Raw genomic sequence first — 48,055 nt, 5'->3', positions numbered from 1 at the left:
ATGTGCGGGTGCGGGGGCACCTGCATGCCGGGTTCGCCGGCGATGTCGTCCGGGCCGTAGTGGTCGACGAAGCACCAGGCACCGACCATCCGCCGTCCCATGCTCGGCAGCAGCCGGCGCACCACCGTCGACCCGCCCAGGGCGGTCTCGCGCGCCACCAGCAGGTCCCGCTTCGGGCCCTCCGCCCGGTTGCCGCCGCAGCTGGCGGGGGTGGGGCGCAGGTCGAGGTCACTCATGGCGGTCGGACTCCTCCGGTTGGATCGGGGCGGTCCGGGAGCGGACGGCCGTGTGCTGCTCGACGATCGGCGTGCCGCCGCTCACCGCGCGGGTCACCGGCGTGCGGTCGGCGATGTCGAGCAGGCGGGCGCGCTGCGCCTCGTCCAGTTCGCCGAGCAGGTCGATCCGGCGGGTGATGCGGGCGGACGCGTCCGGGCCCTTCTCGTAGCCGAGGTGCACCCGGACGGTCTCCAGCGGCCAGCCCTTGCGCTGCGCGTACATGCGCAGGGTGATGGCGGTGCAGGAGCCCAGCGCGGAGAGCAGCAGGCCGATCGGGGTGGTGGCGGTGTCGCCGCCGCCGACCGATTCGGGCTCGTCGGCGGCCAGCTTGTGGTGGCCGGAGCGGATGTCGACGCGGTAGTCCTCGCCGGTGCTGGTGGCGACGGCCGCAGCGGAGCGGACGAAGACCGGCTCGGCGGCGGCGGTGGCGGTCGCGGTGGTGGCGGTGGCGGTGGTGTCCATGAGTTCCTCGGGCCGGAGGCCGGTCACAGGTCGAAGCGGTCGCGGTGGGTGGCCGGCACGAGGTCGGCGTAGTCGGGGTGCTTGGTGATCCAGCCGCGGATGAACGGGCAGTACGGGAGGACGGCCAGGCCCTGCTCGCGAGCGGCGTCCAGCGCAGCCCGGGCGAGCTTGCCGCCGAGGCCGCGGCCGCCGAACTTCGGGTCGACCTCGGTGTGGATGAAGGCGAGCTCGGCCTCGTAGCGGTGGTACTCGGCGAAGCCGGCGAGCTCCTCGTCATCGAAGATCTCGAAGCGGGAGAGCTCCTGATTGTCCGTCACGCGAATCGCCATGGGTCTGCCTCCTCGGTAGGGCCGCGGGTCTCGCGGGCCGGATTTAGTTTACGATTAAACCAAGCGATGATCAACCGTATTCCGTACCTACGCTCGCACCGCTCCGGATCCTGCCGTGCAGCCGGCCCGGCGGAGCGACGGAAGCCCGGGCGGTCGGACACCTGGGGCCGGCGCCGGGCTCTGGGCTTGCCCGGGACATGTCGATCATGGGGGGCAGTGGTGCAGCAGCTGGCGGTGGTGTCGGGCGGCGGGACGGGCATCGGCAAGGCGATCGCCCGGGAGCTCGCCGCGGGCGGGTATCGGGTCGCCGTCGTCGGGCGCCGGACCGAGGTGCTGGAGCGGGCCTGCGAGGAGATCGCCCGTACCGTCGGCGGACCGGCCGCGGTGCCCGTCACCGCCGACCTCACCGACCCCGCCCGGGTCGCTGCGGCAGCCCGTACGATCGCCGCCCTCGGGCCGGTCGACGTCCTGGTCAACAACGCCGGGGCGGTGATCACCCCGCCCGCCGACCAAAGCCTCGACGCGCTCGCCGAGGCCTGGCGGCGCGACCTGGACACCAACCTGCTCGGCGCCGTCCTGCTCACCACCGCCCTGAGCGGCGAACTGCGCCGTCCCGGCGGACGGCTGATCGTCATCAGCTCCGCCGCCGCCCAGCGCGGCGGCGCGGGCCCGCACTCGGCCGGCTCGTACGCCGCGGCCAAGGCCGCCCTGCACGGGTGGGCCTTCGGCCTGGCCCGGCAGCTCGGCCCCGACGGCATCACGGTGAACGTCCTGGCGCCGGGCTACGTGGCGGACAGCGAGATCTTCGGCGCCGGCTGGACCCCGGAATTCCATGCGGGCAAGGTCGCCGACACCCTGGTCGGCCGCGCCGGTACCCCCGACGACGTTGCCGCCGCGGTCGCCTACCTCGCCTCCCCGGCGGCGGGTTACGTCACCGGCCAGGTCATCGGTATCAACGGCGGCGCCGTCCTCGGTCGTTGACCCGGGTCGTGCCCTCAAGGGCGCGGGTGCCCCACGAGGGGCGCCCGGGCGGCCCCGGAAGGTGCGCACTGACGGGCACTGCCGCTGTTGCGCCGGGTCACCGCCGGGAAGCGCGGCGGAGGGCCATGAAGTAGCCGATGATCATACCGACCAGGATGGTGACGGTCAGGACGACCCACAGGGGGAGGGTGACGTCCGAGACCCAGAGCGTGATGGTCACCGAGCTGGTGTTGACGGCGATGAACCAGATGGCGAGGACGGCGAGGATGCCGACGCCGACCGTGCGCAGGCGCACCTGGCGGCCCTTGACCGTGAGGTGCGACGGCTGGTGCTGCGTTCCGGTGTTCTGCGACATGGCTTCAGTATCGTGCGATTTGCCCGTTTCGGCCCGGGCGGCCGCTGCGAGGCCCGTGGTTGAGCGCGGAGCGCCGCGGCGCAGGGCTGCCGGTCGGCTGCGAGGTGCGGGGCCGTGCGCGAGGCGGGAAGCTCGGAGGATGACGGCGCTTGTGGTGATGCTGGAGATCGAGCGGCCGGGCACGGTGCACGAGCTGGGCGGCGGCGAGCACGCGGAGGCCGGCCGGGCCGCGCTGGTCGTGCACGCCGCGCCGGACGTGGGCGACGGCGCCCCCGGCGGGCGCACCTTCTGCGGCCTGGAGACGGCGGGCCTCCAGCCCGACCCCCTGCAGCCGGCCGGCGGCGGCGCCACCTGGTACGCCCCGCGCTGGTCGCAGAAGGTCTGCGAGGTCTGCGCCGTCGCCGTCCGCAAGCTCTGAAGCGCCGCTGCCGCACGCCGGAGGCGGCCCGGCCCGGACCTTCCGGGGCCGGGCCGCTCGCGTGGTGCGCCGCGGCCTACCGCCAGCTGTCGTGGACGGTCAGGGTGCCGGTGGGCGGCGTGGTGGTGGTCCGGTTCGGGCCGTCCTCCCAGACGACGCCGCCGTCGGGGTCCTTCTTCAGGTACTTGTACTGGACGGCGGTGTTCGGCGGCAGCGCCGTGAAGCCCGTCCACTCCGGGTAGACCTTGTAACTGGTGGACAGCGGAACGGCCTTGGCCGGGTCCCAGCCGCCGAGTTCGGCCAGGTCGCCGATGACGTACACGTTCTGGCCGGGGACGGTCGTCGCGGTGGCGGCGAAGACGGCGGTCAGCGGGTGGCCGCCGGCGACGTTCCAGCGGTCGTCCAGCTCGCTCTCGCCGGAGGTGGACACGAAGAAGGACCGGTCGGGGATGTCCTCCCAGGCCACGGCACCGGCCGCGGTGCGCTTGAGGTACTTGTACTGGAGCTGGCCGCCGGGCGGCAGCACCAGGGTCGCGTTCCAGGCCGGGTAGCTGCGCGCATCGGTGGACAGCGGGACGGCGCGGGTCGGGTCCCAGGCGCCGAGTTCGGCGGTGCTGCCGGTGACGAGGACGGTGTCCCCGGGCTCGGTGGTCGCCGTGACGCGGAGGTGTACGGGCACGCCCGCCGGGTCCTCCTGATCGGCGCGGGCGCTGCCGACCGGTCCGAGGAGGGGCGTCAGCAGGGCGGCGAGGAGGGCGGCGACCAGGGTCGGCAGCAGCCCCAGGGGGCGCGGCCGGCCGGCGCCGGGAAGTGACTGGGCAAGCGTCATGTCCGGTTCTCTCCAGGTGGAGTGGCGGCGTGGCGCCGCAGACAGGGGGACGGCCGGGCTCGCGTGCGACGTCGGAGGCGAGGGGCGGTCCGCTCGCTGCAAACTCTTGCAGCAACTTTCATGCCGAGGGGAGATTTTCGGCCACGGTCGGGCCGGGGCTACCCCTCTCGCCGCGGGGGAGTGGGCCGGGTGTGACTGCCGCCGCATCTGACCTGCGCACGACACTCGGGCGGGGCGCGGGCGACGCGCGCAGCGAAGGCCCGGCGGCCGATCCCGCGTCCACCGCCCGCAACCTGTCGGCAACCGGGAGGGGCCTCCCGGCCGCCGTGCTGACACGTTCGGTGACGGTGCGGTCACCGCACAACGGCGTGAACGCGTGCCCGGGGAGGTCCGGCCGGCCGCCGCCGACCGGACCCGTCCTCGGGTGTCAGTCCGTCCGGGCGAAGTCGCCCCAGACCGACGGATGGGCGGACGCGGTGGCGGCGTCGATCCGGTACCAGTCGCCCACGGCGTTGCGGTAGCCCGCGTCGTGCCCGTACTGGCCGGCGAAGACGTGCTGGCCGGTCGGCACCGTCCGCCCGGGCCGGAGCACCCAGCGGTAGACGAGCACCCCGCCCTCCTCCCGGACGGTGACCGTGAAGTCGGCCTCCGGCAGCGTCTGCCAGTGGCCGGTGTCCCGCACGCCGCCGGTCTGCGGGACGTGCAGCTCCACCGTGAGCGCGGTCAGCGGCTCGCGGGTCTTGAACGTGACGTTGCTCTGCGCCCAGAAGTCGGTGCTGTGCGGATCGACCGAGCCGTCCGCCCACAGCGGTCCGTTCTCCGTACGGCTGCCGGGCGGCCTGGCCGCCGGCGGGCGGTCCGGCGAGGGTGCCGCGGACGGACTGCCCGAGCTGTGCCCGGGAGCGGCGGACGGCGTCCGGGACGCGGAGGTCGGCTCCGGCAGGGCGCTCGGGCTGCCCGAGGGCCCGGCCGTGCTCGGCGGTGCCACCGGCACCGTGGTGGGGGCCGGATCGGGACGCTGGGCGATGGCGGCGACCGCGAGGCCGCCCACCGCCAGTGCGCCGGCGGCGGCCACGGCGGCCAGTGCCACCCGGGGCCAGGCCGAGATGCCGCGGCGCACCCGGTGCCGGCCCGGGCGGGCGCCGCGGGCGGCAGCGCCGTCGCGGGCCATGCCCTGCTCCACCCGGGCGAGCATCCGCTCCCGGTCGGGCCGGTGGGCCTCGGCGGCATCGCGTAGCTGTCTGCGCAGCTCGTCCATCAGCTCCTCCTTCCGGCCAGCTCGCCGGCACGGGCGCCGAGCAGGCGCTGCAGCTCCGCCATGCCCTTCGAGGTCTGGCTCTTCACGGTGCCGACGGAGATGCCGAGGGCCGTGGCGGTCTCCCGCTCGGAGAGGTCCATGGCGTGCCGCAGGACCACGCAGGCGCGCTTGCGGAAGGGCAGCCGGGCGAGTGCGGCGCGCACGTCGACGACGGCGGCCACGTCGGGGTCGTCCACCCGGTCGGACCGCTGGGACCAGAACAGCAGGACGCGGCGCCGCTCCCGCACCGCGCTGCGGATGCGCTCCTTGGCCAGGTTGGCGACCACGCCGCGGGCGTACGCGACCGGATGGTCCGCGCGGCGGACCCTGTCCCACCGGTGCCAGAGCGCCACCATCGCGTCCGCGGCCAGGTCGTCCGCGGCGTCGGCCTCGCCCGTCAGCAGATGGGCGAGACGGGCGAGTTCGGCGTGGTGGCGTTCGAAGAAGTCGTGGAACTCCGCCGACGCGTCATCGACGACCATGTCCGGGGCGTGACCTCTCGATCCGATGTGAGCGTTCTCAACCTGAGGGGAGGCGAGCAGCCTACCAACCGTGCGGGCCCGCAGGCCGAACGGGTCCGCCGCCGATGCGGCACCGGTGGCCATCAGCCCTCCGAGCCCCGGCAGTGAGGCCGGGAGCACAGGTCTGAGCACGTGGACGACTCCTTCGGATCGATTCCTGTCCACCCTGTTGCCGCCGCTCCGGGAAAGGTTGCCGCCCGGCGGAGAGAATTTTTTGGCGGAGGAGCCGAGCCGATTTCCTGTGAGCGTTAACCGGCAGCGGCGCCCGGACTCCACAGGGACGAGGATGGAGGTGGTCCCCCACGGGGAGGTGGGTGGTGTGGCGCTCACCGTGGCACTGGCCGGCGACACCATGCTCGGCCGCGCCGTCGCGGTCCGGCTGAGCCGGTCGCCGTCGGCCGCGGCGCTGTTCTCGGAGCCCGTCCGGGCCGCCCTCGCGGAGGCGGACCTGCGGGTGCTCAACCTGGAGTGCTGCGTCTCCGACCGCGGCGAGCCGTGGGACGCCCCGGGCAAGCTCTACTTCTTCCGCGCCCCGCCGGCGGCCGCCGACGTCCTCGCCGAGCTCGGCACCGACTGCGTCACCCTCGCCAACAACCACGCCCTGGACTTCGGGCGCGATGCGCTCGCGGACACCTGCACCCTCCTGCACCGGGCCGGGATACGCACGGTCGGAGCCGGCCGCGACGCCCGGGCGGCCCGCAGGTTCACCGTTCTGGAGGCGGCCGGGCTGCGGCTCGCCGTGGTCGGTGTGACCGACCATCCGGCGGACTACGCGGCCGGTGAGCACCGACCCGGGGTGGCGTACGCGGACTTGCGCCGGGGAGTCCCCGACTGGCTCACCGGGCTCGTCGGACGGGCGGCCCGGGCCGCCGACGCCGTCCTCCTCACCCCGCACTGGGGGCCCAACATGACCACCCGGCCGCCGGGCCGGGTCGCGGCCGCGGCGCCCGCCCTGCTCGCCGCCGGGGCGACCGTGATCGCCGGGCACTCGGCGCACGTCTTCCACGGCGTGGCCGAGCGGATCCTGTACGACATGGGCGACTTCGTCGACGACTACGCCGTCGACCCGTTCCTCCGCAACGACCTGGGCCTGCTCTTCCTGCTCACCCTGGACGGCCCCGAGCCGGCGCAGCTTCGGCCGGTACGGCTGCGGGCACTGCCGCTGCACCTGGACCACTGCTGGACGCGGACCGCCCGCGGCGCCGAACTCTCCTGGATCCGTGACCGGTTCACCGATGCCTGCGCCGAGTTCGGCACCGAGGTGGCCGAGGACGACGGGTGGCTGGTCGCCGAGTGGGGGTGAACCGGTGTCGTCCGCCCGGTGAGCCGGGCTGCGGCGTCCACGGGGTGCGCGGGTGATCACCCGAACGAGTGGGGCTGTGCCCGATGTCGTCCGCACCCCGGCCGGGTGCGCCAGCATGGGCGGCCAACCGGCGCTCGTACGGCCGGCCCTGCCGCGGCGGTCGGACCGCCCCGCGGCCGGGTGTCCGTCGAGCCCCCGAGAGAGGTGCGGACATGAAGTCGGCTCGCCGTCGTATCGCCGGGGCCGTGGCAGGCCTGCTCACCATGGCATCCTCCGTACTGGCCGCCGCCCCCACGGCGGAGGCGGCCGGATACGCGACGATGACCGTGCAGGCCGGGGCTGCCGCGCGCAGCGCGCCGTACCAGTCGTCCGCGACTTTCATCGGGTACGTGAGCTCCGACGGCTGGCGTAACCCCTCCGGGCAGGCGTCCTGGGTGAAGTGCTGGGTGGACGCCGGATGGGCGACCGGCAACTACTACAGCAACCGGTGGTTCTACGCCTACGTCAACTACTCGGGTGGACGCGTGCCCGTCTGGGCCTACGTCCACTCCTCGTACGTGACCAACCAGTCGTCCGTCCCCCGCTGCTGACGGCGGGTCCTTGACGGCAGGCCCTTGACAGCGGGCCTGCCCGCCGCGGTTGTCCCGGCCGGTGAGGCGGCCGGGGCGCCGTCAGCGCAGGGGCAGGGCGATCGCCAGGGCGATTCCCGCGCCGATCAGGGCGCAGAGCAGGGCGGCGGTGACGGCGGTGCGGACGGCGTCCCCCCGGAGGGCGGCCCGCAGGGCGGTGGGCAGCGGGTCCTGGTCCAGCTGCCGACGGGTGCGGCGGGTGGCGCGGCGCAGCAGCCACAGGGCGAGGCGCCGGCGCAGGGGGAGGCCGGTGGTGGGCGGCCGTCGGGGGTCGAGGGCGGCGCGGGCCCAGGGGTTGGTGCGGCGCAGGATGCGCTGGGTGGCGCTGGTGTCGTCCGCGGCGGGCTCGCCGAGCAGCAGGGCACGGGCGGAGCGGGCGCTCCGCTGCCTCAGGTCGTGGCCCTCCGGGCCGGCGACGAAGCGGTGCAGCAGGACGGCGTCCTCGTCGAGGAGTTCGTCGAGGTTGCGCTGCATCAGTTCGCGGCCGGTCTCGGCGGCGAGCACGGCCTGGTGCAACTGCCGTTCCAGGGTGCGCCGTTCGCCGACGGCGGGCACCAGGACGCGCAGCAGGTGGTGGGCGGCGTCCAGACGCCCCCAGGTGAAGTCGGAGGTGCGCCAGCTCTCCTGGACGAAGGCGCCGAGGTGGCCGAGCCGGATGCCGTAGAGCTTGCGGTCGCCCATGCCGGCGTAGCGGTCCTGCCAGAAGAGCGGACCGAGGTCGTCGGGGCCGAGCCGGAGGAAGGTGAAGGCCGGGGTGGGCTGTTCGACGGCGAGCGAGGCGGGCGCGAAGGCGTGGCTGAGGACTTCCACGGCGAGGCAGCAGGCGAGGGTGTCGCGGGTGGTGGCGAAGCGCCGGTCGCCGGTGGCGCGCAGGGCGGCGAGGTGGGTGTCGGCGGCCTCCCGGACGAGGAGGCCGAGGGTCCGGGAGACGTTCAGCCGGGCGAAGACCTCGCAGACGCGGTCGGCGACGCCGGTGTCGGACGGCCCGGCCTGCGGGCCCTCGCGCAGGCTCGTCCGGACGGCGTCCATGACGGCCCGTCCGGCGGCGAGCAGGCGGCACAGCTCGCCGGCGGCGGCGGCCAGGTGCCGCCGGTGTCCGGCCTCGGCGGCGGCCAGGCGCCCCTGCAGGTCGGCCATCAGCAGCCGCAGGACGCGCTCGGTCGGGGTGATGCCCCACCGCCAGCGCTGCGGATCCGGGTCGTGCACCGCGTCCTCGGCGTCGGTGACGGGCGGCGGCAGCCAGTCCGGGCACCGGCCGATCAGCCACTCCGGTTCGGCCTCGGGCGGGTTGACCAGGGAGGTGGCGGTGCCGGTGCCGGTCAGGTGCCGGCGGGCGTCCCAGAGCACGGCGGCGGCCCGGCTGTGGCGGTAGTCCTCGACCAGTTCGGAGGCCTGGAGCAGCAGTTGGGTCGCCCGGACGGGGTCCTCGCGGAGCTGCTGGAAGAGCCGGTCCTGGACCTCGACGACGCGGGTGCGCAGCCGGTCGGCGAGGTCCTCGGTGGCGGAGCGGAAGTTGCCCTCGCGGGGGTAGCGGAGGGCGGTCGAGGCGGCTTCCGTCCAGGTGATGTCCTCGGGGCGTTTGCGGCCGACCTTCTCCTGCTGGAGGTGGCCGGCCGAGGGGACGACGTACACCAGGACGCGTTCGGGCCTGGCGTCGGTGAGCCGTTCGCCGATCGCGTCCAGGACGGGCCGGAACGGCTCGTTGACGAGCACACCGCCGTCCATGACGGAGCTGCTGGGCGCGGACCGGGGGAGTTCGCGGTGGTCGGCCATCGGCTCTTCGTGGACCGGCGCGAACGCCACCGGGAAGCCGGCCGTGGCACGGGCGGCCCGCAGCAGGGCGGAGCCGGGGTCGGTGAGCCGGCCGTGGAAGTCGCGGCGCGGGCGGTCGGCGATCCGCCAGGCACCGGAGGCGTCGCGCTCGTAGCGGACCGCGTCGTCGTCGTGCTGGAAGCGGTAGACCCGGCGGTGGTCGGGCACGTCGAACTCGCCGCCGTAGCCGTCGGTGTAGCGCTGCGGCCGGCCGTCGAGGGCGGTCGCGGTGAGGAACAGGGTGACCGGCTCGGCCAGTTGCGGTTCCTCGCCCATCCCGGCGACAACCTCGGCGAGGGTCTGCTCGACGACGGAGCCGCGCAGCAGGCTGCCGGCGGCGTCGTCGGCGAGCAGCGCGCCGAGGTCGGCGGCGCGGTTCCAGGTGGCGCGGAGGTCGGGCAGGGGCACGCCGCGGCCGATGGCGGTGGCCAGCAGCATGCCGTTGAGGCCGCCCGCGGAGGTGCCGGCGATGACGTCGATCACCACACGGCGGTTGGTGCTGCGGGCGAGGCGCTTCCAGAGCCGGAACACCGGCCGGTCGCGCTCGGGGACACCGTCCTCGGCGTCGCCGCGGGAGGCGCGGCGGAGCAGGTCGAGCTCGTGGGCGACGCCGCCCATCCAGACGGCGAGGCTGATGCCGCCGTTGAGGACGAGGGCGAGGCGGACCTCCTCCGGCGTGCTGCACGCGGCGGCGGGGCCCTGGTCGGTCATAGCGGCAGGCTAGGACGCGGCGGCGCGGGCGGTGTCCGGCCCCGGCGGGGGGTTCAGCCGCTCGGCCGAACGGAATGCGCCGTGCGGAGCAGCGACGCGGGGCTGGACGGGGCGGTGGGTGCGGCGCCCGTCAGCCGACCTCCCAGAAGAAGCGGTGGGTGTGGATGCCGAAGTACGGGAACGACTGGATCTGGCGGACGCCCTCGATCGGGCGGACGGTGTCGTTGACGAAGTCGAGGAGCTCGCGCGGCCCGGGGCAGACCACCTCGGCGAAGAGGTCGAAGCCGCCGGCGGTGAGCACCGAGTAGACCACTTCGCCGTGCTTGGCGAGTTCGTCGGCGACGGTGCGGGGGTCGCCGTCGACGGAGATGCCGAGCATGGCCATGGCCTGGCCGCCCATCGCCATCGGGTCGGTCACGCCGACGACCTGGACGGCCTTGGCGTCGAGCAGCCGCTGCAGGCGCTGCCGGGCGGCCGACGCCGACAGGCCGACCTTGGGGCCGAGGTCGGCATACGCTATCCGGCCGTCGGTCTGCAGTTCGCGCAGGATCGCCCGGTCGATGTCGTCCACGTGTGTGCTCCTCGGTCCGCCAGTTGTCCCGAACATTATCGGGAACCGCCGGTCGCGGTCCGGCGGTTCCCGCTGCCGGTCAGCCCGCGAGCCGGGCCAGGGCGACGGAGAAGACGTCGGTGTGCGCGTCGACGTCCGCCTCGGTGGTCGCCGGGCACATCAGCGCCATGTTGTGGAACGGGGTCATCAGGATGCCCCGGTTGGCCAGGTACAGGTGGAGGAAGTCCTCCAGCTCGGGGTCGGCGACCGCGGCCGAGGCGGTGCCGGTGCGGGGTGCGGGGTCGGCGAAGCGGTACTCGGTGCGGGCACCGAGCCGGCTGACCGACCAGGGCAGGGCGTGGGCGTCGACGGCCTGCTGCACACCGGCCTCGAAGCGTTCGGCGAGCTTGCCCATCCGCTCGAAGGCGGCGTCGGTGAGGACGTGCTCCAGGGTGGCGCGCATGGCGGCGACGGAGAGCGCGTTGCCGGCCAGGGTGCCGCCCACGCCGCCCATGTCGACCAGGTCGAGGTCGCCCAGGCCGAGCAGCCGGTCCGCGAGCTCGGCGGAGAGGCCGTACGCGCCGGCCGGGATGCCGCCGCCGATGGCCTTGCCGATGGTCAGCATGTCGGGCTCGAGGTCCCAGGCGGCGGTGCAGCCGCCGGGCCCTGCGGAGAAGGTGTGCGTCTCGTCGTTGATCAGCAGCACGCCGTGGCGGCGGGTCAGCTCGCGCACGCCGGCCAGGTAGCCGGGCTCGGGCAGGACGATGCCGATGTTGGTGAGTGCGGGCTCCATCAGGACGGCGGCGACGTCGCCGTGCGCGAGCTCGCGCTCCAGCTGGTCGAGGTCGTTGAACTCGGCGACCCGGCTGGTCAGCGTGACGTCGCAGGGGGCGCCGACGTTGCCGGGGCGGGAGACGCCGCGGCCGTCGGGGCCGACCACGATCAGCGACTCGTCGACGCTGCCGTGGTAGCTGTAGCTGTTGACCAGGATCTTGCTGCGGCCGGTGACGGCCCGGGCGAGGCGGATCGCCCAGCGGTTGGCGTCGGTGGCGGTGAGCGAGAAGCTCCAGTGCGAGAGGCCGAAGCGGCGGGTCAGCTCGGCGCCGACCCACTCGGCGTCCTCGGTGGGCAGCATCGCGGTCGCGCCGCCCTGGTCGGCGAACCGGCGCTGCACGGCCGCGGCGACCACCTCGGGGGAGTGGCCGGCCATCGCGCCGGTGTCGCCGAGGCAGAAGTCGATGTACTCGTGGCCGTCGATGTCGGTGATCCGCGCGCCGCGGGCGGTGGCCAGGTACCGGGGGAAGGCGCCGGCGGTCTTGTTCATCCAGGTCATCGGCACCCGGCCGAAGAGGTGGTCGGCGCGGGCGTAGGCGGCCTGCGACCGCGGGTTGCGGCGCTCGGCCTCGGCGCTCTCGCGGGCGAGGAGGTGCTGCAGTCGGGCGCGGTCCATGGGGGCTGCCTCACGTCGGGGCCGGAAGGGGATTGCTCCGTGGGGGATTGGTTCGACTGTAGGCATGCATGAGGAGCATGGGCAAGCATTGACGCTCGATTCAATTGTCAAAGCAATCGATTCGAGCGTGGTCGACATGCGATGTATCGATGTGCACTCAGTGCCTTTACTGATTGGCACTCAGTGCCATACGCTCCCGGTGTCGTGTCGAGCGGGCTTCGGCAGCGGGTCCCCGCATGCGCCGGCCCGGAGCGGGAGGAGCCGCCATGAACCCCGTCGCCACCACCACTGCGCCCGCCGCGGCGGCCGTCGACGACCGGCCTGCCGTCGAACTGGTCTTCCGGCGCTGCCGCTGGTGCCGCGCGGCGACCGCCCCCGTCCGGATGCTCTGTCCGGTGTGCGGCAGCGCCGACCTGGAGGACGAGGTGAGCGGTGGCACCGGCACCGTGCGGCGGCTGCTGCCGGCGGCCCGGCGCGGGCCGGGCGAGCCCATGCCGTACATGGTCGCCCTCGACGAGGGCTTCACCGTCCAGGCGGCGGTGACCGGGGCGCTGCCGGGTGCCGTCCAGGCCGGTGCCCGCGTCGAACTCTCGGTCTCCAGCGGCCAGTTGATCGCCTTCCGGCTGGTCGCCGGCCAGCCCGGCCCGGCCGAGCCGGAGAGCCTCTTCGCCCCGCGCCCGGTGGGCTGCATCCGGCAGCCCGTCGCCCCGGCCGTCCGCCGCGCCGGCTGAAGCGCGCCCGGGAGGGCAATCCATCAGGTGCCCCAGCGCCCTCTTGAGTTGCCCGTCAGGGCGCGGTGAGCGGGGGCTGGGCCGGGGCCGGACCGAGGGTGGTGGTGCCGGGGGCTGCGGCGTGGCCGAGGCCGGTGCGGTACGTCTCCAGTGCGGTCTCGGTGCGGCCGAGCCTGCGCTGCAGGTCGCCGAGAAGGCGGCACAGGTCGGCCAGGTCGCCGGCGGCGCCGGTGGGCTCCAGCAGGGCGAGCGCCCGGCCGTAGTGCTCCTCGGCGGCGGCGGTGTCCTCCCCGTCCTCGGCGAGCAGGCCGAGCAGGCGGTGGGCGGCGGCGCGGTGCACCGGCCCGCGGTCCGGGTCGAGCCCGTCCAGGAGGCGGTGCAGCAGCCGGCCGGCCTCCTCCCGGCGGCCCAGCCGTCGCAGGACGTCGGCGAGTTCGACCTCCACCTGGGCGGTGTACAGCTCGGCCCGGGTGGCCGCCAGCATGTCGCGGGCGGTGGAGAGTTCGCGTTCGGCGGCCTCCAGTGCGCCCTCCTGGGCGTGCACATAGCCGCGCATCCAGTGGCAGTGGGCCAGTTCGGTGCGGATCTGCAACTGCTCGTAGAGGGCGGCCGCCTTGGCGAGGGAGGCGTCCGCCTCGGCGGTGCGGCCCTCGGCGAGCAGGGTGCGGGCCACCGTCCGGTGCATCCCGGCCACCAGTGCCGGGTCGGTCACCTGCGGGGCCATGCCCAGGGCGATCTCGGCGGCCTGCGCGGCCCGGGCGTGCGCGCCCATGTCCATGTACGGGGCGATCGCCGCGGTGTACAGCAGCACCAGGGCGTCCGGGTCCTGCAGCCCGGCCGTGTGGAGTTCGTCGATCGCGGACTCCAACAGGTAGCAGGAATACCGTAGTTCGCCCGCCAGCAGGTGGGCCACCGCCCGTCCGCGGACCGCCCGGGCGCGCTGCAGCGCCGGTGCGTCGCCGAGCAGCGCCTCCGCGGCCTCGAAGTGCCCGCGGGCGGCGGTGAGATCGCCCGCGTAGAGCGCGCACTGGCCGAGCCCGAGCAGGGCGGCGGCATGCTCGGGGTCCAGGCCGTGCCGCTCGGCCTCGGCCAGCAGCCGGCGGTACGCGGCGGCCGCGTCCTCGCCCTCGCCGAGGGCCAGCAGCCGCTGGGCGTCCACGAGTTCGGCGCGCAGCCCGGTGGCGACGTGCGGCGGCCGGCCGGTGGCGAGCTCCTCGTACGTCACGCCGAGCCGGTCCGCGACGTGCCGCAGGGCCGCCTCGGAGGGGCGTACCCGGTCCGACTCCAGTATCGAGATGTAGGCGGCCGTGTAGGCGGGCTCGGCGAGTTGGCGCTGGGTGAGGCCGCGCTCCAGGCGCAGCCGGTGCACCCGCCTGCCGACGGTGGCAGGGGTGTTCGGGTCCGACGGGGCCGTCGTGTCCGCCAAGGCTGTCCCACCTGTCCGCTCGCCGGGTCCTGTGCGAGGGCCACCTTAGACCGACCGGCACACGGGGCGCCGCGACGCCGCACCCCATGTGCCGGTCGGTCCTGTGCGCTGCTGACCTGGTCAGGGCGAGTGCCACCGCGTTCCGTCCGGCCGGTGCGGCGTCCGGCTCCGGGCCGAACCTCCGCTGCCCGCAGGGGAATCGGTGCCCCGCCTCTTGTCGGCGGAGCCTGCCGCCCCTAAGTTCAGCACAGAGTTAAGCCTATTTAACTCACCTCTTAACCCCCACCCTCGACCGAGAGGAGGGCATGTGCGCGCCCGCACCCGCATGCCCCGCTACGCCGTACTCGCGGCCTGCCTCGCCCTCGCAGCCGCACCGACCGTGCCCGCCGCTGCCGCCGAACCGACCCCCGCCACGGCGACCGCAACCACGTCCGCCCCCGCGCCGGGCGGCCGGACGGTCGCCGCGGAGGCCTTCGACCGGCCCGGCGGCGAGGGCCGCACCCTGCACGTCCCGGCCACCGCGCCCGGCCGCGCCAAGGACACCGCCACCCGCCGGACGGCGCCCGGCGACGTCACCGGGGACGGCGCGGTCGGCCGGCTCGCCGTGACCGGCCCCACCGCCGACCGCCTGGACGTGGTCGTCATCGGCGACGGCTACACCGCCGACCAGCAGGACGCCTTCCACAAGGCCGCCGCCGCCCAGTGGGCGGCCATCACCGCGATCGAGCCCTACCGCAGCTACCGCGGCCTGTTCAACGTCTGGACGGTCGACGCCGTCTCGCACGAGTCCGGCATCAGCGGCGACCCGGACGCCGGCACCGTCCGCGACACCGCGCTCGGCAGCTGGTTCTGGTGCGCGGACACCGAGCGGCTGGTCTGCACCGACCTCGACAAGGTCGCCGCGTACGCCGCCAAGGCGCCGGCCGCCGACCTGGTCGTGGTCATCGCCAACTCGGCCAAGTACGGCGGCGCCGGCTACTACGGGCTGCAGGCCGAGGGCTACCCCTTCGACGGCGTCTCCACGCTGTCCTCCGACAACGCCTCCTCCAGCCTGATCGCCGCCCACGAGATCGGGCACTCGGTCGGACGACTCCACGACGAGTACACCTACGCCTCCTACGGCACCTGGACGGAGGGCGAGGTGGACGGCCCCAACTCGACCGTCCGGACGGCCGACCAGCTGCTCGCCGACCGCGCCAAGTGGTGGCGCTGGCTCGGTGCGGACGACCCCACCGGCGGCACCGTCGACACCTACGAGGGCAGCTCCTACTACCCGCACGGCCTCTACCGCCCCACCGCCACCTCGCTGATGCGCAGCCTGTCCAGCACCGACTTCAACCTCCCCGGCCGGGAGGCGATGATCGCCGGCTTCTACCGGCACGCCAACGTCCTGAGCAGCGACCTGCCGACCGGCAGCACCGTCCGCCGCAACGCCCGGATCACCGTCTCCCGGGCCGAACTGACCGGCCTCGCCGACCCCGACCTGCGCTGGTACCTCGACGGAACGGAGGTCGCCGCCGCCCGCGGCCGCACCTCCGTCGTGCCCGCGGTGCTCGGCGTCCGCCCCGACGGCCGACTGCACCGCCTCACGGCCGTCTCGGTCGACCGCACGGCCTCCGTCCGCGACCCCGGGGTGCGGGAACTCGCCACCGACACCCTCGCCTGGCGCGTCGTCGGCACCCCCTGAGCCTGTCCTCGCGTCAACCGGGTCGGCCGGATCCGGCCGACCCGGGCGACATGCGCGTGGATACCGCCCCCGCGCGGCAGCCGGGCCGTACACTCCCCGCGACGACCACCCCGCCGACCCGCCGTACCGAGCCGCCGTTCCGCTGAACCGATCCGCCGCCGAAGGAGCCGCGATGCGCGTTGCGCTGTTCGCCACCTGCGTCAACGACGCCGTGCGTCCGCGCACCGCACAGGCCGTGGTGGCCCTGCTGGAACGCCTCGGAGTGGAGGTCGACTTCCCTGCCGCGCAGACCTGCTGCGGCCAGCCGCAGTACAACACCGGCTACCGGCGCGAGGCCGAGCCCCTGGTGCTGCGCACCGCCCGCGCCTTCGAGGGCTACGACCACGTGGTCACCCCGTCCGGCTCCTGCACGGCCATGGTCCGCGACGCCTACCCGCGGATCGGCGCCCGGGCCCAGGCCGAGGGACGCGGCACCCGGCTCGCCGACGCGGCCGCCTCGCTGGCACCACGGGTGCTGGAACTCACCGAATTCCTCACCGACGTGCTGCAGGTGACCGACGTCGGCGCGTACTTCCCGCACACCGTCACCTACCACCCGTCCTGCCACGGCCTGCGGATGCTCGGCCTCGGCGACCGGCCGCGGCGCCTGCTGCAGGCGGTCGAGGGGCTGGAACTCGTCGAACTGCCCGGCGCCGAGGAGTGCTGCGGCTTCGGCGGCACCTTCGCCGTCAAGAACCCCGACGTCTCCGTCGCCATGGGCGCCGACAAGGTCCGCAACGCGCTGTCGACCGGCGCCCGAGTGCTGTGCGGCGCCGACAACTCCTGCCTGCTGCACCTCGACGGCACCCTCCGCCGCCGGGACGCGCCCATGCAGGCCCTGCACATCGCCGAGATCCTCGCCTCGACCAGGACGGAGGTGCACGCGTGAGCGGCACCTACCTGGGCATGCCCGCCTTCCCCAAGGCCGCCGAGGCCTCCACCCGGAACGCGCAGCTGCGGGCCAACCTCACCCACGCCACCCGCACCATCCGCGAGAAGCGCGCCAGGGCCGTCGCCGAACTCGACGACTGGGCCGAACTCCGCGCCGCCGGCAAGGAGATCAAGGACCGTACGCTGCGCCGGCTCGACCACTACCTGCTGCAGGCCGAGGAGGCCGTCACCGCGGCCGGGGGAGTGGTGCACTGGGCCACCGATGCCGCCGACGCCAACCGGATCGTCGCCGACCTGGTCAAGGCCGCCGGCGAGAGCGAGGTCGTCAAGGTCAAGTCCATGGCCACACAGGAGATCGGGCTCAACGAGGCACTCGCAGCCGAGGGCATCACCGCGTACGAGACCGACCTCGCCGAGCTCATCGTCCAGCTCGGCGACGACCTGCCCTCGCACATCCTGGTGCCCGCGATCCACCGCAACCGCGGCGAGATCCGTGACATCTTCCGCGAGGCGATGGGCCGTTGGGGCCGCCCCGCGCCCGAGGGCCTGACCGACTCCCCGGCCGAACTCGCCGAGGCCGCCCGCCTCCACCTGCGGGAGAAGTTCCTGCGGGCCAAGGTGGCCGTCTCCGGCGCCAACTTCCTGGTCGCCGAGACCGGCACCCTGGTCGTCGTCGAGTCCGAGGGCAACGGCCGGATGTGCCTCACCCTCCCCGAGACGCTGATCTCCGTCGTCGGCATCGAGAAGGTGATCCCCACCTGGCGCGACCTGGAGGTCTTCCTCCAACTGCTGCCCCGCTCCTCCACCGCCGAGCGGATGAACCCCTACACCTCGATGTGGACGGGACTGGGGCCGTCGAAAGGGGCCGACGGCGACGGCCCGAAGAACGTCCACCTCGTCCTGCTCGACAACGGCCGCACCGCCACCCTCGCCGACGAGGTCGGCCGGCAGGCGCTGCGCTGCATCCGCTGCTCCGCCTGCCTCAACGTCTGCCCGGTCTACGAACGCGCCGGCGGCCACGCCTACGGCTCCCCGTACCCCGGCCCGATCGGCGCCATCCTCACCCCCCAACTCCGGGGCCTGACAACCGAACTGGACGCCTCACTGCCCTACGCCTCCACCCTGTGCGGTGCCTGCTACGAGGTCTGCCCGGTGGCCATCGACATCCCCGAGGTCCTCGTCCACCTCCGCGAACAGGCCGTCGAGAACGGGCCTGTGCACCGCGCAGAGAAGGCCGCGATCAAGGCCGCCACCTGGCTGCTCGACCACCCCGCCGCACTCGCCGCCGCCGAACGCGCCGCCGCCCGCACCCGCGGCCTGCACCCCAGGAAGCTCCCCCTGCCCGGGCCCGCCAAGGCCTGGACGGCCGGCCGCGACCTCCCCGAGATGCCCGCCGAGCCGTTCCGCGACTGGTGGGCGGCCCGCACCCGCGACCGCAAGGACGGCACCCCATGAGCAGCTCCCGCGACACCGTCCTCGCCCGCATCCGCAGCGCCCTCACCGACGTACCCGCGGGGGAGGAGCCCGGCAGCCCGCCCGTCCGCCGCGACTACCGCTTCACCCACGTCCTCGACGAGCCGAAGGCACTGCTCGACCTGCTCGCCGACAACCTCACCGACTACCGGGCCCACGTCCACCGCTGCACCGGGGACGAACTGCCCGCCGTGCTCGCCCGGCTGCTCGCCGAGCGCGGCGCCCGTACCGTCGCCCTCCCGGCCGACCTCCCCGCCGCCTGGCTCGCCCGCGCCGAGGCCGAACGGCTCCCCGACGACGGGCACCTCACCGCGCAGCGGCTCGACACCGTCGACAGCGTGGTCACCGGCTGCGCCCTCGCCGTCGCCGAGACCGGCACCATCGTCCTCGACGCCGGGCCGGCCCAGGGCCGCCGCGTCCTCACCCTCGTCCCCGACCACCACATCTGCGTCGTCCGGGCCGACCAGGTGGTCGCCTCCGTGCCCCAGGCCCTTCCCCGCCTCGACCCGGCCCGCCCCCAGACCTGGATCTCCGGCCCCTCCGCCACCAGCGACATCGAACTCGACCGCGTCGAGGGCGTCCACGGCCCCCGCACCCTGGACGTCGTCCTTTTAGGGCTTGTCTGACAATTCCCGCCGCGCGCGCGACGCCGGATCATCCCGGCCGGACGCACCGCCGCATCGCCCGAGTACGTCCAGTACGAGGCCGATACGGCGGCACGCCCGGCCGGGCGCCCGACGCCGCGCGCCGATGCGGCGCGAATTGTCAGACAAGCCCCAGAAGGCCCCGGCCCGCGGAGCTGATCCCGCGGGGCCCGTCAGCCGCGTGCGCGGAGGTACGCCTCCAACTCGGCCGCCCCGGCCAGCATCGCCCGCCCGCGGGCGGCCAGCCGGCCGTGCCAGTCGTGCAGCGCGGCCTCCAGAGGCTCCAGGCCGCCGGCCGCCCGCACCTGGGCGATCAGCGGGGCGATCTGCTCCAGCAGGTGGCCGCCCCGCCTGAGCTGGTGGGCCAGCCGGACGTCCCGCACGTCGGCCTCGTCGTAGACGCGGTACCCGGTCAGCGGGTCGCGGCGCGGACGCACCAGCCCGGCGCGTTCCCAGGCGCGCAGTGTCGCGGGCCTGATGCCGAGTTCCTCCGCGAGCGGTCCGATGAACATGCCGCCGCGCCCCGCCACCACCGCCCCGTCCCGCCCGGCGGCCGCCGTCGGTGCCAGGTCGCGCAGCGCGTCCTCGACCGCGCGGAGGGTCTGCCGGTCGCCGAGGAGCTGGGCGTGGCTCTCGTCGACGAGGCGGAACGCCTCCTCGTCCGCACCCCGGTTCACCGCCTGCATCACCGCCGTGGCCGTCGCACGGCCGTGGCCGGGCACCAGGGCGAGGAACGCGCGCAGCGCCGCCGCGTGCAGCCGGGCGTAGGTGCGGTAGCCGTGCGGCGTGCGCTCGGCGGCCGGCAGGATCCCGGCCTCCTCGTAGTTCCTGACCGCCTGCGTGGACAGCCCGTGCCCGCGCGCCAGATCGACCGGCCGGAGCCGGTCGCCGCTTTGAAGGTTCCGTCCCATAACCCTGGTGATGTCGGGGAAAAGTTTCAACCGAGCCTTCAACGATACCGTTGAAGGCATGGCGACTGACATCAAGGAAAGCATTCGTCCCGTCGACGCTGCCGCCCTCCTGGAGCTGCTGCCGGCCCGGCCGCGGGTGCTCGCACTGGGCGAGCCCACCCACGGCGAGGACGCCCTGCTCGAGCTGCGCAACGAACTCTTCAAGCACCTCGTCGAACACGAGGGCTACCGGACGATCGCGATCGAGAGCGACTGCCTGGCCGGCCTGACCGTCGACGCGTACGTCACCTCCGGCACCGGCACCCTCGACGAGGCCGTGGAGCACGGCTTCAGCCACGGGTTCGGCGCGTCCGCGGCCAACCGCGAGCTGGTGCGCTGGATGCGCGCCCACAACGACGGCCGGCCCGCGGCCGAGCAGGTCCGCTTCGCCGGCATCGACGGCCCGCTGGAGATCACCGGCGCCGCGAGCCCCCGCCAAGCCCTCACCGCGCTCCACGGCTACCTCGCGGACCGCGCGGACGCCGACCTGCTCCCGTGCACCGCGGAGACGCTCGACCGCCTGCTCGGCGCCGACGACCGGTGGCCGGAGCCCGCCGCGATGATGGACCCGACCCGCTCGGTCGGGCAGTCCGCCGAGGCCGCCGAGCTGCGGCTGATCGCCGACGACCTGGTGGCGCTGCTCGACACCCTGACACCGCAGCTGGTCGCCGGGAACTCGCGCGAGGAATGGCACCGGGCCCGCCTCCACGGGCGCACCGCCGTCGGCCTGCTGCGCTACCACCACTGGATGGCCGACACCTCGCCCGGCCGGATGGCACGGCTGGTGGGTCTGCGCGGCGGGATGATGGCCGACAACCTCCTCGCCCTCGCCGAACGCGGCCCGGCACTGCTCTTCGCCCACAACAGCCACCTGCAGCGCGAGAAGAGCAGCATGCGGCTGGGCGGCCTGCGGCTGGAGTGGTGGAGCGCCGGGGCACTGGCCGCCGCCCACCTGGGCGCGGACTACGCCTTCGTCGCCACGGCCCTCGGCACGATCCGGCACCAGGGGGTCGACACCCCGCCGCCGGACACCGTCGAAGGACTCCTCCACGCCCTCCCGGAGGAGCACTGCCTCGTCGACACCCGCCGGCTGGCCGCCGCCCTCGAGGAGGCACCCCCCGCACCCCGGGTGTCCCCCTGGTTCGGCTACGCCCCGCTCGACCCGGCCCACCTGACCGCCATCGATGCGATGCTGTTCGTCAGGGACCTCGGCCCGCAGGGCTAGCACTGCTGCAAGGGCAGCCACTCAGGGCACCCACGTGCCCTTGAGGACAGGCCCCGCGCCCGGTGCCAGACTGGGAGGCGGGGTCTGCCCGACGGGAGTGGTCATGGACACGGTGACCGGTGCGCAGGCGGCCGCTCCGGCGGCGGAAATGCTCGACGACGCCCGGATCGACGCCCTCGCGGCAGCGTTCCGCGGGGAGCTGGTGCGGCCCGCGGACCGCGACTACGACGAGGCCCGGCGGATCTGGAACGGCTCGGTCGACCGCCGCCCCGGCGCGGTCGCCTACTGCGCCGGTGTCGCCGATGTCATCGCCGCCGTCCGGTTCGCGGCCGACACCGGGGTGCCGTTCGCCGTCCGCAGCGGCGGCCACAGCTTCCCCGGGCAGTCGGTCTGCGACGGCGGCCTGGTCGCCGACCTGTCCCGGCTGAAGGGCATCCGGGTCGATCCCGACGCCCGTACGGCCCGTGTCCAGGCCGGCGTCCTGCTTGGTGAACTCGACCACGAGACACAGCAGTTCGGGCTCGCCGTGCCGGCCGGGATCGTCACCCACACCGGCCTGGCCGGCCTCACCCTCGGCGGCGGCATCGGCTGGCTGATGCGCCGCCACGGCCTGACGATCGACCAGCTGCTCTCGGTCGACCTGGTCACCGCCGAGGGCGGCCTCGTCCGGGCGAGCGCCACCGAGAACCCGGAACTCTTCTGGGGCGTCCGCGGCGGCGGCGGGAACTTCGGCATCGTCACCGAGTTCGAGTTCCGCCTCAACCCGGTCGGCCCGACCGTGCTGGCCGGCCCGATCCTCTGGGACGTCGCCGACTCGGCCCGGCTGCTGCGCTTCTACCGCGAGTGGATCACCGAAGTCCCCGACGGGCTCACCACCGCGGTGGTGCACCGCAAGGCCCCGCCGCTGCCCGAGATCCCCGCCGAGTGGCACGGCCGCCGGGTGGCGATCGTGATCTGCTGCTGGACGGGCGACCTCGACGAGGGAGAGCGGGTGCTGCGCCCGCTGCGCCGCTTCGGCCCGCCGGTGCTGGACCTGTGCCGCGCGAAGCCGTTCATTGAGCACCAGGCGATGCTCGACCCGTCGTTCCCGCACGGCCGCTGGTACTACTTCAAGTCCTGCGACGTCGCCGAACTCACCGACGAGATCGTCGACATCACCGCCGACCGGGCGGCACGGATCACGTCGCCGCTGACCAGCTTCCCGATCTTCCACCTCGGTGGTGCGATCGGCCGGACGGGCGAGGACGACACCGCCTTCAGCGGACGCTCGGCCGGCCACACCTTCAACATCAACGGCACCTGCGCGGACGCCGAGGGCTTCGACGGGGAACGGGAGTGGGTCCGCGGCTTCTGGTCGGCGCTCGCCCCGCACCACACCGGCGTGTACGTCAACTTCCTGATGGACGAGGGCGGTTCGCGGGTCGAGCAGGCGTACGGCGCGGCCAAGTACCGGCGGCTGCGGGAGCTCAAGCGCACCTGGGACCCGCACAACCTCTTCCGGCTCAACCAGAACATCCCACCTGCCTGAGCCGGCCGCAGGGCGGCCCGCCGCACCGCGGGGTGCGCGGTGCGGCGGGCCCTGCCCTCAGCGCAGCGCCGGGGCGTGCACCGGGTCGACGCCGAACTCGTTGTGCCGGCCCGCCCAGTCCTGCAGGGCCGTCCGGCAGGCGTGGTCGAGGAGCCGCAGGCCGTCCAGGTCGAGCTCGATCGCACGGTCCCTGGGCAGCGACTCCAGGGTGTCCAGGATGCGCGGCAGCCGCAGGAAGGTCGCATTGCCGGACACCGCGACCCGGATCGGGCCCTCCGCGTCGTCGGTGACCTCCAGGTGCACCGAGGAGGTCTCCCAGGCGGTCTTCAGCACCGCGAGGACCAGGCCGATCAGCACCCCCTCGAACATGTTGGTGGCCACGATCGCGACGGCCGTCGCCACCAGCACCACCGCCTCGCCGCGGTGCGAGCGCCACAGCGACCGCAGCGGCCCCACCGGCATCAGCTTGACGCCCGCGTGCACCAGCACGCCCGCCAGCGCCGCCAGGGGGATCACCCCGAGCGCCGCGGGCACCAGCGCCGCGAACAGCAGCAGCCACGCGCCGTGCATCACCCGGGACGCCTTCGTCCGGGCACCGGCCTGCACGTTGGCGGCGCTGCGCACGATCACCGCGGTCATCGGCAGCGCGCCGAGCAGACCGCACACGGTGTTGCCGGTGCCCTGCGCGATCAGCTCGCGGTCGTAGTCGGTGCGCGGCCCGTCGTGCAGGCGGTCCACCGCGGCGGCGCTGAACAGGCTCTCCGCGGAGGCGATCAGGGTGAACGCAAGGACGGTGGCGATCGCCCCGACCCCGGTCAGCACCGCCAGGTCCGAGCCGCCCGGCGGGTCGATCACCCCGAGCAGGCCCTTCACCTCCACCTTGGCCACCGGCAGCCCGAACAGTGCGACGGCGGCGGTGGCCAGGCCCACCGCGGCGAGCGGCGCGGGCACCACCCGCGCCCGTGCGGGCATCCGCTTCCACAGCACCAGCACCGCCACCGTGCCGGCGCCGATGCCGAGCGAGGCCAGCGAGTCCGACGAGCCGGCGGTGTCGGCGACCAGCCCGGGCAGGCCGGCGATGTTCGCCGGGCCGCTGCCCTTGGCCCTGGAGCCGGCCAGCGCGTACAGCTGGCCGGCGACCAGGACCAGGCCGATGCCCGCCAGCATGCCGTGCACCACGGACACCGAGATCGCGCGGAACAGCCGACCGAGTCTCAGCACCCCCATGAGCAGCTGGAGCAGCCCGGAGGCGAGCACGATCGCGCCCAGGGCGGGCAGGCCGAACTCGGTGACGGCCTCGTACACCAGCACGGTCAGGCCGGCGGCGGGGCCGGACACCTGCAGGCTGGAGCCCGGCAGCAGGCCGGTGAGCAGCCCGCCGACGATGCCGGTGACCAGGCCGAGCTCGGCCGGGACGCCGGAGGCCACGGCCACCCCGACGCACAGCGGCAGGGCGACCAGGAAGACGACGAGGGAGGCGGCGAAGTCCGCCCGGAACGCGGACGGGTCGAAAGCGGTTTTGTGCAGCATCAGGTTTTCCTCTGTGGGTCGGTCGTGGAACGGCCGGCTCGAGGGCCGCTCAGAGCGGGAGGAAGGCATCGGTGTCGGGCCGGTGGGAGAGCACCAGGCCGGTGTGCACCTCGTAGAACCAGGCGTGCAGGCGCAGCCGGCCGTCGGCGGTGCGCCGGGCGATGCCGGGGTACGCGCGCAGCCGGTCGAGCTGGGCCAGGACGTGCCGCTGCACCGGGCCGGCGACCGTGGGGTCGAACACCTCGGCCCGGTCGGAGGCGAGGGCGGCGCGGTCGGTGTCCGCCAGCCAGCTGCGGACGGCGGGCACGGCGCTGAGGTCGTCGCCGCGGACGACGGCGCCGACCGCCCCGCAGTGCGAGTGGCCGCAGACGACGATGTCGCGCACGCCCAGCACCTCGACGGCGTACTCGACGGTCGCGGCCTCGCCGGACGGCCGGTCGACCCGGTACGGCGGGACGATGTTGCCGGCGGTGCGCAGCTCGAACAGGTCGCCGGGGTCCGCGCCGGTGATCAGGGACGGGACGACCCGGGAGTCGGAGCAGGTGATGAACAGGGCCTGCGGCGACTGCCCGGCCGCCAGGCCGACGAACTGCCGGCCGTCCTGTGCGGCGCGGTCGCGGAACGAGCGGGCGCGGTCGATCAAGGGCTTCATCAGGGCATACCTCCATGGCCCCGGCGCGCTTCGGCGCGGGGGCGTACGTGGACGAGGGCTTCACGCCGCGTCGGCGGCGTTCGCGGTGAACGTGCGGCATCGCGGCCGGGCGCGGGTCAGCGCGGCGCGGTCGCGATCCGGCCGGCGGGGGCTGCGGGGCAGCCACCGGGCACGGTCAGCAGCGGAAGACCTGGTACACGGAGGCGGTGGCACCACCGGTGGGTCTGGAGGGGTAGGGGAGGGGAGCGCCGGGCGCCCGCGGCCGGCCGGCCGAGAGGTCCGCGGCCGCCGCGGGGGCGACGACGGTGGCGAGTGGCCGCAGGGCGGAGCCGCCGCCCGGTGCGGGCCGGCCGACCGCGTGCGGGCCGTGCCGCAGCGGCACCCCGGCCGGGATCTCCTTCTCGCTCTCCTTGTGCTCGGCGACGGAGGCGGCCGCGGCGGCCGGCACGGGCGGACGTGGCTTCAGGGAGGCGCCGGCGCCGCCGCCCAGCAGCAGGGCGAGGCCGAGCAGGGCCGCCAGCAGGCCCGTGATGGTGCTGCGCGTGCGCACCGGCGCTCCCCCTCCCGTAGCCGGTCACATGGACATGTTCACGTTGATAAACGCATCTGATGACGGATCAGTTTCCTCGAGATGTGAAGATCGTGACAGGAAAACGGCGGGCCGTCGGTGCGTGTCCGAGCGATCCGCTCGTGAGCCACGGTGACGGAGCGTGAGGGGGAGCAGGAAGGGCGCACGGGGGTGACGTCACTCGAGCGTGTGATCCTTCGGCGAATCCCCGTCCGCCGGTGCAGAGCCCGCTCCCGTCACCGCGAGTGGCGAACCGGGCACCTCGCACCCGGCGTCCCCTCCCTCGTGATCAAAGCCGTCATGGACGCATCGCCGCTGTTCCGGCCGGGCGCACTCGGCTCGCTGCTGCTGGCCCTGCTGCTCTCCCGCCCGGCCGGCCGCCTGCTCGCCGCCCACCGGGCGGCCGGCTTCCTGCTCGTCCTCGCCCTCGGTGGGATCGCCACCCTCACCCTGCTGCCGGACGTGCGCCGCCCGCTGTGGGAGAACGCCCGCTACGCCGCCGACGCCTGCGTGCTCGACCGGGCAGGGCCGCGGCCGCTCGCCGAGCTGCTCACCGCCACCCAGAGCAGCCTCAACGTGGCCCTGTTCGTCCCGCTCGGCGCGGCGGTCGCGCTGGCCGGCACCTGGTCGCGGCGGGCCGTCGCCGCCGCGGCGGCCCTCGTCCTGCCGGTCGGTGTCGAGGCGCTCCAGTACGCGCTGCCGGTGCTCGGCCGCGCCTGCGACGAGCAGGACGTCTGGGACAACCTCTTCGGCCTGGCGATCGGTGCCCTCCTCGGCCTGCTCCTGGCACCGCCCGCCCGGCGCGCCGTCCGCGCGCTGCGGGCCCGCCGCGGGGCCGTGCCGCCGGCAGGGCCGACCGGGTCGGTTGCCGAATGCGGCCGGATGCCCGGGGTAGGGGTGAAAGGGTACGCGCAGCGGCCGCCGACGGAGGCGGCACCCACGCCCCGCCCCGCCGGACCCGACGGGGGGCGGTGACCAGGAGGAGACACGATGGTGCACGCTCGTGCAGGTCAGCAGGCCGGTCCGCAGGACCTGGTGGACGTGGCCCGGCTGGTGACCGCGTACTGGACGCTGCACCCGGATCCGGCCGAGCCGGGCCAGCGGGTCGCGTTCGGCACCTCGGGGCACCGCGGGTCGTCCCTGGACACGGCGTTCAACGAGGACCACATCGCGGCGACCACCCAGGCGATCTGCGAGTACCGGGCCGCACAGGGCACCACAGGACCGCTGTTCCTCGGCATCGACACCCACGCGCTCTCCGAGCCGGCCCGGGCGACCGCCCTCGAGGTGCTGGCCGCGAACGGCGTGACCGTCCTGCTGGACAGCGCCGACGGGTACACGCCGACCCCGGCCGTCTCGCACGCGATCCTCGCGCACAACCGGTCCGAGCCGAAGCGGCTCGCCGACGGCATCGTCGTCACGCCCTCGCACAACCCGCCGCGCGACGGCGGCTTCAAGTACAACCCGCCCAGCGGCGGCCCGGCCGGCTCCGAGGCCACCGGGTGGATCCAGGACCGCGCCAACGCGCTGATCGGGGCCGGCCTGGCCGGCGTCCGCCGCATCCCGTACGCCCGGGCGCTCGCCGCCGACACCACCGGCCGCTACGACTACGTGGCCGGCTACACCGAGGACCTGCCGCAGGTGCTCGACCTCGACGCGGTCCGCGCGGCGGGCGTGCGGATCGGCGCCGACCCGCTCGGCGGCGCCTCCGTCGCCTACTGGGAGCGGATCGCCGAGACCCACCGGCTCGACCTCACCGTGGTCAACCCGGTGACCGACCCCACCTGGCGCTTCATGACCCTGGACTGGGACGGGAAGATCCGGATGGACTGCTCCTCCCCGTACGCCATGGCCTCGCTGATCGGCCGCAAGGACGCCTACGCCGTCGCCACGGGCAACGACGCGGACGCCGACCGGCACGGCATCGTCACCCCCGACGGCGGGCTGATGAACCCCAACCACTACCTCGCGGTCGCCATCGACTACCTGTTCCGGCACCGCACCGGCTGGCCGGAGGCGGCCGCGGTCGGCAAGACCCTGGTCTCCTCCTCGATGATCGACCGGGTCGCCGCCGAGCTGGACCGGGACCTCGTGGAGGTGCCGGTCGGCTTCAAGTGGTTCGTCGACGGGCTGCTCGGCGGCACCGTCGGCTTCGGCGGCGAGGAGTCGGCGGGCGCCTCCTTCCTGCGCCGGGACGGCTCGGTGTGGACGACCGACAAGGACGGCATCCTGCTCGCCCTGCTCGCCTCCGAGATCACCGCGGTGACCGGCCGCAGCCCCTCCGAGCTGTACGGGGAGCTGACCGGCCGGTTCGGCGACCCGGCGTACGCGCGGGTGGACGCCCCCGCGGACCGGGAGCAGAAGGCCGTACTGGCGAAGCTGTCGCCCGACCGGGTCCGGGCCGACCGGCTGGCCGGGGAGAAGATCACCGCCGTCCTGACCGAGGCGCCCGGCAACGGTGCCGCCATCGGCGGGCTCAAGGTGTGCACCGAGAACGCCTGGTTCGCGGCCCGCCCCTCCGGCACCGAGGACGTCTACAAGATCTACGCCGAGAGCTTCCACGGCCCCGCCCACCTCACCCAGGTCCAGGACGAGGCCCGCGCCCTGGTCACCGAGGCCCTGGCGACCGGCACGGCCTGACACGCCCGACGCCCTAGGATCACTGCATGTCGCTGCCGCACGCCATCCTCACCGCCCTGCTGGAGAAGCCGTCCTCGGGGCTGGAGTTGACGCGCCGCTTCGACAAGTCGATCCGCTACTTCTGGTCCGCCACCCACCAGCAGATCTACCGCGAGCTCGGGCGGCTGGAGAAGGACGGCCTGATCCGCGCCGTCCCCCAGCCGCCCAGCCGCGGCCAGCGCAAGGAGTACGAGGTGCTCCCCGAGGGCCGCGCCGCCCTCACCGAGTGGATCGGGCAGCCGCAGGACCCGCGGCCCATCCGCGACCCGCTGCTGCTGCGCCTGCGGGCCGCCGCCGCGACGGGCGCCGGCCCCGCGCTGGAGGACGAGCTGCGCCGCCACCTCGATCTGCACCAGCGGCAGTTGGAGGAGTACCGGGAGATCGAGCAGCGCGACTTCCCGGCCGAGCGGGTCGCCGTCGAGAACCGCCTCCAGCACCTGGTGCTGCAGGGCGGCATCGGCCTGGAGACCTTCTGGGTGGAGTGGCTGGAGGCGGCGCTCGCCGAGTACTCGTGACCCCGCGCGGAGCCGGTCCCTCAGCGGCTGCGCCGCCACTGGCGGAACCGCCACACCAGGCAGGACACCAGCGAGACGCCCACCACCGCGACGGCGACCGCCAGCCACCGGTGGCCGACCACGTCGGCCCCGCTGAACACCATGATCACCGAGACGGCGAAGGGGAGCAGCAGCACCGCCACCGTCCGCAGGAACACCAGCAGCGCCAGCGGCCGCACCCGGCCGCGCCCACGGGTCCGCTCCGCAGGGCCGGCCCCGCCGTCCACCAGCCCGAACAGGACGGAGGCCCGGGTGGCCAGCCGCAGCGTCGCCGAACGGTACGCCACCCCGAGCACCGGCACCCAGACGAACGGCAGCGCCATGCCGACCAGCACCAGCAGCGTCACCGCGACCCAGCGCAGGTAGCGGTTCAGCCGCCCGGTCGGGGTGCTGCTGCCCGGCGAGATCACCCCCAGCACGTACGCCATCCGCCCGACCACGCGCAGCCACTCCCGCCAGGACAGCCGCGGCGCTGGCCCGCTGCCCGGCTCCGGGAGGTCCTCCAGCGCCCGCCGGGCCTCTTCCGGCGTGGTGTAGACGCCCTGCAGGACCAGCATGTCGACCGCCCGGTCCGGCGAGGTCGCGGGCCGGCCGGCCAGCTCGCCCAGCTCCAGCACCATCCGGCCCTGGGCGAGCAGGGCGGCGCAGAACGCGGTCGGGATCAGGGCGATGAACGGACCGCCGACGAAGGCGCCCTCCACGATGGCCGTGTGCACACCGCGGGCGATGACGGTCTCCCGCACCTTCTCCGGCGGATCCCCCGACCGGCGGATCCTGGCCAGCCGCTCGGAGGCCTCCTCGCCGATCCGCTCGACGCCGAACAGCGCAGCCCGTTCGGCCATGTGGGCGGGGTCGCGACGGATCCGCCCGAGCAGGTCGATCGGCGGCCACGGAGCCCGCCCGCGGTCGGCGGCACGGGGCTCGGCATCGCCCATCCGGGCCTCCCTCCGCCGTGCCGCGCCGCCGACAGTCCTCGACACTCAGTGTCGCCCGGTGGCGCCGCCGCGGCTCGCTCAGAGGTGTGCGGCGATGTCCGGGATGAGGTCCTGGAAGGTGCGGCCCTCGGCCGGTGCGCCGATGGCGGTCATCTGCCAGCCCCCGTTCGACCGGTGCACCTTCGCCATGATCTGCGCCGTGTGGCTGCCGCCGCCGGTCAGCGTGTAGCGGGCCAGCTCCTGCCCGGTGGAGTCGTCCACCAGGCGGCAGAAGGCGTTCTGCACGTCCTGGAAGGTCTGGCCGGTGAACGAGTTGACGGTGAACACGATCTGGTCGACCTTGGCGGGCACCCGGGTCAGGTTCACCGTGATCGACTCGTCGTCGGCGCCCTGCCCCGCGCCGCCGGTCAGGTTGTCGCCGCTGTGCCGCACCGAGCCGTCGGAGCTGGTCAGGTGCTGGAAGTACACGACGTCCACCGGGTCGCTGCCGGCGAACAGCACGGCCGATGCGTCCAGGTCGATGTCACGGGCCATCAACTTGGCGAAGAACCCCTTGCGGGGCGCGGCCTGCCAGCCGAGGCCCATCCGTACGACCTCCAGCGTGCCGCCGCCCGGCTTGCCGAGGTCGACCTTCTGGCCCTTGCCGAGGTTCACCGTCATCGGGCCCTCACCCTTTCGCTGCGTGGACGCCTGCCGCCCGGCAGCCGCGGGACGCGTCTGCCGACGTGGAGGACCTTCCCACCGCCGGGCCGATCGACGCCCGCCGACGCGCTGCAGCGTGTCAGATGCCCCCGGCCGGCAGCAGGAGCAGCTGCTCCGGGTCGAAGGCCATCCACTGCTCGGGGGTGCCGCGCCGCAGCAGCCGCACCCTGCACCACGGGCTGCCGTCGGCCGGGCGCCACCAGGCGTTGATCCGGCCCACCGCCCAGCTGCCGTCCTCGAAGCGGACCTCGACCGGCTGGTACGCCGGCTCCACCTGCGCCTGCGGCGGCTCCCACAGCTGCACCCGTCCGTCGTCCACCGTTGCCCGCCTCCCGCGTCGTTCGCACCCGGCCGTTGGACTCTACATGCCTGTAGAGCCGATCCGCGGGCGGACGCACCGGCACCGGCCGACCGCGACCGGGATCACAGCTCGACGACCGCCACCGCGTCCGCGAAGCAGGCGGTGACGTACAGCTTCGCGCCGTCCGGGCTCACCGCCACCCCGCGCGGCCCGTCCGGCGCCGGGATCGTGCCCACCACCGCCCGCTCGTCGGTGTCGATCACCGACACCGGGCCGGCCGGGTAGTGCGCCACGTACAGCCGGCCCCCGTCCGGGCTCACCGCCAGCCCGTACGGGCCGCGGCCCACCGTCACCCGCCCCAGCCGCACGGCCGGCGCCGGTCCGTCCAGCCGGCCGATGCCCGAGGCGTCCAGCACGCTCACCGTGCCCGCGAAGTAGTTGCCCGCGTAGAGCACCGATCCGTCCGGGCTCAGCGCCAGGCCCACCGTGAAGTCCACCCCGGTCAGCAGCCCGCGCGGGACGCCGAGGCCGTCCACCACCCGCACCGCGTCCTCCAGCGGGCTGGCCACCAGGACCCGCGCACCGCTGGGTGCCACCGCCAGGCCGAACGGGCGCGACTCCAGCACCGTCTCGTCCAGCACCGCGCCGTCCGCCGCCGCCACCACGGACAGCACCGACCGGTGCACGTCCGCCAGGTACAGCCGCCCGCCGTCGGGGCTCACCGCCACCCCGTACAGGCTCGCCCCCACCGGGAACGACGCCGCCACCCGGCGCAGCGTCGGCTCCAGCACCGTGACCTGACCGGTGCGCACACCCGTCAGGTACACCCGGCTGCCGTCCCGGCTCACCGTCACGCTGTGCGGGCCGCCGTCGACCGGGATCGTCTCGTACGCCCGGCCGTCCCCGGAGCCGGGCCCGGCCGGGCGGGGGCGGGAAACTGCCATGATCTGCTCCGCTGGGGTGCCGCAGGACCGGCACCTCCACTCTCACCCGCCCGGCCCACCCGGGCAAACCCGGCCATGACCTCTGAGGACCGCCCCTACGGCCCCCGCTGCGCGTCGTGCGCCAGCAGTGCCACGTACAGCGAGGTCAGCTGTTCCAGGTCGTCCAGGTCGATGCCCAGCAGCGACTCGATGCTCTGCAGCCGCCGGTACATCGCCGGCCGGCTCACGTGCTGCTCCTGCGCCGCCAGCGACTTGTTCCGGCCCGTCCGCAGGTAGGTGCGCAGCACGTCCAGCAGCTCCCGGCGGCCCAGCAGCGGCCCCAGCTCCCGGACGATGAACGCCTGCAGCTCCGGTTCGTCCCGCAGCAGCCGGACGAGCCCGCGCAGCCGTACGTCCCGCAGCCGCGCCACCGGCCCGGTCGGCGGTCCCGCCAGCGCCGCGTCCGCGACGTGCACCGCCTCCTGGAAGGATCGCCGCACCTCGTCCAGCACCCGGCAGCCGAACCCGGCCCCCAGCACCGCACCGGGCACCCGCTCCTGCAGCCGGACGGCCAGCCGGTCCACCTCCGCGTCCGCCTCCCGCTCCGACGGGACGCTCAGCAGCACCGCCACCGCACCGTCGGGGCCGACCCTGGCGACCAGGCCGGCCATCGACTCGTCGTGCACCGTCCGCCGGACCGTCTCGCAGAGCACCCGCGTCCGCGACGGCGGCCGCAGCACCACCGGTACGAACGTGCGCCGCTCGGTCGGCAGCCCCGCCGCCCGGAACCGCGGCAGCAACTGCTCGGGGCGGGCCGTGCCCGAGGCCAGGTCCGCCAGCAGCGCCTCCGCCGCCTGGTCCTCCCAGCCGCGCTGCCGGTCGCCGTCCGGATCGCCCAGCAGCCGGTGCACCGCCAGCGCCTCGGCCGCCCGCCGGCCCAGCACCCGCCCGGTCTCCGCCCCGCCCTGGTGCCCGAACAGCACCAGGTGCCCCCACTGCCGGTCGCGGGCCTCCAGCCGGGCCACGATCCAGCCGTCCGGGCCGAGCGTCACCGGGCCGTTCCCCTGCAGCTCCGCCACCTGCCGGGAGACCCGCTCCCAGTCCCGCAGCAGATCGCCCAGCGCGTTCGGCTCCCCGGCCGAGGCCAGCACCCGGTGCGCCAGGTTCACCACCACCGCCGGACAGCCCGCATGGGCCGCGATCTCGTCCAGCAGCCGCTGCAGCGGCACCCCGGACAGGTTCAGCGCCGACAGCGAACCGCCCATCCGGTCCGACAGGTCCAGCGCCGCGTACCGGCCGTGCAGCAGCCGGGCGTGCACCTCCTCGGTCAGCCGCGCGAACGGCGCAGGACGGTGCAGCACCACCAGCGGCACCCCGCACCGCTGCGCCGCCCGCCGCATCGCCTCCGGCGTCGTCGAGAACGCCCGGCCCAGCCCCAGCACCACCGCCGCCGCGCCGGCCTGCTGCATCGACTCCATGTACCCGGCCTGCGCCCGGTCGTCGCCCGCCAGCAGCAGACCCGTGGTCAGCACCATCTCGCCGCCGGTCAGCATCACCCCGACGTCCGCGGCCTCCGCCACGTGCAGCCAGCGCACCGGCCGGTCCAGCCGGTCCGGGCAGGCGACCACCTCCGCGTCCCACGGCGCGACCAACTCCAGCGCCAGCACGTCCCGCACGGTCAGGCGGCCGTCCTCCACCAGCTCTTCCCTCCGCCAGGTCCCCGGGGCGTGGGAGTCTACGCGCCGCACCCCCGCCCGGGGGCCGACACGGGGCAACCGTCACTGTGTGCGGGCGCACGTTGCCGCGCGTAGCGCCGCCGTGCCAGAGTGCGGCCATGGTCCACCCCACCGTGCCGCAGCAGTCCCTCGCGCCGTCCGCCGTCTTCGACTGGCTGGACGAGGCCGCCGACCTCCGCGCCCGCGCCGGCCTCACCCGCACGCTGCGCAGCCGCCCGGCCGACGACCCGGTCCTGGACCTCGCCGGCAACGACTACCTCGGGCTCGTCCACCACCCCGCCGTCACCCGGGCCGCCGCCGACGCCGCCCTGCGCTGGGGCGGCGGCTCCACCGGCTCCCGGCTGGTCACCGGCACCACCGCCCTGCACACCGAACTCGAGGACGAACTCGCCGAGTTCTGCGGCTTCGAGGCCGCCCTGGTGTTCTCCTCCGGGTACGCCGCCAACCTCGCCGCGCTCACCGCACTCACCGACCCCGACACGCTGATCGTCTCCGACGCGTACAACCACGCCTCGCTGATCGACGGCTGCCGACTGTCCCGCAGCGACGTCCACCGCGCCCCGCACGCCGACCCGGCCGCCGTCGCCGACGCCCTCGCCGACCGCCGCCACCCCCGCGCGCTGGTCGTCACCGACTCCGTCTTCTCCGTCGACGGCAACGCCGCCCCGCTCACCGGCCACGCCGCCGCCGCCCGCGCCCACGGCGCCGCGCTGCTCGTCGACGACGCCCACGGCCTCGGCGTCCTCGGCGCCGGCGGCCGCGGCGCCCTCGCCGCCGCAGGCCTCGCCGGCGACCCCGACACCGTCGCCACCGTCACCCTCTCCAAGTCGCTCGGCTCCCAGGGCGGCGCCGTCCTCGGCCCCCGACGGGTCATCAGGCACCTCACCGAGACCGCCCGCACCTTCATCTTCGACACCGGCCTCGCCCCCGCCGCCGTCGGCGCAGCCCTCGGCGCCCTGCGGCTGCTCCGCGCCGAACCGCACCGCGCCGACCGCGCCCGCGAGGTCGCCCACACCCTCGCCGCCCGGCTCACCGCCGCCGGCCTGCACGCCTCCACCCCCGACGCCGCCGTCGTCTCCGTCCGCGCGCCCGGCCCGGAGGCCGCCGTCCAGTGGGCCGCCGACTGCCGCACCGCCGGACTCGCCGTCGGCTGCTTCCGCCCGCCGTCCGTGCCCGACGGCATCTCCCGGCTGCGCCTCACCGCCCGCGGCGACCTGACGGACACCCAGATCACCGACGCCGTCCGCATCATCGCCGCCACCAGCCCGGCATGACCGAACCGTCCTCGCACGGCGGGTGACGGGTCGACACGCGGGCTCGTTCGTCGATGAGCCCCTCTCGCGGCACGCGGTGGCTGCGTCTACCCGGCGTCCTTCAGCCGGTCCTCCGGCCAGACCTCGAACCCCTGTGACACGCCCGTCGGCGGCCCCGACCGGAAGCACCCCCGTATGAGCGCCATGACCTTGCGAACGGCATCGGGCCGCCCGCCGAGCTCCACCCTCACCGGGCCGGCTCCCGGGGCCGCGCGGGCGACCGGCTGTGCAGCGGCGTCCTCGATCGGTGCGGACGTGTCGACCTGCCATCGCGCGTGAGGCACCGCATCGGACGGTGTGGCGTAGTCGCCGGCGGTGACAGGGGGCGGGGCGGTGGTCAGCCCGAACGACTGCCCCACGGTGTCGGCGACCACCTGGGATACGGACGGGTCGCCGGATATGGACATGTGGACGATCGCGCTCGGCGCCCGGTCGTGCTCGCCGGTCATGGCTTGCCTCCCGTGGTCAGCTTCTTCCAGGGTCTGCCGGGGCATGCGGTCCCGCATCTGCGCAGCCGGTCCGCCGCAGTTCGGGCCGGTGCTCGATCGCAGATGCCGGACGAGGTGTTCCTCCGGGCCGACCCGGCTCGGCGGGAAGCCCCTGCGTTCTCGCGGGGGAGGAGCCACCATGGGGAGCGAGCAGCCGCCCGCCGTACCGAGGAGCCCGACCGTGCCCGAACCCCGCGTCCTCCTCGACGGCCTCGTCCTCGGCGAGTCGCCCCGCTGGCACGACGACCGGCTCTGGCTCTGCGACTGGGGCGCCCACGAGCTGCTCACCGTCGACCCGGACGGCCGGCGCACGACCGTCGGCCGCATCGACGCCTTCCCGTTCTGCATCGACCCGCTCCCCGACGGCCGCCTGCTCGTCGTCGCCGGCAGCGAACGCCGCCTGCTGCGCCGCGAGACCGACGGCATCCTCACCCCGTACGCCGACCTGCGTCCGCTCTGCGACCGGCCGTGGAACGAAGCGGCCGCCGACGGCCGCGGCAACGCCTACGCCAACTGCATCGGCTTCGACCTCATGACCGGCGAAGCGCCCGCCCCCGGCCTCCTCGCCCTGGTCACCCCCGACGGCACCGCCCGCACCGTCGCCGAGGGCTTGGCCTTCCCCAACGGCATGGCGATCACCCCCGACGGCGCCACCCTGCTGCTCGCCGAGTCGTACGCCTCCCGGATCACCGCCTTCGACATAGCCCCCGACGGCAGCCTCACAGGCCGCCGCACCTGGGCCGAGGTCGAGGGCTCCGCCCCCGACGGCATCAGCCTCGACGCCGAGGGCGCCCTCTGGTACGCGGACGTGCCGAACCGGCGCTGCGTCAGAGTCCGCGAGGGCGGCGGGATCCTGCAGACCGTCGAGACCGACCGCGGCTGCTTCTCCTGCGCCCTCGGCACCCCCGGTGGCACCCCCACCCTCTACATCACCGCCGCCGAATGGACCGGTACCGCCGACGCCACCGCCACCCGCACCGGCCAACTCATCACCGTCCCCGCCCCCGCCCCACCGGCCCCGAGGCCGACGGCCTGACGGCAGCCCCCGGGAGGCGGCCCGTGTGCTTCGGGTGGGCGATCTTCAGGAGGTCTCCTCGGCGATCAGCCCGGTCTCCTCCCGCAGTTCGCGTGCGGCGGCCTCGTCGAGGCGCTCGCCGACCTCGACCTTGCCGCCGGGGATCGTCCACGCCGGTGTCGTGCTCCAGCTGTCCGTCGCGTAGTGGATCGTCGCGACCCGGCGCAGGGCCGGGTCGTGGGCGATCACGGCCACGGCCTGACGGAGGCTCTCCACAGTGTTACCTCCAAGATGACGTGGACGGGGATGTCAGGCGGTCGCCGCGGGGCGGCGGAGCTGTTCCAGGACGGTGCGGGCGTAGCCGAGGACCTCCTCGTCGTGGTGGTGGTCGAGGGCCCAGCGCAGGGCGGCAGGGCAGTCGACGGCTGCCCACGCCCGGCACGCCGCCCGCTCCTCGGCGGTGAGGTCTCGCCCGTAGCCGGCGAGGAACGCCGTGCGGAGATCGGGCCGGTGAGGAGTGAGCTGGAGCATGACCCGCATCAGGTCGCGGCGCACCGGCTCCTCGATCTGGCTCCGCTCGAAGTCGACGACGCCGACGGAGAGCCGGCCGTCGCCGTGGCGCTGGACGATCCAGTTCCGGGGGCCGAAGTCGCCGTGGCACCGGGCGGGAGCGGTGTGCGGGGGCTCGGCGCGGGTGGCCTCGGCCAGGGCGGCGATGTCCTCGTCGCACAGCTGGGCGTCGCACGCGCGGTCGAGCGCCCGTTCGCGTTCCCGGCTCCAGGGCAGCCGCTCGCCGACCACGCCGCCGGAGGTCGGGTGGGCGTGGATGCGGGCCGCGAGCAGGCCGGCCTGCCGGTACACCTCGCGTTCCTCGACCGGGCCGAGGGCGGCCTTGACGGCCGGGCTACCGGGCAGGGCCGTGGTGACGACGAGCAGCGAGCGGGCGTCCGCGGCCAGCAGGGTCGGGGCCCGGCCGGGACCGAGCACGGGCACGAGGTGCCGGTAGGCGGCGGTCTCGCGCCGGTGCATGAGCCCGTTCTTGTGCCGCTTGGCGAACAGGCGGCTCCCGTCGCCGGCCCGGACCTCCCACACTGTCGGCCGGCCCGCACGGTCCCGCGAGCGCACACCCAGCAACTCGCACGGTCCTGTTGCCTCGCGCAGCAGCCGGTCGGCGTCGTCGGGCAGGGTGGGCGGGGTCATGCCGGCCAGCCGACGGTGGACAGCGGGTTGCCGCGGGCGATCTCGCCCAGGGCGTGCGCGGTGTAGGGAACGATGTCGGCCGGCAGCCGTTCGAGCGGCCACCAGCGCAGTTCCTCGCACTTGTGCGGCTCCGCGTTGCGCACCCGGCCGTCGTAGCGGGCGGGGCGGAAGAAGAGCTGGAGGCGGCTGCGGCCGTCGTCGGAGTCGAGGTGGTGCAGGGTGTGGACGAGGCTGAGGTCGCCCTCGGCGATGGTGATGCCGAGTTCCTCCTCGGCCTCGCGGGTCATGGAGCGGGTGACCGGTTCGCCGCGCTCCATGTGCCCCGCCGGGAGGTGCCAGAGGCCGGCGGCGTACGTGGTGTTGCGGCGTCGGCCGAGCAGCACGGTGCCCTCGTCGGCCAGGACGAGGTGGACACCGACGACCAGCGTCAGCGGGTCCGTCCCCGGCTTGCGGGGCTCCGCGTTCGCCGGGTGGTCGGTGCGGTCGAGCCGGGTCACGAGGCCCTCCCGATGGGCTGGCCGGTCGCCGCGGAGTGCCAGGCGTCCGGCGAGCCACTCGATCACCTCGCGCTGTCCGTCGCCGGTCGTCGGCAGCCGGTCGGTACGAGCCCACTGGTGGTCGTCGTGGTCCGGCGAGAGGACGACCGGGGTGCCGTCCGGCACGACGGTGGTGAAGACGAACTGCCGCACCCGCAAGCCGTGCTGGCTGGTGAAGTCCAGGCTCCGCGCGTACTCGAGCGGCAGGCCGGTGAGCCCGGTCTCCTCGGCCAGCTCCCGCGCCGCGCCGGCCTCCACCCCCTCACCGTCCTCACGGCTGCCGCCCGGGTACTCCCACAGGCCGGGCGGGACGTCGTGCGCGGCCCGACGGATCAACAGGACCCGGCCGGAGGCGTCGCGGACCACCACGCCGACGCAGATCCGCTCGATGCCCTCCCGGAGGGCCAGGTCGGTCAGCACGTCGAAGTCGATCACCGGGGGACTCCTCGATCGCTCGGGCGGGCACGGCCCGCCGGTCGGTGTCGCGCTTGGCCGCAGGCCCTCCGGACACCGTCGGTGCACAGGCGCGCCGGAGGGCTGAACCAAGCTGCTCTGATGCCCAAGTGGGCTACCGAAAAACCAAGTTCAGGGAAGCGCTATGGTTGGTGGCGTCCGATGATGGTGCTGTTCGAGTGCGTCGTTCAAGCGGAATACCTCCGGGCTAGCCCGGGTCGAACAGGGACTTTTCGAGCACTTCCCGGCGCGAGTGAAGGCGTCCTCCAGTCGGTCGCGGACGGGCCCGGGGCAGGGTGGTGGAGCCCAGTGCGCAGGCAGCGAGCGAGCGTTCGAGCGCGGCCGTCCGGCCGGGTCCGAGGCGGTGTCGGACGCCTTCGTGGGCGAGGAGATCGCGCGGCGCGCAGCCGTCGCCCGATTCACCCGTTCGGCTGGTCAGTTGTCCGAGCAGGTTTTCCGGCCGCGACCTCCCGCACGCGGTACGCTGACCAACACCCGTGGCCGCAAAGCGGGCTGCTTGTCGCCCGCTCGCCTCCAGGCCCTCTGAACCCGGCGCCGACGGTCTCCCCCAGCCTGACGGCTGGGAGGTGCCCCCATGCTCCGTCGCTGTGCTCCCGCGCTTCTCCCTTTCGGCGTCGGCGGACCCTTCGGCTCGGGGCGGAGGCGCTCCCTCGACGTCCCGTCAGGTGTCCGAGCGTCGCCGCAGCCCGCCCGGGCCCTCCACCTCCCGAACGAAATGCGGTACTGCTATGCGCGCTTCCCTGTTCACCGTCGACCTGCCCGGGCCTGGACGCCTGAGCACGATGGCCCGCCCCCGCGGCCACGACTGGCTGGCCGACGAGATGGCCGCACTCACGGCCGCCGGCGCCGACGTCCTGGTCAGTGCCCTTACCGAGGACGAGGTCGACGAACTCGGCCTCACTGCCGAGCCCCGACTGGCGGCCGCGGCCGGCCTGGAGTTCGTCCCGCTCCCGATACCGGACCGGACGGTGCCGGACCCGGCCGCCGTCCTGCCCGTCCTCCGCCGGCTCGCCGCCCGGCTCCGCGAGGGCGCCCACGTGGTGGTGCACTGCCGCGCCGGCATCGGCCGCTCCTCCCTCCTCGCCGCCTCCCTCCTCGTCCTCGACGGCACGGACCCCGGCACCGCCTGGGAACGCATCGAACACGCCCGCGGCCTCACCGTCCCGGACACCCCCGCCCAACGCACCTGGCCCGCCGGCCCGCTGCGGAAGGCCCTGGGGTGATGCCGCCCGACATGCTGCGTTCGGCGCAGGGTCGGGCGGTGCGGCGGGCGGGCGGGGGAGACTGTCGGGAGCGAGTGAGAGACGGAGGTCGCGGCCATGGGTGCTGCGCAGTTCCACGCCTGGGACGTCCGTGAGTCGGGCCCCGCCGACGCCCCGCACCGGGTGCTGCTGCTGCCCGGAGGGATGTGCAGTACGGCCTTCTTCGAGGACATGACGGCCGCCGAGCCGCTCGCCGGTGCGCCGATCCGGCTGGTGGCGGCGACCGTCCCGGGGCACGCCGGGACGATCGCGCCCCGGGACGTGTCGATGGAGAACTACGCGGCGATCACCGCCGCCTTCGCGGCCGAGCGCGGCTGCACAGCCGTGGTCGGCCACAGCATCGGCGCCAACATCGCGCTGGAGATGGTGGGCGGCGGGCACTTCTCCGGGCCGGTGGTGCTGCTCTCTCCGACCTTCTCCCGGCCGGACGAGTCCAGGGCGCTGGCGGTCGCGGCGGCGCTCGGGCGGGTGCCCGGCCTGGGGGCGCTGGTCTGGCCGGCGATGCTGTGGCTGGCGCCGAAGGCGCTCGAGAACGGCATTCCGGAGCGGCGGCGGGCGGCCCTGCTCGCCGACCTGAAGAAGAACTCGGCGCCGTTCTGCCGCCGTGCCATGGGGGAGTACTTCGCGTACCTGGGCCGGCACGGCTCGCTGGTGCCGCGGCTGTGCGGCGCGGGCGTGCGGGCCCGGGTGGTGCGCGGGGACCGGGACGAGATCGGCCTGACCGAGGACGAGCGCGCCGCACTGGAGGCATGTCCGGCCGTCACCCTCGACGTGGTCGCCGACAGCGGCCACCTGGTGATGGTGGAGCAGCCCGAGGCGGTGGCCCGCCTGGTGGCCGACACCGTCCTCGGCGCGGACCGCTGACCGCCGCGGGGCGGACCGCCGACGGGCTCAGACGGTGAGTACGACCTTCCCGCAGGCGTGCCCTGTGTGGACGTGCCGTACTGCGGCCGCGGCCTCCGCCAGTGGGTAGCTGCGGTCGATGAGCGGCGTCAGCCTGCCGTCCTCGACGGCCTCGCAGAGGAACTCCAGGTCCTCCGGCCCGGACTGCGCCACCAGCGTACGGAGCCGCTGGCCGACGAAGGCCGAGAGCGCGAGCGCCCGCAGCTGCCGGTCGAGGCCCTGCAGCCACCTGCCGCCGGCCTCGCCCCCGACGATGACCAGGGTGCCGCGCGGGGTGAGGACCTGCCGGAGCAGCTTCAACGGCCGGTTGCCGGCGGTGTCGAGGACGAGGTCGTACCGGAGTCCGCCGTCGGTGATCTCCTCCTGCGTGTAGTCGAGCACGTGGTCGGCGCCGAGCGAGCGGACCACCTCGGTCTTCCCGGTGCTGCACACGCCGGTGACCTCGGCACCCATGGCCTTGGCCAGCTGCACCGCGTACGATCCGACGCCGCCTGCTGCGCCGATGACCAGCACCTGCTGACCGGCCCGGAGCCGCCCGGTGTCGCGCAGCGCCTGCAGGGCGGTGCAGCCGGAGACGGGCAGCGCAGCGGCCTGTTCGAAGGTCAGCGCGCCCGGCTTGGGCACCAAGCGGTCGGCCCGGGCACGGGCGTACTCGGCGAAGGCACCGTCGCAGGTGCCGAACACCTCGTCGCCGGGCCGGAACCGGGTGACGTTGCGTCCGGCCTCCTCGACCCGCCCGGCGACGTCGAGACCGCGGACGGGGATGCGCGGGGTGCGCAGGCCGGTGGCCAGCCGCACGGGGTAGGGCAGGCCGGCCATCAGGTGCCACACACCCGGGTCGACACCGGCCGCGTGCACCCGGACGAGCACGTCGCCGTCGCCCACCGCGGGCCGGTCGACCTCACGCAGCTCCAGCACGTCCGCCTCGCCGTACCTGTCCTGGACGACAGCCTTCATCGTGCTTCCTCCCTCTCGGTGTCCGGGTACTGGAAGACGTCGTCGAGGGCGACGCCGAACACCCGGGCGATCTGGAACGCCATCTCCAGGGAGGGTGAGTACCGGCCCTGTTCGATGGCGATGACGGTCTGTCGGGTCACGCCGATCCGCCCGGCGAGGGCGGCCTGCGTCATCTCCCCGTGGGCGAACCGCAGGGCGCGGATCGTGTTGGTGACCCTGGTCGGCTTCACCACGGGGAGAACCCCCGCCGGTAGGCGGCGATCTTCGCCATGGAACCGAGCAGCGCGGAGAGGACGAACGCCAGGTGGGCCGTGTTGGCGATCCAGAAGTGGTCGACCTCGGCCATCGCCATCAGGAGGGCCGCCACTCCGCCGAGGGCGAGGAAGGAGTGGCCGACGTACTCGCCGAACCGGTGGATCTCCCTGTCCCGCTGGTCCTTCTGCGGGCCGCCCTCCTTCGAGGCGAGCGAGACGGCGATGTGGAGCAGGACCGAGGCCGCGATCGCGATGCCGACGCTCCACACCAGGGCGGCCCGGTAGGGCGTCGCAGCGAGCGGCCCGGTGCCGGCGCGGCCGAGGACGACGGCCGCGTACGCCGTGTAGGTGCAGACGGTGACCACGACCATGATCCAGGCGCGTTTCTCTTCGACGGCCATGCCGTCAAGGTAAAGCAGACCGGACACCGTGTCAAAGATTCTTGACACGTCGAACGAGCAGAAGGACAGACCGCCGAAAGGGTGGAGTCCACTGCCGCGGACACGTCCTGACGGTGTGTGCAGCGCGCGGGCCGCGGGGCGGCGGCGCATGATCGGCCATGGGCACCCCCGTACCCCGCCGCCCCCGGCCCGGTCCCGCCGGGCCGCCCGTACCGCTCGAGACCCTCGAGGAGCTCGACCCGGCCGTCCTGGTGGAACCCGCCGATCCGGCCGGCCTCGCCCGGCCGGTCTGGTACGCCGCGTACGGCTCCAACATGCACCGGGCCCGCCTGAACGCCTACCTGGCCGGCGGCCGCCCGCCCGGCAGCCGCCGCCGCTACCCGGGCTGCCGCGATCCGCGCCCGCCCGCCGCCGACCTGCCGCTGCTCCTGCCGGGCCGGCTCTACTTCGCCCGCGAGTCACGGGTCTGGGGCGGCGGCATGGCCTTCCTGGACGCCCTCGACGACGGCGAGCTGCCCGCCCGCGGCTACCTGCTGACGGTCGACCAGCTGCTCGACGTCGCCTCCCAGGAGATGCACCGCATCCCGCGGGCGGCCACCGCCCCCGGCCTGGCCGCCGCCCTGCGCGACGGCCGTGCCAGCCTCGGGCCCGGCCGCTACGAGACCCTCCTCTGCCCCGGCACCGTGGACGGCCATCCGGTACTCACCTTCACCGCCCCGGGCCGCAGCAGCGAGGCCCCGCTCAGCCGCCCGTCCGCCGGCTACCTCCGTGCGCTCGCGGCCGGCCTCGCCGAGTCGCACGGCTGGCCACCCGCCCGCGCAGCCGCCTACCTCAGCACCCGCCCCGGCGCCGCAGGCCGCTGGACCCCCGCCGAACTCCTCGCCCAGCTCCGCCCCTGGGCCGACCTCCACGGGTGACCACCCGGGCGATCGCTCAAGACGCGCCCAGGAGCCCCGCGCCGGTCATCCGACGCCCGCCGACCCCCGTCGGCCCCACGCGCCACCCGCAGCTGCGCCCGCCACCAGGCAGAGGCCGGCCGCGGCCAGGCCGACAGGCCCGGCCGAGTCGCCGAGCAGCGGCGCCCCGGCGACGGAACACCCGAGTGCGCAGCACGCCCCGCCCGCGGTGCCCAACGAAAGGCCGATCAACATGCCCATCGTCCTGCCGGGACCGGGTGGCGGTGCAGGGTCCGGGGCGGCCGGCCGCCGTGCCCACGACGGGCGGGCCGGTTCGGGTGCGGGGGCCGCGGCGATCGCCTTCGGCTCCGGCGCCGGGTACGGAGCCGGGTGCGGGTGGGCCGTCCACGGCAGCCGTTCCAGCAGCAGGCCCGCGTGGTCGAACGGAGCGCCGGGGCCGAGCCGGGCCAGCGTCCGCGGGGAGGCGGGGGCGAGTTCGGTGCCGAGGGCCACCATCGCCCGGCCGCGCGGGGTCGGCCGCTCCTCGCAGCGCTGCCGGTAGGTGTGGAGCCGCCCGTCGGTGCCGAGCACCAGCTCGCAGCCGGTGCGCAGCCCCGACCGTCCGCCCGGGCCGCGGTACGGGGCGGGGTCGGAGTCCGCCACCCGGTCGACCACCCAGCCGTCGACCGAGGTGCCGCGGTCGTCCTCGATGTGCCGCGCCGCGACGCCCCTGCCGCCCAGCGCCACCGCGGTGCACCGGGCCAGCGCCAGCAGTTCCTCGTACGGGTCCACTTGCGCCGGTCAGCCCTCGTCGCCGCAGCCGGGGCAGGGCCTGCGCGGCACCTTGGTCGCAGCGCACTTGCCGCACCTGGTGGTCTCGCCCATGGCGCCGTCCTCTCGACGTGGTGTCACCCGACGTGGTGCCGGGTACGGCGAGCGTAGGGCGGTCCCCGGCCGCCGCAGGCGAGGGTTTCGGAACCGGTCCCGCATTGACCGCAGGTGATCGCCGACGGCCCTGACCCGGCGGTTTCCGCGGGCCCGGCGGTTTCCGCGGGCCCGGCGGTTTCCGCGAGTCCGCAGAAGCGGTGCCGGTCGGCGGTCAGCTCTTCTTCGCCCGGCTGGGCTGCACCCGCATCGGCTCGCCGGGCATCTTCGGATGGTCCGGCGGGTACGGCAGGTCCCCGGCGTCCTGCTGGGCGTACAGCTCGAGCAGCGGTTCCAGGTCGAAGGCGTGTTCGTCCATGTCGGCGTGCAGGTCGCCCAGTTCGGCGAACCGCTCGGGCAGCGTCCGCAGGTCGAAGTCCTGCGGGACGACCTCGTCCAGCTCCTCCCAGCGCAGCGGTGTGGAGGCGGTGGCCTCGGTCCGGGCGCGCAGTGAGTAGGGGGAGGCGATGGTGCGGTCGCGGGCCATCTGGTTGTAGTCCACGAAGATCCGCTCGCCGCGCTCCTCCTTCCACCAGGCCGTGGTCACCCGGTCGGGCATCCGGCGCTCCAGCTCCCGGCCGAGGGCGATCACGGCGTGCCGGCAGTCGGTGAACGTCCAGCGCGGCTCCACCGGCACGTAGACGTGCAGGCCGCGGCCGCCGGAGGTCTTCGGCCAGCCGCGCAGCCCGAGCTCCTCCAGCAGGGCGCGCAGCCCGTGCGCGGCGTGCACCGCGTCGTGGAAGTCGGTGCCGGGCTGCGGGTCGAGGTCGATCCGCAGCTCGTCCGGGTGCTCGGTGTCGCCGCGGCGCACCGGCCACGGGTGGAAGGTCAGACAGCCCAGGTTGGCCGCCCACAGCACCGCGGCGGGCTCGGTGGGGCAGATCTCGTCGGCACTGCGGCCGCTGGGGAAGGTGATCCGGGCCGTCGGCAGCCACTCCGGCAGGCCCTTCGGGGCGCGCTTCTGGTAGAAGAACTCGCCCTCGACGCCGTCGGGGAAGCGCTGCAGCGTCGTCGGCCGGTCGCGCAGCCCGCGCAGCACTCCGGGCGCGACCGCCAGGTAGTACTCGGCGACGTCCCGCTTGGTGAAGCCGCGCGCCGGATAGTAGACCTTGTCGGGGTTGGACAACCGGACTGCCCGGCCGTCCACCTCCAGTTCCACCGCTGTCGAGGCCATGCCCTCCACGCTAGGGCCTTGTCCGGCGATTCGCGTCGCATGGGCGCGGCGTCGGGCGCCCGGCCGGGCGTGCCGCCGTATCGGCCTCGTACTGGACGTACTCGGGCGATACGGCGGTACGTCCGGCCGGGATGACCGGGGTCGCGCGCGCGGCGGGAATCGCCGGACAAGGCCCTGAGCGGGGACCGGTATCCGGCGCGCGGGCCGCGGGCCGTGCGGCGACGATCGGACCATGGACCTTCCCGTGATGCCGCCCGTGCAGCCCATGCTCGCCAAGCCGGTGGCCGAGATCCCGCCGGGCATGCAGTACGAGGCCAAGTGGGACGGCTTCCGCGCGATCGTCTTCAAGGACGGCGACGAGGTGGAGATCGGCAGCCGCACCACCAAGACGCTCACCCGCTACTTCCCCGAGCTGGTGGAGGCCTTCCGCCGGGAGCTGCCGGACCGCTGCGTGGTGGACGGCGAGATCGTCATCGCCCGGGAGGGCCGGCTGCGCTTCGAGGAGCTGCTGGAGCGCATCCACCCCGCGGCCTCCCGGGTCCGCACCCTGGCCGAGCGCACCCCGGCCTCCTTCGTCGCCTTCGACCTGCTCGCCCTGGACGACACCGCCCTCGGCGACCGCCCGCTGAGCGAGCGGCGCAGCGCCCTGGAGGCCGCGCTCGCCGGGGCGTCGGCACCCGTCCACCTGGCCCTGGCCGTCACGGACCTCGACACCGCCCGCACCTGGTTCGCCCAGTACGAGGGCGCCGGCCTGGACGGCGTGGTCGCCAAGCCGCTCGACCAGCCGTACGCCGCGGGGGAGCGCACCCTGTTCAAGGTCAAGCACCAGCGGACGGCCGACTGTGTCCTGGCCGGCTACCGCGAGCACAAGAGCGGCCCGGTCGTCGGCTCGCTGCTGCTCGGTCTGTACGACGACGGCGGGCAGCTCCAGCACGTCGGTGTCTGCGCCTCCTTCCCGATGGCCCGCCGCCGCGAACTGGTCGAGGAACTCGCCCCGTTGCGGCTCGACGACCTCACCGGCCACCCCTGGGCGGCCTGGGCCGACGAGAGCGCCCAGGCCGCCTCCCGCCTCCCCGGCGCGGTCAGCCGCTGGACGGGCACCAAGGACCTCTCCTGGGTGCCGTTGCGGCCCGAGCGGGTGGTCGAGGTCGCGTACGACCACATGGAGGGCACCCGGTTCCGGCACACCACCCAGTTCCGCCACTGGCGCCCGGACCGCGAGCCGGCCAGTTGCACCTACGAGCAACTGGAGGAGCCGGTCTCGTACGACCTGGCGGACATCCTCCGCTGACCCTGTTCGCACCGGACGGCCGGAGGCTGTGGTGGGGAAGATCGCGCTGTTCATGGTGACGTCGCTGGACGGCTTCTACGAGGGGCCGGGCGGGGCCTTCGACTGGCCGCTGGTGGACGAGGAGTTCACCGAGTTCGGCCTGGCGCAGCTCGCTGCCACGGGCACCCTGCTGTTCGGCCGGGTCACCTACGAGGGCATGGCCGCCTACTGGCCGTCTCCGGCCGCGCAGCGGGACGACCCGGCGACGGCCGCGGTGATGAACGTGATCCTCAAGGTGGTGGTCTCCCGCACGCTGGAGCGCGCCGACCGGGCCGGCAGCCGGGTGGTGCGCAGCCTGGAGGAGGTCGCGGAGCTCCGGGCCGAACCGGGCCGCAGGATCGTGGTGTTCGGCAGCTCGGCGCTCTGCGTGGGCCTGCTGGAGCGCGGCCTGCTGGACGAGGTGCGGGTGATGGTCAACCCGGTCGTGCCAGGGCTTGTCTGACAATTCCCGCCGCGCGCGCGACGCCGGATCATCCCGGCCGGACGTGCCGCCGTATCGTCCGAGTACGTCCAGTACAAGGCCGATACGGCGGCACGCCCAGCCGGGCGCGAAGTGGGGGTACCTCCCAGCCCCCCAGGGGCTGGGGGAGCCGCGCGCCGGTGCGACGCGAATTGTCAGACAAGCCCTGGGCGGCGGGCGGTCGCTGTTCACCACCACGGGCGACCACGCCCGTCCGCTCCTTCCCGGACGCGCAGTGCACCAGCACCGGCCCCGCCCCGGGGGCCGCCAGCCGGCGCACCAGCGCCACCGCCGCAGGCCCCGCCTGCTCCGCCATCGCCGGGTAGAGCTCCGCCTGCTCGGCCGGCCACCGCTGCTCCCGGAAGACCGGCAGGTGGCAGTGGTCGACCGGCAGCCCGCGGCAGTCGTCCGGCCTGTCCCGCACCTCGGGAGCGCTGCGCAGGTCGACGACCGTCCGCACACCCAGCTCCGCCAGCCGCCGCGCCCCCGCCGGCAGCAGCCCGTCCAGTGCCCCGGAGCGGTAGAGCACCCCGCGCGGCAGCGCCCCGACACCCCCTGCATCCCGGAAGTTCCGAACCCCCGCCACCTCGACGAACACCGATCCGCCCCGCACCTCAGCCCTGGTCACGGCGCCCATTCTGCACAGGCCCCGGCCGGCTGCCGGACCCGGCCGGATCGCCAGGGGCTTGAGTCTCCAGCAGGGGAAGACGCCAAGGTTGGGGACATGAACGGCGACACGCGCTTCCCGGACGCGCTCCCCTCGGACGCGCCCTCCTCGGGCACGCTCTTCTCGATCGGCGACCTGGCCCGGCGGACGGGGCTGACGGTGAAGACCGTCAGGTTCTATTCCGACAGCGGGATCGTGCCGCCGACCGACCGCAGCCCGGCCGGCTACCGGCTGTACGACACGACCGCACTCGCGCGCCTGGACCTCGTCCGCACCCTTCGGGACCTGGGGCTCGACCTCGCCGCCGTCCGGCGGGTACTGGCCAGGGAGCTCTCGATGCCCGAGATCGCGGCCGCGCACGCCGACGCCCTGGAGGTGCAGATCCGCACCCTCAGGCTGCGGAAGGCGGTGCTGGGGGCAGTGGCCGCGTGGGGCTGGCTCTGTTCACATCGCAGAGCAGCGTTTCGACAGCAGTTCGGGAGGCAGTGCCCAGTCCGGATGCTCACGAGAACGGGCTCTGGCTCAACTTTTGTGGAGCACGGCCGCACCGGCCCGGCGCCATAGCGCCCAATGCCCTGGCCTGCGCGATTGGGCACCGGCACGAGACTGAACGGCCAGGCCTCGGAAGCCGACCACAGAAGTGGTGGGCGGGGCGAAAACGGGCGGGGGGCACCATCAGAGGTGGGGGGGGGGAGGGGCGGGGA

The 48,055-nt window shown here is 74.6% G+C and carries 50 protein-coding genes and 2 pseudogenes; 22 read left to right on the top strand and 30 right to left on the bottom strand.

Features of this window, described 5'->3' with window-relative positions:
* From AB0M03_RS31825 to AB0M03_RS31815, 3 genes and pseudogenes are all read right to left on the bottom strand, one after another.
* Positions 1 to 236: pseudogene (locus AB0M03_RS31825) on the bottom strand (pirin family protein); the annotation flags it as partial.
* On the bottom strand, positions 229 to 738 hold the full coding sequence (locus tag AB0M03_RS31820; protein ID WP_363497862.1) for an OsmC family protein: 510 nt from the start codon (positions 736 to 738) through the stop codon (positions 229 to 231). The gene AB0M03_RS31820 and the pseudogene AB0M03_RS31825, both read right to left, overlap by 8 nt.
* Before the next feature lie 23 nt (positions 739 to 761).
* Complete coding sequence (locus tag AB0M03_RS31815; RefSeq protein WP_363497859.1) at positions 762 to 1,067, bottom strand: GNAT family N-acetyltransferase; 306 nt, start codon at positions 1,065 to 1,067, stop codon at positions 762 to 764.
* 216 nt (positions 1,068 to 1,283) lie between these two features.
* On the opposite strand from AB0M03_RS31815, the gene AB0M03_RS31810 reads away from it, so the two are divergent.
* On the top strand, positions 1,284 to 2,048 hold the full coding sequence (locus AB0M03_RS31810; RefSeq protein ID WP_363497856.1) for an SDR family oxidoreductase: 765 nt from the start codon (positions 1,284 to 1,286) through the stop codon (positions 2,046 to 2,048).
* A gap of 97 nt (positions 2,049 to 2,145) precedes the next feature.
* On the opposite strand, the gene AB0M03_RS31805 is transcribed toward AB0M03_RS31810, so the two are convergent.
* Complete coding sequence (locus AB0M03_RS31805; protein ID WP_363497853.1) at positions 2,146 to 2,403, bottom strand: LapA family protein; 258 nt, start codon at positions 2,401 to 2,403, stop codon at positions 2,146 to 2,148.
* Between the two features lie 139 nt (positions 2,404 to 2,542).
* Here AB0M03_RS31805 and AB0M03_RS31800 point away from each other — a divergent pair, with 139 nt between their 5' ends.
* Positions 2,543 to 2,821: a hypothetical protein gene (locus AB0M03_RS31800; protein WP_363497850.1), complete on the top strand. Its 279-nt coding sequence runs from the start codon at positions 2,543 to 2,545 to the stop codon at positions 2,819 to 2,821.
* Between the two features lie 76 nt (positions 2,822 to 2,897).
* Here the strand turns inward: AB0M03_RS31800 and AB0M03_RS31795 are convergent, their stop codons facing one another.
* From AB0M03_RS31795 to AB0M03_RS31785, 3 genes are all read right to left on the bottom strand, one after another.
* Positions 2,898 to 3,650 carry a CBM20 domain-containing protein gene (locus tag AB0M03_RS31795; RefSeq protein ID WP_363497847.1) on the bottom strand — a complete coding sequence of 251 codons (753 nt, stop codon included), beginning with the start codon at positions 3,648 to 3,650 and terminating at the stop codon, positions 2,898 to 2,900.
* A 427-nt stretch (positions 3,651 to 4,077) separates the two neighbouring features.
* The gene (locus AB0M03_RS31790) at positions 4,078 to 4,908 is read right to left on the bottom strand and encodes a hypothetical protein (RefSeq protein WP_363497844.1); all 831 of its coding nucleotides are present in this window, start codon (positions 4,906 to 4,908) and stop codon (positions 4,078 to 4,080) included.
* The gene (locus AB0M03_RS31785; protein ID WP_363497841.1) at positions 4,908 to 5,429 is read right to left on the bottom strand and encodes a SigE family RNA polymerase sigma factor; all 522 of its coding nucleotides are present in this window, start codon (positions 5,427 to 5,429) and stop codon (positions 4,908 to 4,910) included. Before AB0M03_RS31785 ends, AB0M03_RS31790 begins: the two co-directional genes overlap by 1 nt.
* Before the next feature lie 358 nt (positions 5,430 to 5,787).
* On the opposite strand from AB0M03_RS31785, the gene AB0M03_RS31780 reads away from it, so the two are divergent.
* Positions 5,788 to 6,771, top strand: a complete 984-nt coding sequence (locus AB0M03_RS31780) for a CapA family protein (protein WP_363497839.1) — start codon at positions 5,788 to 5,790, stop codon at positions 6,769 to 6,771.
* 212 nt (positions 6,772 to 6,983) lie between these two features.
* Positions 6,984 to 7,361 carry a hypothetical protein gene (locus AB0M03_RS31775; protein WP_363497836.1) on the top strand — a complete coding sequence of 126 codons (378 nt, stop codon included), beginning with the start codon at positions 6,984 to 6,986 and terminating at the stop codon, positions 7,359 to 7,361.
* A gap of 81 nt (positions 7,362 to 7,442) precedes the next feature.
* Here the strand turns inward: AB0M03_RS31775 and AB0M03_RS31770 are convergent, their stop codons facing one another.
* From AB0M03_RS31770 to AB0M03_RS31760, 3 genes are all read right to left on the bottom strand, one after another.
* Positions 7,443 to 9,923 (bottom strand): DUF3376 domain-containing protein, encoded by a 2,481-nt coding sequence (locus AB0M03_RS31770; protein ID WP_363497833.1) that lies wholly within the window; start codon positions 9,921 to 9,923, stop codon positions 7,443 to 7,445.
* 130 nt (positions 9,924 to 10,053) lie between these two features.
* Positions 10,054 to 10,494: an Lrp/AsnC family transcriptional regulator gene (locus AB0M03_RS31765; RefSeq protein WP_363497831.1), complete on the bottom strand. Its 441-nt coding sequence runs from the start codon at positions 10,492 to 10,494 to the stop codon at positions 10,054 to 10,056.
* Between the two features lie 79 nt (positions 10,495 to 10,573).
* The gene (locus AB0M03_RS31760; protein ID WP_363497829.1) at positions 10,574 to 11,923 is read right to left on the bottom strand and encodes a transaminase; all 1,350 of its coding nucleotides are present in this window, start codon (positions 11,921 to 11,923) and stop codon (positions 10,574 to 10,576) included.
* 266 nt (positions 11,924 to 12,189) lie between these two features.
* Here AB0M03_RS31760 and AB0M03_RS31755 point away from each other — a divergent pair, with 266 nt between their 5' ends.
* Positions 12,190 to 12,654 carry a zinc ribbon domain-containing protein gene (locus tag AB0M03_RS31755; RefSeq protein ID WP_363497826.1) on the top strand — a complete coding sequence of 155 codons (465 nt, stop codon included), beginning with the start codon at positions 12,190 to 12,192 and terminating at the stop codon, positions 12,652 to 12,654.
* A gap of 55 nt (positions 12,655 to 12,709) precedes the next feature.
* Here the strand turns inward: AB0M03_RS31755 and AB0M03_RS31750 are convergent, their stop codons facing one another.
* Positions 12,710 to 14,080 carry a helix-turn-helix transcriptional regulator gene (locus AB0M03_RS31750; protein ID WP_363497823.1) on the bottom strand — a complete coding sequence of 457 codons (1,371 nt, stop codon included), beginning with the start codon at positions 14,078 to 14,080 and terminating at the stop codon, positions 12,710 to 12,712.
* A 307-nt stretch (positions 14,081 to 14,387) separates the two neighbouring features.
* Between AB0M03_RS31750 and AB0M03_RS31745 the strand changes: the two genes are divergently transcribed.
* From AB0M03_RS31745 to AB0M03_RS31730, 4 genes are all read left to right on the top strand, one after another.
* Complete coding sequence (locus tag AB0M03_RS31745) at positions 14,388 to 15,767, top strand: M64 family metallopeptidase (RefSeq protein ID WP_363497820.1); 1,380 nt, start codon at positions 14,388 to 14,390, stop codon at positions 15,765 to 15,767.
* A gap of 172 nt (positions 15,768 to 15,939) precedes the next feature.
* The gene (locus AB0M03_RS31740; RefSeq protein ID WP_363497817.1) at positions 15,940 to 16,695 is read left to right on the top strand and encodes a (Fe-S)-binding protein; all 756 of its coding nucleotides are present in this window, start codon (positions 15,940 to 15,942) and stop codon (positions 16,693 to 16,695) included.
* On the top strand, positions 16,692 to 18,152 hold the full coding sequence (locus tag AB0M03_RS31735; RefSeq protein ID WP_363497814.1) for a lactate utilization protein B: 1,461 nt from the start codon (positions 16,692 to 16,694) through the stop codon (positions 18,150 to 18,152). Before AB0M03_RS31740 ends, AB0M03_RS31735 begins: the two co-directional genes overlap by 4 nt.
* Positions 18,149 to 18,796 (top strand): LUD domain-containing protein, encoded by a 648-nt coding sequence (locus AB0M03_RS31730; RefSeq protein WP_363497811.1) that lies wholly within the window; start codon positions 18,149 to 18,151, stop codon positions 18,794 to 18,796. The genes AB0M03_RS31735 and AB0M03_RS31730 overlap by 4 nt, the downstream gene beginning before the upstream one ends.
* Before the next feature lie 191 nt (positions 18,797 to 18,987).
* On the opposite strand, the gene AB0M03_RS31725 is transcribed toward AB0M03_RS31730, so the two are convergent.
* A complete protein-coding gene (locus tag AB0M03_RS31725) occupies positions 18,988 to 19,725 on the bottom strand; it encodes a TioE family transcriptional regulator (RefSeq protein ID WP_363497808.1) in 738 nt (245 codons plus the stop codon).
* A 58-nt stretch (positions 19,726 to 19,783) separates the two neighbouring features.
* On the opposite strand from AB0M03_RS31725, the gene AB0M03_RS31720 reads away from it, so the two are divergent.
* The gene (locus tag AB0M03_RS31720; RefSeq protein WP_363497805.1) at positions 19,784 to 20,989 is read left to right on the top strand and encodes an erythromycin esterase family protein; all 1,206 of its coding nucleotides are present in this window, start codon (positions 19,784 to 19,786) and stop codon (positions 20,987 to 20,989) included.
* Positions 20,990 to 21,092: 103 nt separating this feature from the next.
* Positions 21,093 to 22,517, top strand: a complete 1,425-nt coding sequence (locus tag AB0M03_RS31715) for an FAD-binding oxidoreductase (protein ID WP_363497802.1) — start codon at positions 21,093 to 21,095, stop codon at positions 22,515 to 22,517.
* A gap of 57 nt (positions 22,518 to 22,574) precedes the next feature.
* Here the strand turns inward: AB0M03_RS31715 and AB0M03_RS31710 are convergent, their stop codons facing one another.
* From AB0M03_RS31710 to AB0M03_RS31700, 3 genes are all read right to left on the bottom strand, one after another.
* Positions 22,575 to 24,047 carry a SulP family inorganic anion transporter gene (locus AB0M03_RS31710; protein WP_363497799.1) on the bottom strand — a complete coding sequence of 491 codons (1,473 nt, stop codon included), beginning with the start codon at positions 24,045 to 24,047 and terminating at the stop codon, positions 22,575 to 22,577.
* Between the two features lie 49 nt (positions 24,048 to 24,096).
* Complete coding sequence (locus tag AB0M03_RS31705; RefSeq protein ID WP_363497796.1) at positions 24,097 to 24,699, bottom strand: carbonic anhydrase; 603 nt, start codon at positions 24,697 to 24,699, stop codon at positions 24,097 to 24,099.
* A gap of 175 nt (positions 24,700 to 24,874) precedes the next feature.
* Positions 24,875 to 25,249, bottom strand: coding sequence for a hypothetical protein (locus AB0M03_RS31700; RefSeq protein WP_363497793.1), 375 nt, complete (start codon positions 25,247 to 25,249; stop codon positions 24,875 to 24,877).
* A 318-nt stretch (positions 25,250 to 25,567) separates the two neighbouring features.
* Here AB0M03_RS31700 and AB0M03_RS31695 point away from each other — a divergent pair, with 318 nt between their 5' ends.
* The 3 genes from AB0M03_RS31695 to AB0M03_RS31685 are packed head-to-tail and all read left to right on the top strand — an operon-like array spanning position 25,568 to position 28,461.
* Entirely contained in the window at positions 25,568 to 26,242 is a 675-nt protein-coding gene (locus tag AB0M03_RS31695; protein WP_363497790.1) for a VanZ family protein, read from the top strand.
* A gap of 15 nt (positions 26,243 to 26,257) precedes the next feature.
* Positions 26,258 to 27,907, top strand: coding sequence for a phosphoglucomutase (alpha-D-glucose-1,6-bisphosphate-dependent) (gene pgm, locus AB0M03_RS31690; RefSeq protein ID WP_363497787.1), 1,650 nt, complete (start codon positions 26,258 to 26,260; stop codon positions 27,905 to 27,907).
* Positions 27,908 to 27,933: 26 nt separating this feature from the next.
* The gene (locus tag AB0M03_RS31685; RefSeq protein WP_363497784.1) at positions 27,934 to 28,461 is read left to right on the top strand and encodes a PadR family transcriptional regulator; all 528 of its coding nucleotides are present in this window, start codon (positions 27,934 to 27,936) and stop codon (positions 28,459 to 28,461) included.
* 20 nt (positions 28,462 to 28,481) lie between these two features.
* Here the strand turns inward: AB0M03_RS31685 and AB0M03_RS31680 are convergent, their stop codons facing one another.
* From AB0M03_RS31680 to AB0M03_RS31660, 5 genes are all read right to left on the bottom strand, one after another.
* Positions 28,482 to 29,435 carry a hypothetical protein gene (locus AB0M03_RS31680; RefSeq protein ID WP_363497781.1) on the bottom strand — a complete coding sequence of 318 codons (954 nt, stop codon included), beginning with the start codon at positions 29,433 to 29,435 and terminating at the stop codon, positions 28,482 to 28,484.
* 78 nt (positions 29,436 to 29,513) lie between these two features.
* A complete protein-coding gene (locus tag AB0M03_RS31675) occupies positions 29,514 to 30,095 on the bottom strand; it encodes a TerD family protein (RefSeq protein ID WP_363497778.1) in 582 nt (193 codons plus the stop codon).
* A 121-nt stretch (positions 30,096 to 30,216) separates the two neighbouring features.
* A complete protein-coding gene (locus AB0M03_RS31670; RefSeq protein ID WP_363497776.1) occupies positions 30,217 to 30,456 on the bottom strand; it encodes a hypothetical protein in 240 nt (79 codons plus the stop codon).
* 104 nt (positions 30,457 to 30,560) lie between these two features.
* A complete protein-coding gene (locus AB0M03_RS31665) occupies positions 30,561 to 31,382 on the bottom strand; it encodes a YncE family protein (protein WP_363497773.1) in 822 nt (273 codons plus the stop codon).
* Between the two features lie 95 nt (positions 31,383 to 31,477).
* Positions 31,478 to 33,058, bottom strand: coding sequence for a PucR family transcriptional regulator ligand-binding domain-containing protein (locus AB0M03_RS31660; RefSeq protein ID WP_363497770.1), 1,581 nt, complete (start codon positions 33,056 to 33,058; stop codon positions 31,478 to 31,480).
* A gap of 137 nt (positions 33,059 to 33,195) precedes the next feature.
* Here AB0M03_RS31660 and AB0M03_RS31655 point away from each other — a divergent pair, with 137 nt between their 5' ends.
* Positions 33,196 to 34,371: an 8-amino-7-oxononanoate synthase gene (locus AB0M03_RS31655; RefSeq protein ID WP_363497767.1), complete on the top strand. Its 1,176-nt coding sequence runs from the start codon at positions 33,196 to 33,198 to the stop codon at positions 34,369 to 34,371.
* An 86-nt stretch (positions 34,372 to 34,457) separates the two neighbouring features.
* Here the strand turns inward: AB0M03_RS31655 and AB0M03_RS31650 are convergent, their stop codons facing one another.
* Positions 34,458 to 34,904: a hypothetical protein gene (locus AB0M03_RS31650; RefSeq protein ID WP_363497764.1), complete on the bottom strand. Its 447-nt coding sequence runs from the start codon at positions 34,902 to 34,904 to the stop codon at positions 34,458 to 34,460.
* Between the two features lie 175 nt (positions 34,905 to 35,079).
* Here AB0M03_RS31650 and AB0M03_RS31645 point away from each other — a divergent pair, with 175 nt between their 5' ends.
* On the top strand, positions 35,080 to 35,934 hold the full coding sequence (locus AB0M03_RS31645; protein ID WP_363497761.1) for an SMP-30/gluconolactonase/LRE family protein: 855 nt from the start codon (positions 35,080 to 35,082) through the stop codon (positions 35,932 to 35,934).
* A gap of 45 nt (positions 35,935 to 35,979) precedes the next feature.
* On the opposite strand, the gene AB0M03_RS31640 is transcribed toward AB0M03_RS31645, so the two are convergent.
* From AB0M03_RS31640 to AB0M03_RS31630, 3 genes are read right to left on the bottom strand one after another with little or no spacing between them, the layout of a single operon-like run.
* Entirely contained in the window at positions 35,980 to 36,189 is a 210-nt protein-coding gene (locus tag AB0M03_RS31640) for an NUDIX domain-containing protein (protein ID WP_363497758.1), read from the bottom strand.
* A gap of 33 nt (positions 36,190 to 36,222) precedes the next feature.
* Positions 36,223 to 37,113: an aminoglycoside phosphotransferase family protein gene (locus AB0M03_RS31635; protein WP_363497755.1), complete on the bottom strand. Its 891-nt coding sequence runs from the start codon at positions 37,111 to 37,113 to the stop codon at positions 36,223 to 36,225.
* Positions 37,110 to 38,084 (bottom strand): NUDIX hydrolase, encoded by a 975-nt coding sequence (locus tag AB0M03_RS31630; protein ID WP_363497752.1) that lies wholly within the window; start codon positions 38,082 to 38,084, stop codon positions 37,110 to 37,112. Before AB0M03_RS31630 ends, AB0M03_RS31635 begins: the two co-directional genes overlap by 4 nt.
* 767 nt (positions 38,085 to 38,851) lie before the next feature.
* Here AB0M03_RS31630 and AB0M03_RS31625 point away from each other — a divergent pair.
* Both AB0M03_RS31625 and AB0M03_RS31620 read left to right on the top strand, forming a co-directional pair.
* Positions 38,852 to 39,346 (top strand): protein-tyrosine phosphatase family protein, encoded by a 495-nt coding sequence (locus AB0M03_RS31625; protein ID WP_363497749.1) that lies wholly within the window; start codon positions 38,852 to 38,854, stop codon positions 39,344 to 39,346.
* Positions 39,347 to 39,442: 96 nt separating this feature from the next.
* Positions 39,443 to 40,249: an alpha/beta hydrolase gene (locus tag AB0M03_RS31620; RefSeq protein ID WP_363497746.1), complete on the top strand. Its 807-nt coding sequence runs from the start codon at positions 39,443 to 39,445 to the stop codon at positions 40,247 to 40,249.
* A 27-nt stretch (positions 40,250 to 40,276) separates the two neighbouring features.
* Here the strand turns inward: AB0M03_RS31620 and AB0M03_RS31615 are convergent, their stop codons facing one another.
* The 3 genes from AB0M03_RS31615 to AB0M03_RS31605 are packed head-to-tail and all read right to left on the bottom strand — an operon-like array spanning position 40,277 to position 41,900.
* Positions 40,277 to 41,245: an NAD(P)-dependent alcohol dehydrogenase gene (locus tag AB0M03_RS31615; RefSeq protein ID WP_363497743.1), complete on the bottom strand. Its 969-nt coding sequence runs from the start codon at positions 41,243 to 41,245 to the stop codon at positions 40,277 to 40,279.
* Complete coding sequence (locus tag AB0M03_RS31610) at positions 41,242 to 41,478, bottom strand: helix-turn-helix transcriptional regulator (RefSeq protein WP_363497740.1); 237 nt, start codon at positions 41,476 to 41,478, stop codon at positions 41,242 to 41,244. Before AB0M03_RS31610 ends, AB0M03_RS31615 begins: the two co-directional genes overlap by 4 nt.
* Complete coding sequence (locus AB0M03_RS31605; protein ID WP_363497737.1) at positions 41,472 to 41,900, bottom strand: hypothetical protein; 429 nt, start codon at positions 41,898 to 41,900, stop codon at positions 41,472 to 41,474. Before AB0M03_RS31605 ends, AB0M03_RS31610 begins: the two co-directional genes overlap by 7 nt.
* Before the next feature lie 158 nt (positions 41,901 to 42,058).
* On the opposite strand from AB0M03_RS31605, the gene AB0M03_RS31600 reads away from it, so the two are divergent.
* Positions 42,059 to 42,817 (top strand): histone deacetylase, encoded by a 759-nt coding sequence (locus tag AB0M03_RS31600; protein WP_363497735.1) that lies wholly within the window; start codon positions 42,059 to 42,061, stop codon positions 42,815 to 42,817.
* 45 nt (positions 42,818 to 42,862) lie between these two features.
* On the opposite strand, the gene AB0M03_RS31595 is transcribed toward AB0M03_RS31600, so the two are convergent.
* Both AB0M03_RS31595 and ligD read right to left on the bottom strand, forming a co-directional pair.
* On the bottom strand, positions 42,863 to 43,588 hold the full coding sequence (locus AB0M03_RS31595; protein ID WP_363497732.1) for a hypothetical protein: 726 nt from the start codon (positions 43,586 to 43,588) through the stop codon (positions 42,863 to 42,865).
* Positions 43,589 to 43,895: 307 nt separating this feature from the next.
* Entirely contained in the window at positions 43,896 to 44,894 is a 999-nt protein-coding gene (ligD, locus tag AB0M03_RS31590; protein ID WP_363497729.1) for a non-homologous end-joining DNA ligase, read from the bottom strand.
* Positions 44,895 to 45,126: 232 nt separating this feature from the next.
* Between ligD and AB0M03_RS31585 the strand changes: the two genes are divergently transcribed.
* A complete protein-coding gene (locus AB0M03_RS31585) occupies positions 45,127 to 46,185 on the top strand; it encodes an ATP-dependent DNA ligase (protein WP_363497726.1) in 1,059 nt (352 codons plus the stop codon).
* Between the two features lie 31 nt (positions 46,186 to 46,216).
* Entirely contained in the window at positions 46,217 to 46,666 is a 450-nt protein-coding gene (locus AB0M03_RS31580; protein ID WP_363497723.1) for a dihydrofolate reductase family protein, read from the top strand.
* Positions 46,667 to 46,694: 28 nt separating this feature from the next.
* On the opposite strand, the gene AB0M03_RS31575 is transcribed toward AB0M03_RS31580, so the two are convergent.
* Entirely contained in the window at positions 46,695 to 47,312 is a 618-nt protein-coding gene (locus AB0M03_RS31575) for a tyrosine-protein phosphatase (protein WP_363497720.1), read from the bottom strand.
* Positions 47,313 to 47,408: 96 nt separating this feature from the next.
* Between AB0M03_RS31575 and AB0M03_RS31570 the strand changes: the two are divergent.
* Positions 47,409 to 47,777, top strand: a pseudogene (locus AB0M03_RS31570) (MerR family transcriptional regulator); the annotation flags it as partial.
* Positions 47,778 to 48,055: the final 278 nt, after the last annotated feature.

Source organism: Kitasatospora sp. NPDC051914 (assembly GCF_040680995.1).
Taxonomy (GTDB): Bacteria; Actinomycetota; Actinomycetes; order Streptomycetales; family Streptomycetaceae; genus Kitasatospora.
This window is presented reverse-complemented; position numbering and strand designations above follow the sequence as displayed.

Excerpts from the sequence above, each read along its gene's own strand:
- AB0M03_RS31820 (WP_363497862.1), bottom strand. The coding sequence starts at position 738 with ATGGACACCACCGCCACCGCCACCACCGCGACCGCCACCGCCGCCGCC.
- AB0M03_RS31815 (WP_363497859.1), bottom strand. The coding sequence starts at position 1,067 with ATGGCGATTCGCGTGACGGACAATCAGGAGCTCTCCCGCTTCGAGATC.
- AB0M03_RS31805 (WP_363497853.1), bottom strand. The coding sequence starts at position 2,403 with ATGTCGCAGAACACCGGAACGCAGCACCAGCCGTCGCACCTCACGGTC.
- AB0M03_RS31800 (WP_363497850.1), top strand. The coding sequence starts at position 2,543 with ATGACGGCGCTTGTGGTGATGCTGGAGATCGAGCGGCCGGGCACGGTG.
- AB0M03_RS31795 (WP_363497847.1), bottom strand. The coding sequence starts at position 3,650 with ATGACGCTTGCCCAGTCACTTCCCGGCGCCGGCCGGCCGCGCCCCCTG.
- AB0M03_RS31790 (WP_363497844.1), bottom strand. The coding sequence starts at position 4,908 with ATGGACGAGCTGCGCAGACAGCTACGCGATGCCGCCGAGGCCCACCGG.
- AB0M03_RS31785 (WP_363497841.1), bottom strand. The coding sequence starts at position 5,429 with ATGGTCGTCGATGACGCGTCGGCGGAGTTCCACGACTTCTTCGAACGC.
- AB0M03_RS31775 (WP_363497836.1), top strand. The coding sequence starts at position 6,984 with ATGAAGTCGGCTCGCCGTCGTATCGCCGGGGCCGTGGCAGGCCTGCTC.
- AB0M03_RS31770 (WP_363497833.1), bottom strand. The coding sequence starts at position 9,923 with ATGACCGACCAGGGCCCCGCCGCCGCGTGCAGCACGCCGGAGGAGGTC.
- AB0M03_RS31760 (WP_363497829.1), bottom strand. The coding sequence starts at position 11,923 with ATGGACCGCGCCCGACTGCAGCACCTCCTCGCCCGCGAGAGCGCCGAG.
- AB0M03_RS31755 (WP_363497826.1), top strand. The coding sequence starts at position 12,190 with ATGAACCCCGTCGCCACCACCACTGCGCCCGCCGCGGCGGCCGTCGAC.
- AB0M03_RS31740 (WP_363497817.1), top strand. The coding sequence starts at position 15,940 with ATGCGCGTTGCGCTGTTCGCCACCTGCGTCAACGACGCCGTGCGTCCG.
- AB0M03_RS31730 (WP_363497811.1), top strand. The coding sequence starts at position 18,149 with ATGAGCAGCTCCCGCGACACCGTCCTCGCCCGCATCCGCAGCGCCCTC.
- AB0M03_RS31725 (WP_363497808.1), bottom strand. The coding sequence starts at position 19,725 with ATGGGACGGAACCTTCAAAGCGGCGACCGGCTCCGGCCGGTCGATCTG.
- AB0M03_RS31720 (WP_363497805.1), top strand. The coding sequence starts at position 19,784 with ATGGCGACTGACATCAAGGAAAGCATTCGTCCCGTCGACGCTGCCGCC.
- AB0M03_RS31715 (WP_363497802.1), top strand. The coding sequence starts at position 21,093 with ATGGACACGGTGACCGGTGCGCAGGCGGCCGCTCCGGCGGCGGAAATG.
- AB0M03_RS31710 (WP_363497799.1), bottom strand. The coding sequence starts at position 24,047 with ATGCTGCACAAAACCGCTTTCGACCCGTCCGCGTTCCGGGCGGACTTC.
- AB0M03_RS31705 (WP_363497796.1), bottom strand. The coding sequence starts at position 24,699 with ATGAAGCCCTTGATCGACCGCGCCCGCTCGTTCCGCGACCGCGCCGCA.
- AB0M03_RS31695 (WP_363497790.1), top strand. The coding sequence starts at position 25,568 with ATGGACGCATCGCCGCTGTTCCGGCCGGGCGCACTCGGCTCGCTGCTG.
- pgm (WP_363497787.1), top strand. The coding sequence starts at position 26,258 with ATGGTGCACGCTCGTGCAGGTCAGCAGGCCGGTCCGCAGGACCTGGTG.
- AB0M03_RS31685 (WP_363497784.1), top strand. The coding sequence starts at position 27,934 with ATGTCGCTGCCGCACGCCATCCTCACCGCCCTGCTGGAGAAGCCGTCC.
- AB0M03_RS31680 (WP_363497781.1), bottom strand. The coding sequence starts at position 29,435 with ATGGGCGATGCCGAGCCCCGTGCCGCCGACCGCGGGCGGGCTCCGTGG.
- AB0M03_RS31675 (WP_363497778.1), bottom strand. The coding sequence starts at position 30,095 with ATGACGGTGAACCTCGGCAAGGGCCAGAAGGTCGACCTCGGCAAGCCG.
- AB0M03_RS31665 (WP_363497773.1), bottom strand. The coding sequence starts at position 31,382 with ATGGCAGTTTCCCGCCCCCGCCCGGCCGGGCCCGGCTCCGGGGACGGC.
- AB0M03_RS31655 (WP_363497767.1), top strand. The coding sequence starts at position 33,196 with ATGGTCCACCCCACCGTGCCGCAGCAGTCCCTCGCGCCGTCCGCCGTC.
- AB0M03_RS31650 (WP_363497764.1), bottom strand. The coding sequence starts at position 34,904 with ATGCCCCGGCAGACCCTGGAAGAAGCTGACCACGGGAGGCAAGCCATG.
- AB0M03_RS31635 (WP_363497755.1), bottom strand. The coding sequence starts at position 37,113 with ATGACCCCGCCCACCCTGCCCGACGACGCCGACCGGCTGCTGCGCGAG.
- AB0M03_RS31625 (WP_363497749.1), top strand. The coding sequence starts at position 38,852 with ATGCGCGCTTCCCTGTTCACCGTCGACCTGCCCGGGCCTGGACGCCTG.
- AB0M03_RS31620 (WP_363497746.1), top strand. The coding sequence starts at position 39,443 with ATGGGTGCTGCGCAGTTCCACGCCTGGGACGTCCGTGAGTCGGGCCCC.
- AB0M03_RS31615 (WP_363497743.1), bottom strand. The coding sequence starts at position 41,245 with ATGAAGGCTGTCGTCCAGGACAGGTACGGCGAGGCGGACGTGCTGGAG.
- AB0M03_RS31605 (WP_363497737.1), bottom strand. The coding sequence starts at position 41,900 with ATGGCCGTCGAAGAGAAACGCGCCTGGATCATGGTCGTGGTCACCGTC.
- AB0M03_RS31600 (WP_363497735.1), top strand. The coding sequence starts at position 42,059 with ATGGGCACCCCCGTACCCCGCCGCCCCCGGCCCGGTCCCGCCGGGCCG.
- ligD (WP_363497729.1), bottom strand. The coding sequence starts at position 44,894 with ATGGCCTCGACAGCGGTGGAACTGGAGGTGGACGGCCGGGCAGTCCGG.
- AB0M03_RS31585 (WP_363497726.1), top strand. The coding sequence starts at position 45,127 with ATGGACCTTCCCGTGATGCCGCCCGTGCAGCCCATGCTCGCCAAGCCG.